We start from the raw sequence: 54940 nt of genomic DNA on the forward strand, positions 1-54940 counted from the left end.
TTCCTGTCGCGGGAGGCGGGCGGCATCGCCGCCTCGCACCAGGCCGCCAACGTCGGTGAGATCGTCCACGCCCTCGCCCAGCGGGTGGCCACCGACGATCTCCCGGCCGACGTCGACGTGTTGATGCAGCACGTCGACGCCGTCTGGGACCGGCTCAACTTCCGGGTGCAGTGGGCGAGCCTGCGCGAGCACGCCCGCATCCGTGCCGCGCTCGAGCGGTTCGTGGCCTGGCACGCCGCGAGCTCGCGCCGGCTGCTCGGCGTCGAGGTCGCCTTCCGCGCCGACGTCACGTTGGACGACGGTGAGACCGTCACGCTCACCGGTCGGGCCGACCGACTCGAGATCGACCATGAGGGCCGGGTGGTCGTCGTGGACCTGAAGACCGGGCGGGTGCCGCCCAGCGACCGGTCGGTGGAGTCCAACGCCCAGCTGGCGGTCTACCAGCTGGCCGTCGACAACGGCGGTCTCGACGAGGTCGCACCCGGAGCAACCGCCGGTGGCGGCGAGCTCGTGCAGCTCGGCATCGCCGATCTCGCCGCTCCGGTGAAGGTGCAGCGGCAGGAGCCGCACACCGACGACACCGCGGTCCGCGCGGAGCTGCGCCAGCAGCTCGCCGTCGCGGCCCGCCGGCTGCGGGCGGAGTCCCTGCCGGCGGTGTCGGGGGACCACTGCAAGCGCTGCGACTTCCTCAGCCTGTGCCCGATCAAGGGCGCCGGGGCGGTGACCGCATGACCGGCCCGGCGATCCCTCGCGAAATCCGCACGGCCGAGGACCTCCGGGTGGCGATGGGGGAGAAGCACGCCGCCTCGCCCGAGCAATGGGCCGCCATCACGGCGCCGCTGGAGCCCGTGGTCGTCATCGCCGGCGCCGGCTCCGGCAAGACGACCCTGATGGCGGCCCGCGTCGTCTACCTCGTCCTGACCGGCCAGGTCCGGCCCGACGAGGTGCTGGGCCTGACCTTCACCACCAAGGCGACCGCCCAGCTGCGGACCAAGATCCGCACGGCCCTAGCCAACGCCGGCGCGCTGGCCGAGGACCCTGCGACAGGCTCGGGGACCGGTGAGGCCATCGAGCCGACCGTCGCCACCTACAACGCCTACGCCGCCGGTCTGCTCTCCGACCACGGCCTGCGCATCGGCCACGAGCCCGACACCCGCGTGGTCACCGACGCCGCGCGCTACCAGCTCGGCGCCCGGGCGATCGACCGCCACACCGGTCCCGTCATGCTGCTCTCCGACCACCCGCCCACCGTGATCCAGTGGCTGTTGGCTCTCGACAGCTCGCTCAACGAGCACCTGCGCGAGCCCGACGAGGTGCGCGCCCACGACGCGGAGGCGCGCGTCGGCTTCGAGCGCGCGCTGGCCGAGGAGCGCGCCGGCAAGGGCCGCAAGACCTGGCTCGAGCCGGTCGTCAAGGCGATCGAGGCGATCGACCGGCGTGAGGAGCTGCTCCAGCTGGTCGAGACCTACCGCCGGGTCAAGGCCGACCTGCGACTGATGGACTTCTCCGACCAGATCGCGCTCGCCGCGCGGCTGGCGGCGGAGCAGCCGGAGGTGGGCGCCGCGGAGCGGGAGCGCTTCAAGGTCGTGATGCTCGACGAGTACCAGGACACCTCGACGGCCCAGGCGATCATGCTGTCGCGGCTGTTCGGAGGCGGCCACGCGGTGATGGCGGTCGGTGATCCCAACCAGGCGATCTACGGCTGGCGCGGCGCGTCGGTCTCCAACATCCTCGGCTTCGCCGAGACGTTCCCGCGTCGAGACGGTGGCCCCGTGGACCTGTTCCACCTGACCGTCAACCGCCGGTCCGGCAGCGAGATCCTCGCGGTCGCCAACGAGCTCGCCGCGCCGCTGTACGACGCCACGCCGGGTGTGCGGCCGCTGGTGCCCGATCCGCGCAAGGGCGAGGGACGCGTCACCGCACAGGTCTTCGAGCGGCAGGACGACGAGCTCGCCTGGCTGGCGGACGAGGTGAAGGCGGCCCATGCCGCGCTCCCGGAGCCGGCGTGGTCGAGGCTCGCGGTGCTGACGCGTGACAACTCCTCGGCCGAGCGGGTCTTCGACGTGCTGACGGCGGCCGACGTCCCGGTCGAGATCGTCGGTCTGGCGGGACTGCTGCGCCTGCCCGAGGTCGCCGAGATCGTGGCCGTGCTCCACCTGCTCCACGACGTGACGGCCAACGCCGCGCTCCTCACCCTGCTCAACGGGCCACGATGGGCGATCGGTCCCCGCGACCAGAAGCTGCTCGCCGCGCGCGCACAGGAGCTGGCCGGCGGCCGGCGCACCAGCGAGGCCGGCACGGTCGACCAGGCGATGGTGGCGATCGCCGACGGCGTCGACCCGGCCGAGCTGCCGGCGCTCGACGACGCGCTCGCCGATCCCGGCGACCCGGACGACTGGCCCTACTCACCCGAGGCGCGGGAGCGCTTCGCCCTGCTCGCCGGGGAGCTGCGCTACCTCCGCTCGCACGCCGGGGAGCCGTTGCTCGACGTCGTGCGCCGGGTGATCGACACCATCGGCACCGACGTGGAGCTCGCCTCGGCGGTGGGTGCTGCGGCGGCGACACGACGCGACAACGTCGACCTCTTCGTCAAGGCGGTCGCCGACTTTCAGGCGATCGACGGGGACGTGTCGATGGCGGCGCTGCTGGCCTACCTCACCGCCGAAGAGGAGGAGGGCAGCGGGCTGGAGCTCGCGACGCCGTCGGCGGCCGACTCGGTCAAGCTCCTCACGGTCCACCGGTCCAAGGGACTGGAGTGGGCCGAGGTGTTCCTGGTCGGCGTGGGCGAGACGGTGTTCCCGTCCAACCGCACCCGCCCGACCTGGCTGACGACGCCGGCGGTGCTGCCCTCGCGTCTGCGCCGCGACGCCCACGACCTGCCGCACCTCGAGGGCAGCGACAAGGCCGCGATCGACGCCTACCGCGCAGCGGTCAAGGCGCACGAGGCCGCGGAGGAGCTGCGGCTCGGCTACGTCGCCTTCACCCGGGCCGAGGACCGGCTCTCGGTGACGAGCTATCTCTGGTCGCCGCGCAAGACGCCCTTCGGCCCCTCCGCCTACCAGGCGGTCGTGCGCGACCACCTCCAGGCGCGCGGCGAGAGCGTCGAGTGGCTCGAGAAGCCCGACCCGAAGGTCAGCCCGAACCCCTACGCCGCCGTCGACCCCTCGTGCCCGTGGCCCGCGACCGGTCCCGGCCTGGAGGCGCAGCGGCGGCTCGTCGCCGCCGAGCTGGTGGCCAAGGTCGACCCCGACGGCGAGGACGACCTCGACATGATCCAGGCCGCCCGCGTGGCGGAGTGGGACGCCGAGATCGCCCGGCTCGTGGCCGAGGCCCGCGAGGAGAGCGCCGACCGGGTCGTCGTACGCCGGCCCGACAGTCTGTCCGCGACGTCGCTGGCGCGACTGCGCGACGATCCGGAGGGCTTCGCCCGCGAGCTGGCGCGCCCCATGCCCCGACAGCCGTCGCCGGCTGCCCGGTTCGGGACCCGGTTCCACGCCTGGGTGGAGGCGCGGTTCGGGCAGCAGGACCTCTTCGACCCCGACGACCTGCCCGGCCGCGGCGACGCCGGCATCGCCGACGAGGCGGAGCTGCAGGAGATCATCGCGGCCTTCGAGGCGGGCCCGTTCGCGGACCGCGCGCCGTACCGGGTCGAGGCGCCGTTCGTGCTGGTGCTGGCCGGACAGGTGGTGCGGGGCCGGATCGACGCGGTCTACGAGCAGCGGCACGATGACGGCGACGGGTTCCTCCTGGTCGACTGGAAGACCAACCGCTCCGCGACGGCGGACGCGCTGCAGCTGGCGATCTACCGGGTGGCCTGGGCCGAGCTCCACGGCCTGCCGCTCGAGCGGGTGCGCGCGGCGTTCTACTACGTCCGCACCGGCGAGCTCGTCGAGCCGGCCGACCTGCCGGACCGGCCTGCCCTCGAAGCGCTCCTGGCCGCGGGCACCTGACCTCACCAACCGCGACACGCCGGTGAGCCGTTGAGGAGGTCAGGTGCCCGAGCCAGCTGTCCCGGGTCAGGCGCTGGCCCGGGCCGCCTGCTCGAGCCAGGCGGCCACGCCGCGGGCGGCGAACCGGCCGGCGCGGTTGGCGCCGATCGTGGACGCCGACGGCCCGTAGCCGACGAGCTGGACCCGGGGATCGGCCACCGCGGTAGTGCCGTCACGGTCGAGCTGGATGCCGCCGTACGCGCCGCGCAGCCGCAGCGGAGCGAGGTGTGCGACCGCGGGACGGAAGCCGGTCGCCCACACGATCGCCTGAGCCGGCTCGAAACGTCCCGGTGCGCCCTCCCGGGCGTCCCACCGCACCCCGTCGGGCTCGATCCGGTCGAACATCGGTAGCCGGTCGTAGGCACCCAGCGCCTCCGCCGCGCGCTCCTGGGGCCGCAGGGCCAGGCCGGTCACCGAGACGACCGACGCCGGCGGCAGGCCGCGACGCACCCGCTCCTCGACCAGGGCGACCGCCGCCCGTCCGGCCTCCGGGGTGAAGTCGTCGGTGCGCCACACTGGCGGCCGACGGGTCACCCACACGGTGTCGGTCACCAGGGCGATCTCACCGAGCAGCTGCACCGCCGACGCGCCGCCGCCGACCACCACGGTGCGACGGCCGCGGAAGTGCTCGGCCCCGGGGTAGTCGTGGGTGTGCAGCTGCTCGCCGGCGAACTCGGCCATGCCGGGGTAGGACGGGACGTAGGGCCGGGTCCAGGTGCCCGTCGCGTTGACCAGCGTGCGGGTGAGCCAGGAGCGGTCGCCCGCCTGCACGCGCAGCAGGTCGGCACCCGCGGCGTCCAGGGGGGTCGGTCCGGCCGAGACCACCCGGTCGACGCGCACCGGCCGGAGGACCGGCAGCCCGTGCGCGCGCTCGTAGTCGGTGAAGTAGGCCGGCACCGCGACGTTGGCGCGCTCGCCGGACACCGGCAGCCGGTCGGCGTCGGGGAGCTCCGCGATGCCGTGCACGTCCTGCATCGTCAGGGAGTCCCAGCGGTGCTGCCACGCCCCGCCCGGGGCGGCGTCGGCGTCGAGCACGACGTGGTCGATGCCACGGCGCCGCAGGTGGTAGGACGCCGACAGCCCGGCCTGGCCGGCCCCGATCACCACGCTGTCCAGCACCGGCTCCTCGCTCGTCACGACGGTTCCAACGCCCGGGCGGGTGCGCGTATGCCTGGCGCGATGCCTAGGTTGGTCACGTGCATGTGCACCAGCAGCTCTCCGACGGCGCCCACGACCGGGCCGGCGCCCGGCGCACCGACGACGCCTGGGTCGCCGAGCGCTGGCGCGACCGGGGCTCGCGCGTCCTGGTGGTGGCCGGGAACCTGGTGCAGCCCACCGAGGGCGGCGGCGTCCGCTGGATCGCGCCGAGCGAGGCGCCCGACGGCCTGCGGCTGCTGCTCGGCGAGCGGGACGGGCGGACGTGGTTCGCCGTCGTCGTCCCCGTCGAGCACGCGGGGGAGGGGTGGCTTCCGCTGCGCGGTGTGCTGACCGGCCTGGCGGAGTCGGCCGGTCGCGAGGCGCCGCTCGTGCTGCACGCCCTCGGCCTCGCCGAGTGGCTGCGCGCGACGAGGTTCTGCCCCCGCTGCGGCGGCCGGCTGGTGCCGCGGGCGTCCGGCCACGAGCTGGCCTGCGCCGAGGGGCACGTGCAGTTCCCCCGCACGGACCCGGCCGTGATCATGCTCGTCACCGACGGCGAGCCGGGCAGCGCCCAGGAGCGCTGCCTGCTGGGTCGGCAGGCCGTGTGGCCGCCGGGTCGCTTCTCGACACTGGCCGGCTTCTGCGAGCCGGGGGAGTCGCTGGAGGACGCCGTACGCCGCGAGGTCGCGGAGGAGACCGGTGTCCGGGTCGGCGAGGTGACCTACGTCGGCAACCAGCCGTGGCCGTTGCCGGCGAGCCTCATGCTGGGCTTCACCGGTCGCGCGGAGACCACCGACATCACCGTCGACGTCGACGAGATCGAGGACGCGCGGTGGTTCACCCGCGAGGACCTGCGCGCGGGCGCCGAGGCGGGCGAGCTGGTGCTGCCCGGCGGGGTCTCGATCAGCCGGTCCCTGATCGAGGGGTGGTACGGCGGCCCGCTGCCCGGCTCGTGGTGATCAGCCTGCGAGCTCCTCGAGCTCGACCAGCTTCGCCTTGACCTGCAGCACCGACGGGTTCGTGTGCGCGGAGCCGTCGGCGTAGACCAGCGTCGGCACGGTCTGGTTGCCGTTGTTGACCGCCTCGACGATGCGTGCGGCCTCGGGGACCTGCTCGATGTCCACGATGTCGTAGCCGATGCCCTCGCGGTCCAGCTGCCCCTTCAGGCGCTGGCAGTAACCGCACCAGGGGGTGGTGTACATCGTGAGTCGGGCGTTGGTCATCACATCTCCTCTGCGCTGGGCGGGGACGTTCGGTGCGGACGTCCACGTCTTCAACCACCACCTCAACCACCAGGTGGCCGCGGGGATTCCGCAGGTGGCTCAGTCGGTCGGGCTCGGCCCCGGAGGTGCGCCGAGCAGCCCCTCGAGCGTCGTGACCAGCCGCTGCGGCGGGTAGGTCACCGGATCGTCGAGGACGAGCCGGGCGAACTCCTCGGTCGTCGTCATCACCAGGTGGGCCAGGATCTCGGCGTCCAGGTCACGGCCGGTGTGCTCGAGGCCGCTCTGGATCGCGTCGGCGAGGTAGGCGCGGATGAGCATGCGGGTCGACTCGATCCGCTCCCGCACCACGGCAGGTGCGTCGCGGGTCAGTCCCAGGACGGGGCGCCACACGTCGGGCTCGCGCTGCACGACCTCCAGCAGGCCTGTCATCGCCGCGAGGATCCACGGTGCGACGTCGGCGCCGACCTCGTCGCGGGGGAAGAGATCCAGCGCCGAGCCGAGCGCGCGCTGCTGCGTGCGGTCGAGCAGCGCGTCGAGGAGCGCGTCCAGGCCGGCGTACGCGCTGTAGACCACCGGCCTGCTGACGCCGGCTTCACGGGCGATCGCCTCGATGGAGACCTTCCCGTAGCCGTCGCGTGCGATCACGTGGAGGGCGGCGTCGAGTAGGCGCTCGCGGCGCTCCTCGAGCGGCAGCCGCGGCGCGTACCGACGCTTCACGGGTCCCGGCGTCGCGCTGCTCACGCGACGACAATATGACAATGGTGTAGGTTTCCGAACCTACACAGGTGTAGGAAATGAGAGGTGCAGAGGATGCTGGGGATGTCGACGCCGCTGGGAATGCTGGGGATCAAGTCGCGCAAGGAGCTGGCGGCGCAGTTCGAGCCGGCCGCCGACTACGGGTTCTTCGGGCCCGACTCGGTCACCTGGAAGGTGTGGAGCCACCCCACCTCCTACATCCTGGGCTTCGCCCGCGCGGTCACCATCGAGCACTTCGACCCCAACCTCGCTGCCGCCGTGGTCCAGTCCGGCGGCGTGAAGTACCGCCCCAGCACCCGGTACGGCCGCACGCTGCGCTACTTCGGCATGGTCGCATTCGGTGCCTCGGAGGAGACCGCGCGCGCCGCCGACGTGCTGGTGAAGGTGCACTCCAAGGCGATCGGTCACGACCCGGTCACCGGGGGCGAGTACGACGCCAACAAGCCGGACTCCCAGCTGTGGATCCACATCACGGCCTGGCACTCGATCCTGAAGTGCTACGAGGAGTTCGGGCCCGGCAAGCTGACGCCGGAGGAGGAGGACCGGTACTGGGCGGAGTGCGCTCGCGCGGCCGAGCTCACGACCGCCGACGTGGCGAAGGTGCCGCGCACCCGCGCGGAGGTGCACGCCTACTTCGAGGAGTGGCGCCCGCGGCTGGCCGGCTCGGAGGCCGCGCAGGACATGATCAACTTCATCCTGCCGCTCCAGGTCGCGCTGCCCGCCGACATGCCGGAGCTGCGCAAGCTGGCCTTCCTGCCGGCCACCTGGCTGATGCGCAAGGCGATCATCTCGACCTACCCGCAGCACCTGCGCGCCCTCGCGGGGCTGCACCAGGGCCCGCTCACCGACCTCGCCGTGAAGGTCCCGGTCCGGGCGCTCCACCTGCTGCTGGCCAGCAACATGCAGGCGCGGCTGGCCCTGATGAACCTGCTCGCGCCGCAGGCGGTTCCGGTCGCCGCGCCGGCGATGCTCGGCGTCGAGCCGCTGAACCCGGTCACCACGACGCCGCGCGAGGCGCAGGCGCGACTCGGCCTCGACGTGCCGTCCGAGGCGCACCCGGAGATGCGGGCCAAGCAGCGCAGGCGGGTGTTCGCCGAGGGCCGGTCGCCGAGCGACGAGGGACTCACCGAGTCGCAGCAGTTCATCGGCTCCATGGACGTCCACAACCCGGCGTACGTCGGCCTCTGACCGTCTCGGTGCCGGGGCGGTCGGCTGTCGGAGCCGCCGTCTAGGGTGACGGCGTGCCGGATCCCTCCTCGCTTCTCGCCGCCCTCGACCCCGAGCAACGCCGGGTCGCGGAGGCGCTGCGCGGCCCGGTGCGGGTGCTCGCCGGTGCGGGCACCGGCAAGACCCGCGCGATCACCCACCGCATCGCCTACGGCGTGGCCACCGGCGTCTACGCCCCGACGGAGATCCTGGCGGTCACCTTCACCACCCGGGCCGCCGGCGAGATGCGACAGCGGCTGCGGGCGATGGGCGCCGGGGCCGTGCAAGCGCGCACCTTCCACTCGGCGGCGCTGCGACAGCTGCGCTACTTCTGGCCCCACGTCCACGGCACCGAGCTGCCGACGCTCGTCGAGTCCAAGCTCGGACTGCTCGCCAGCGCTGCCCGGCGACACCGGCTCTCGGCCGACCAGGCACTGCTGCGCGACCTCGCCTCCGAGGTCGAGTGGGCGAAGGTCAGCAACGTCCACCCCGACGTCTACGCCAAGGTCGCGCAGGCGCGTGGCCGCCAGGTCGGCTCCCTCGACGTCGAGACCGTCGCCCGCGTCTTCGGCAGCTACGAGGAGGTCAAGCGCGGCCAGGGCCGGATGGACATGGAGGACGTCCTGCTGCTGACCGCCGGACTGCTGGCCGAGGACGAGCGGGTCGCCGCCCAGGTGCGTCGGCAGTACAAGTGGTTCGTCGTCGACGAGTTCCAAGACGTCTCGCCGCTGCAGTCCGCGCTGCTCGACCTGTGGCTCGGCGGCCGCGACGAGATCTGCGTGGTCGGCGACCCTGCCCAGACGATCTACTCCTTCGCGGGTGCCGACGCGGCCTACCTCCGCGACTTCCCGCAGAAGTTCCCCGGCACGGCGTCGGTCGAGCTGGTGCGCAACTACCGCTCGACGCCCCAGGTGGTGACCGCCGCCAACGCTCTGCTGAGCGGCACGGAGAGCCGCAGCGTCGAGTTGCGGGCGCAGCGCGAGGCCGGCCCGGAGGTGCGGTTCAGCCCGCACCCCGACGAGGTGGCCGAGGCCGAGGCGGTCGCCGCCCGCATCGCCGCGCTCCACGCGTCGGGCCGGCCGTACTCCGAGATCGCGGTCCTGTTCCGCATCAACGCCCAGTCGGAGACGTTCGAGGAGGCGCTCGGCGCGGCCGGCCTTCCGTACGTCGTCCGCGGCGCCGCTCGCTTCTTCGACCGCCCCGAGGTCCGCGAGGCGGTCACCCGGCTGCGGGGCGCGGCCCGCTCAGGGCAGGGCGAGGACCTGTTGGAGACCGTGCACGGCATCCTGGCCGGCATGGGCTGGACCTCCCGACCGCCGGAGGGCCGCGGGCAGACCCGCGACCGGTGGGAGTCCTGGCAGGCCCTGATCGACCTGGCCAACGGCTTCGCCGAGAGCGGGGGAGAGGCCGGCACGTTGAGCGGCTTCGTCGACGACCTCGACCGCCGCGCCGCCGAGCAGCACGCGCCGGTCGCCGACGGCGTCACCCTGGCCACCTTCCACGCCGCCAAGGGCCTGGAGTGGGACTCGGTCTTCCTGTGCGGCCTGCAGGACGGCACGATGCCGTTCTCCTACTCCCTGGAGTCACCGGCCGCGATCGAGGAGGAGCGCCGGCTGCTCTACGTCGGCGTCACCCGGGCCCGCATCGACCTCCACCTCAGCTGGGCGCTGGCGCGGCAGCCCGGACAGCGGGCCAGCCGCAAGCCGTCGCGGTTCCTGGACCCGCTGCTCCCCGAGGACGCGCGCGCCGCCGCCGAGCGACGCACGACCCGCAACCGCGGTGCCCGGATGTGCAAGGGCTGTGGCCGACCGCTCGGCACCAGCACCGAGAAGACCCGGGGCCGGCACGAGGACTGCCCGGCGCCGTACGACGAGGCGCTCTTCGAGCGACTGCGCACCTGGCGACGGGAGCGGGCCGCGACGGCTGGCGTCCCGGCGTTCGTGATCTTCTCCGACGCCACGCTGGAGGCCATCGCCGAGCGACGGCCCGGCTCCCTGCCGGAGCTGCTGAAGGTCCACGGCGTGGGGCGCGCCAAGCTCGACGACTACGGCGCCGACGTGCTTGCGGTGCTCGCTGAAAGCACCTGAGCGACCGCCCGCGGAGCCGCTGGCAGAAAATCATCGAGAAATAGTCATTAAATGGTTTGCTCCTTACCGGCAACCACCGATAGGTTCCTCTAGCAAGTAAAAAGCCCCCGCGCACCATGGACCCGACAACTCCAGCGCACGACTCACCGAAGGAGGTGGCCCCAGTGATGAACACGAACCTGATTCCGATGACGGCAGCACGCCCGTCGTACGTCGGCATGCCCACGGGCCACCACGCCTTCGTTGCGCCGAAGGCTGCTTGTGCCTGGCCGCTGGCGACGCTCGTCGTCCCGACGTCCGACCGTGCCCGGAAGCTCGTCCTTACCCAGGGTGAGGTGGCTTTCCAGGCCGGCATCGACGCCGCCAACGGCACCACCCGAGAGGGACAGGGAACCAACCCCTGGAGTCCACCGACTGTCTAAGCAGACATCGGCAGCCTCCAGGCCGCGGAACCCGAACCCGGGATCCGCGGCCTTTTTGTTTCCCAAGCCGGCCGCAGGCGGATCCCAAGCGCATCACCGCACCATCGAACACAACGCGATCAGGAAACGAATGAGGAGGTGAAGGATGACCACCAGTGTCCTCGAGCGCGCCGACCAGGCGCTCGACGCTGGGCTGGTGTCGGGTCTGGGAGATCTCCACGACACGGCCAGCAAGGTCGACGACGAGCTGCTGCCGTGCCGGGCGAACAACCCGGAGCTGTGGTTCGCCGAGTCGCCGAGCGACGTGGAGTACGCCAAGGCGCTGTGCCAGGGCTGCCCCGTGCAGTCCCTGTGCCTGGACGGCGCACTCGCCCGGCGCGAGCCGTGGGGCGTCTGGGGAGGCGAGCTGTTCCTGCAGGGAGCAGTGATCCCCCGCAAGCGTCCGCGCGGCCGCCCGCGGAAGAACCAGCCCGCCGCCTGACCCCACGAGCAACCAGACCCATGTTCCACACGACCGAGACCACCAGGAGTACCGAGATGAACCTCATGAACGAGGACCTGGCGCGCGCGCAGATGGCCGCGCGCCTGGGAGAGGCGCACCAGTTGCGGAAGGGCCACCAGCTGGCCCGGGCCCGCCGACTCAGCCGCAAGGCCGAGGAGGCGGCGCAGCAGGCGCGTCTGGCTCTCGCCCGCGCCCTGTGACCAGACGTGGGGCCGGCAGTCGTCGCTGCCCACCCCACCTCCTCACCCTGATCGCGGGTGTGAAGAACGGCCCGTCCGGGCTCCCCTCACCGGGGAGTCCCGGGCGGGCCGTTCCGCATGTCGGCGCTGTGCCTACCATCGGAGCGTGGCATCGGACGATCCCGTCACCTGCGACTTCTGCGGCCGGCAGGAGACCGACCCGGCTCGCGCGCTGACCTGGACCACCGCGGTCGAGCACGGCGTTCGCAAGACCTTTTGCGCCGCCTGCTCCCGTGAGCACCTGCGCGCGATGGAGGGCAAGCTCGACTCCGAGTGGTGGTGACGCCGCGGCGCTGCTCCGGTCATACGCCGGTCACTGGGCAGCGACGGCGTCCCAGGCGCAGCCGCAGTGCGGGTGCCGCCGCCAGGACACGAGCTCCGGGACGCCCGCACGCAGGCTGAGCGTGGCCGACCAGACCGCCGGCGCGTCGCCGTCGACGAAGGCCACCGTCTGTTGGGCGGCCAGCGCCAGCGCCGCGATGCGTGCCACGGGATCCAGCAGCGCCGGCGAGACCGGCGGCTGCTGGGCCAGCACGACTCCCCGCCGCGGGTCGCGCTCGGCGAGCGTCGCGTCGACACAGCGCAGGCACGCCGTCAGGCCTGGGACGACCAGCGGTCCGACCGTCCAGCCCGTCGGCGAGCCGGCCACCACCAGGTGCGGTCGTCCGTGGCGCAGCAGCTCGTCGGCCCGGGGCCGGGGTGCCGGCCCGGCGGAGAGCAGCATCGTCAGCGTCGGCTCATCGCTCGCCTGACCCGAGACCGCGGCGAGGCCGGACTCGCGCAGCAGGGCCTCGAAGGGCTCCGTCAGCGCTGACGGTCCGTCCAGCCGCAGCAGGGACCGCGCACGGCGGGAGAGTCGCTCCCGGGCGTCCTGACCGTGTCGGGCGGCCAGGCGGGTCTCGAGCGCGCTCGCGGGCCGGGGCACGAGGAGCCCGGCGCTGTCGAGCCGGTCCAAGGCGCGACGCGACGGCAGGTCCGCCGGCGGCTGCCAGGGGAGCGCCGGGTCGGCGAGCACCGCCAGCAGCCGGCGTACCTCCGCGGTGTCGGGCACGACGGTGCACAGCGGCTCGTCGAGGCCGACCTGCAGGTGGGCGTCGTCGCGCCGGACAGCCTGCCAGCCGGGACGCAGAACGGGTCGCTGGACGGGCTGCTGGACGGGCGGGGACGAGTCGGAGGCGGCCATGACCGCAGCGTCACACGGCCGCCCGCACCGGGCCGGGCCCCATCCACAGGGCAGAGACGACTCGACCCCCGGGCCACGCGGGCCCGGGGGTCGACAGTCTTCGTTCGGCGCTGCTCCTGAGTGATCAGGCCTTGCCGAGGATGCGGTTGAGGTTGGTCCCGCAGACCGGGCAGACGGCCTTGGCCATCTTGGTGCCCTTGTCGTTGACCTTGATCTCGCCCGTGGCCTCGCGCTTCTCCTTGCACTTCACGCAGTAGAACTCACCGCTCCAGGTCTCCGCCATGACGGCCTCCTTGCCTTTGTCTCACGTTGGTCGTCGACGGGGAACTTTGGGGAAGCCCGCCGGTCACCCATGCGGCGGTCTTGCCGCGTGGGCCGCCTCGACCTTACGGCACAGCAGGCGTGAAGCCACGCGTACCCCCGCACGCGTGATCTTCGGCGTGTCGCGCTGGCGGGGCCGCGGGAGCCCGCTGCAGCCATCAGGGGGACATGAGGAGACCCCCGGTGCCTGGATCGTCCTTCGCCTTCCCCTTGCCAAGGACGTCCGGCGGCGCCGGGGGTCTCGTCTGCGCAGAAACCTAGGAGGGCGGCCGGAGCCGGGTCAACGGGCCTGATCCTCAGCCTGTGGAGAGACCTGTGGACGAGGTTGTGAAGAAGCGCGCAAGCCAGTGGAGGAACCGGGCTGCGCCTGGGAGAACCGGTGTGGAGATGGGATCGCTCCTGCCGACGTACGCGGCCGTGACCTGCGGGAACGTGGTTCCACCGGGTGTGGAGGAAAATTTCTCGCCCTCCGGACGGCGACACGCCGGGGAGGATCCGCGGCTGGCGGCGGCTGGGATGCTGGCCGGGTGACCCAGCAACCCCAGCGACAGCCGTACGCCGCCGGACCGGTCGCCGCACTGCGCCGGATCGCCTTCCTGCTCGAGCGCGGTCGCGAGGACAGCTACAAGGTCAAGGCATTCCGCGCCGCGGCCGCGGCCCTGCTGCCGATGAGCGACGAGGAGGTCCAGACCGCTGTGGCGGCCGGCACGCTGACGACGCTGCCGGGCATCGGTGCCAGCACGGCCGCGGTCATCGAGCAGGCGGCGGCCGGCGAGATCCCCGACCGGCTGGCCCGCCTCGAGGAGCAGTACGGCGGCGAGCTGACGACCGGCGGCAGCGAGCTGCGACAGGCGCTGCGCGGCGACCTGCACTCCCACTCGGACTGGTCCGACGGCGGGTCGCCGATCGAGGAGATGACGTTCACCGCGATGGAGCTGGGCCACGAGTACCTCGTGCTGACCGACCACTCGCCGCGCCTGAAGGTCGCGCGGGGGCTGAGCGCCGAGCGGCTCGCCAAGCAGCTGGGGGTCATCGACGCGCTCAACGAGCACCTCGGCGGTCCGTTCACGCTGCTCAAGGGCATCGAGGTCGACATCCTCGACGACGGGTCGCTGGACCAGACCAGCGAGATGCTGGCGCGGCTCGACGTACGGGTCGCCAGCGTGCACTCCAAGCTCGCCATGGAGAAGGCGGCCATGACCCGGCGGATGATCGCGGCCGTGCGCCACCCGTTCACCAACGTGCTCGGGCACTGCACGGGCCGGCTGGTGACGGGCAGCCGCGGCACCCGCGTGGGCAGCCAGTTCGACGCGAAGGCGGTCTTCGAGGCCTGCGCGGAGGAGGGCGTCGCCGTCGAGATCAACTCCCGGCCCGAGCGGCGCGACCCGCCCACGAAGCTGCTGGAGCTGGCCCGCGACATCGGCTGCCTGTTCTCCATCGACTCCGACGCGCACGCGCCCGGCCAGCTCGACTTCCAGATCTACGGCTGCGAGCGGGCCGAGGCGGCCGGCATCGACCCGGACCGGATCGTCAACACCTGGCCGAAGGACCGGCTGCTGGCCTGGTCGCACGGGTAGGGTCCAGGCCATGGCGGGAGCGGGGGCGACGCGCGGGCAGAGCGGTGACGCGGCGAGCGCGTCCGTCACGAGCCCGCGACCCGAGGTCGAGGTGCGGCGCAGCAAGCGGCGCCGGCGTACCGTGTCCGCCTATCGCGACGGCGAGCGCATCATCGTCCTCATCCCGGCCACGATGAGCCGCCGCGAGGAGGCGGAGTGGGTCGAGGCGATGATCCTCCGGCTCGAGAAGGCCGAGCGACGCCGCAAGCCCACCGACGACGAGCTGCTCAAGCGGGCGCTCGGCCTCAGTGACCGCTACTTCGGCGGCATGGCGATCCCCGAGTCGGTGCGGTGGGTCGACAACCAGAACTCCCGTTGGGGGTCGTGCACGCCCGGTGACCGCTCGATCCGGCTCTCTGCCCGGCTGCAGGGCATGCCGTCGTGGGTGGTCGACTACGTGCTGGTGCACGAGCTGGCGCACCTGTTCGAGCCGAACCACAACGACCGGTTCTGGAGCTGGGTGGACCGCTACCCGCAGGCCGAGCGGGCCAAGGGCTACCTGCTGGGCTGGTCGGCCGCTGCCAAGCTCGAGCCGCCGCCCGGCGAGCTGCCGGACGCCGAGGTCGACTGAGCCAGCCGCTCGCGGGCCAGCGCGACGAGCTCGAGGAGGTCGGCGTCCGGGTCGGGGAGCGCGTCGGCGGGCCACCAGCGGACGTCGAGGGACTCCTCGCTCACCAGATGTACGGCGGCCGGCGGAGCGACCGCGAGGAACCGCACGTCGAGGTGGTGCACGAGCAGCCCGTCGTCGACGCCGCCGCAGAACGGCACCGCGTGCTCGGAGAGCTGCACGGGCACCTGGTCGAGCGCGAGCCCGGCCAGTCCCGACTCCTCGGTCGCCTCCCGGGTCGCGGCGGCGAGCAGGGAGCCGTCGGAGGGCTCCAGGTGGCCGCCGAACTGGAACCAGCGGTTCGCCTTCGCGTGCAGCGTGAGCAGCACCTGGGACCCGTCGGCGCTCATCACGAGCGTCGACGCGGTGAGATGGTCGGGCCGGCACGACCGGAACACGCCGTCGGCGTGGTCGGCCAGGTGCGCGACGTACCGCTCCCGCAGCGCGTCCTGCGCGGGCGTCGGCGCGCGCCACGCCGTGAGGACGGCGAGCGCGTCGGAGTGGAGCGTCACTCCCGCGGCTCGTCGGTGGCGGACCCGTCCTCACCCGACAGCAGCTTGCGCAGCTCGGCGTCGAACGTGTCCTCGTCGAGCGCCTCGGGCGCCTCGGCGCCCTCCCGGAAGCCGAGCGGGTCGTCCAGGTCGGCGGCGGTGGGCAGCAGCGCCGGCGACATCCAGACACCGTCCCGCGCCTCCGCGCCCTGCCGGGCCCGCAGCGAGCCCCACAGCGTGGCGGCGTCGCGGAGCCGGCGCGGCCGCAGCTCCAGGCCGACCAGGGTGGCAAAGGTCTGCTCGGCCGGACCGCCGGTGGCGCGCCGGCGTCGGAACGCCTCCTGCAGCTTCGTGGCGGCCGGCATCCGCTCCCTGGTGGCCTCGGACACGATCTCGTCGACCCAGCCCTCGACCAGCGCGAGCACGACCTCGAGCCGCTCCAGCGCCGCCTTCTGGGTGGGGGAGGGCTCGACCTCGAACAGGCCACCCTCCTCGAAGAGGCGCTGCAGCGAGGCGGGGTCGCCGGGGTCGATGCCGCGCATCTGCTCCTCGATGCGCTGCTGCATGCCACCGAGGTCGAGCTCCACGCCGCGGGCGTAGTCGGTCACGGCGCCGATGACGTGGTCGCGCAGCCACGGCACGCCGGCGAACAGCCGCTGGTGGGCGGCCTCGCGCAGCGCGAGATAGAGCAGCACGTCGTCCTCGGTCACGTCGGGCAGTCCCGCGGCGAACGCCGCGACGTTGGTGGGCAGCAGCGCGGCGCGACCGGGGGCGGCCAGCGGGACGCCGATGTCGGAGCCGCTCAGCACCTCGCCGGCCAGCGTGCCGAGGCCGGTGCCGGTCTGGTTGGCCAGCAGCGCGCCCAGCGCCTTCCCGAGGAAGCCGACCATCGGGCCGGCGATCGCTCGCATCTCCTCGGGGAACTGGCTGCTCAGCGTGCCGACGGAGGTGTTGGCGACCGGCCCCACCAGCACCTTCCACGTCTCGACGGTCTGCACCAGCCACTCGGCGCGGCTCCACGCGTCCGCGGTCACGACGCCGGAGGGGAAGGAGGTGGTCCCGTCGATCCAGTGGTCGGCGAGACGTACGGCGTCCGCGACCGCGTCCTTCTGTCGCTGCGTCACCGACGGGTCGGGACCGGCCGCCGCCACGGTCTTGCGGGCCACGTCGAGGGCGACGTCCCAGTTGAGCGGGCCGTCGTAGGGCTGCATCAGCGACTGCATCTGGGAGAACAGGGCCGACAGGTCCGGCATGCCGCCGCCCACGCCACCGCCCATGGTGCCGCCCATGCCGCCGCCCAGGTTGAGGCCGTTGAAGAGGGCCTCGAACGGGGTGCCCTTGAACGGGTTGTCGCCGGAGCCGCCAGGGAGATCTGCCATGACCCCAACGGTACGCGCCACGCCCTAGGCTGGCGGAGTGACTCACTCCGCGGTGCGGCTCGCAGCGATCCGTGACACCCCGCTCGACATCGACGAGGTGGTCAAGGCGCTCGACGACGACTCCTCGGGCGGCCTCACCCTCTTCGTCGGCCGCGTGCGCGACCACGACGGCGGCAAGGGGGTGACCGGGCTGACCTACGACGCCCATCCCTCGGCCCTGCAGCGGCTGGAGGACGTCTGCGCCCGGGTCGCCGAGGAGTTCGGGGTCAACGCGGTCGCCGCCGTCCACCGGGTCGGCGACCTCGGGATCGGCGACGTCGCGGTCGTGGTGGCCGCCGCGTCGGGTCACCGCGGTGAGGCGTTCACCGCGTCCCGCGCGCTCATCGACACCCTCAAGGCCGAGGTGCCGATCTGGAAGCACCAGCGGTTCGCCGACGGCACCGAGGAGTGGGTCGGCGCGCCGTGACGGGGTCCGCGGACCGGCGCGCCTAGCCTGGGTGGCGTGGAGATCCTGCTGTGGCTCGCGCCCGCCGCCGTCGTGACGGTCGTCGCGATGCTGTGGGTGGGCTGGCTGGGTCGGGAGGGTCGCGGCACGGTCGACCGGGAGGCCGCCGTACGCCGGATGGGCGAGGCGCTGCAGCGCGATCGCCGACCCGTGCGGTACGCCGCACCCCGCCCCGAGCGGGACCGCTCCACCGGGATCGCGGTGCGCCCGTCTCGGCGTCGTTGAGCGGTGGATCGGCCGGCCGCCGTCCGCGTGGGACGGTCCTGGGTCGGCGGCTTGATGGCTGATGAGAAGGTTGCGCCATGACGAGCGCCCCCTCGCGCCCCTCGCAGCGCGCCCTGGCCGGCATGATCGCCGCGCCACTGGTGCTGGCGCTGCTCGTGGCCGCCTGGGTGGTCCCGCTGCCCTACGTCGTCTACCGGCCCGGTCTGACCGTCGACGTGCTCGGCACCATCGGTGAGGAGCCGGTCGTCGAGGTGAGCGGCCGGCCGGCGTACGACGACGGCGGCGAGCTGCGCATGACCACGGTCTCGGTCACCCGGCCCGACGCCGACGTCACGCTGCCCGAGCTGCTCGGGGCGTGGGCCAGCGGCGAGGACGCGGTCTACCCCTGGGACGCGGTCTACGAGCGCGGCACCACGAACGAGGCGAACCGTGAGCAGGGCGCGGTCCAGATGGCCTCCTCGCAGGACGTCGCCACCGCCGTCGCGCTCGAGGAGATGGGGCAGACCGTCCCGGCCGTCGTGCGCATCGCCGGTGTCGAGGAGGGTCTGCCCGCCGACGGCGTGCTCGAGGAGGGCGACCTCGTCCTGACCGTGGCCGGCGAGAGGGTGACCGACACCGCCGCCGCCGTCGAGCGGATCCGGGCCACCCCCGAGGGCGGGTCGGTCGAGCTGGGCATCCGCCGCGACGGCAAGGAGCGCACCGTGAGCCTCACGCCGGTGCGCACCGAGGGGACGCCGCGGATCGGCGCGACGGTGGCCCAGGACTACGACTTCCCGGTCGACGTCACGATCAACGTCGACCCCGACATCGGTGGGCCGAGCGCGGGGCTGATGTTCTCGCTGGCCATCTACGACCTGCTGACGCCGGGGTCGCTGACCGGTGGCCGGCCGATCGCCGGCACCGGTGAGCTGGGCCCGGACGGCGCCGTGGGGCCGATCGGCGGCATCCAGCAGAAGATCGCCGGAGCCGCGCGCGACGGCGCCACGCTCTTCCTGGTGCCGGCCGCCAACTGCGCCGACGCCCTGGGTGCCGCGCACAGCGACGACCTGCGACTGGTGCGGGTGACCACCATGCACAGCGCCGTCGAGGCCCTCGACACCTGGACCGAGGACCCCGAGGCCGCACTGCCGAGCTGCGAGAGGGACGCGTCATGACCGAGGAGCCGCACGAGATGCCCGAGGTCGACCTCGGCGAGGTGGGGCAGCTGGGCGACATCGACCCGGCGCTGGCGACCGCCGTGCTGGAGCTCGAGGCGCACGCCGCCGAGGCAGGCTGGGACCAGCCGGCGCGGCTCTACGCCCTGGTGGACACCGCCGAGCTGCTCGCCGCCGAGCCCGCGCTGGCCGACCTGATGGGTCTGGACGCCGCCACCGCGGCCGGCACCCTCACCCCGGTCGAGCAGGAGCCGCTGGCCGGCGAGCTCGAGGAGCAGCTGCAGGCCATCGCCTGGCCGGCCGACGTGGCCGGCTGCGCGGCCGTCGTCGAACGGCTGGTCCTGCCGCCCGACGCCGACGCGGCGATCCCGGACGACCCCGCGGCCGCCGCCGCGTTCGCCCGGCAGCACCCCGACCGCCAGGAGGTGCGCATCGTCGCCGGCGCGACGCGCGCCGGGGCGACGTACTGTGCCCTTCGGCTGCGCGCGCACGACGACGCCGCCTCCGTGGTGGGTGGCGCCGACGTGGTGCCGGCGCTGCTGGACCTGCTGCGTGCGACGTTGGAGCTCCAGGAGGAGACCGCGGAGCAGACCGAGGAGGAGACAGAGTGAGCGAGCTGTTCGAGGACGACCCGCGCGCGGTGCCCCCGCCGCGTGGCTCGAGCGGGCGCGCCCGGGCGCTGATCGCGACCGGCGTCATCCTGGTGCTGGCGTTCTTCCTGCTGACGACGTTCGCGACGCTGTGGACCGACCGGCTCTGGTACGCCGACCTCGGCTTCGGCGGCGTGTTCACCAAGCTCTTCTGGATCCGCACGGCGCTCTTCCTCGGCTTCGGCGCCGTCATGGGCGTGGTCGTCGCGGTCTCGATGCTGGTCGCCTACCGGTCCCGGCCGATGTTCCACGCCACCTCCGCCGAGGCCGCGCTGGAGCGCTACCGCGACGCGGTCACGCCCATCCGGGTGTGGCTGCTGGTCGGCGTCTCGGTCATCGCCGGCATCTTCGCCGGTACGTCGGCCACCGGCCACTGGCGCAGCTTCCTGCTGTGGCGCAACGGCGGTGACTTCGGCCGCGAGGACCCCTACTTCGGGCGCGACATCGGCTTCTACGTCTTCGACCTGCCGTGGTTCCACTACCTCGTCAACTTCGTGATGGCCGCCGCCGTGGTGGCGCTGCTGGCCGCCACGGTCGTCCACTACCTCTTCGGCGGGATCCGCCTGCAGGCCTCGCGCGACAAGCTGTCGGGCGCCGCGCAGGTGCACCTGTCGGTGCTGCTCGGGGTCTTCGTGCTGGCCAAGGCGGCCGACTACTGGCTGGACCGGTTCGACCTGGTCCACAGCGAGTCGCCGCTGATGACCGGCCTGGGCTACACCGACGAGCACGCCGTCCTGCCCGCGAAGGCGATCCTGGCCGGCATCGCGGTGATCTGTGCCGTGCTGTTCCTGGTCAACATCTGGCGCCGTACCTGGCTGCTGCCCTCGGTCGGCTTGGCGCTGCTGGTCATCTCCGCGGTGCTGCTGGGTCTGATCTGGCCGGCGATCGTGCAGGGCTTCCAGGTCAAGCCGTCGCCGGACAAGGAGAAGCCCTACCTGGCGAAGAACATCGACTCGACCCGCGAGGCCTATGCCATCGACGACGAGCACGTCACGGTCGAGAACTACACCGTCCCCGCTAGCGCCACCGCGTCCCAGGCCGCCGCGCTCGACGCCGAGGCGGCCTCCGCGCCGCTGGTCGACCCGGAGAAGGTGCACCGGCTCTTCGAGGAGAGCCAGCAGGCGCGCGGCTACTACACCGTCGCCGACGTCCTCGACGTGGACCACTACGACATCCAGGGCAAGGAGCGCGCGCTGGTCATGGGCGTGCGCGAGCTCGACGTCAGCGGCATCGAGCAGAGCGACCAGACCTGGAACAACCTGCACACCGTCTACACCCACGGCAGCGGCGTGATCGCGGCCTACGCCAACCATCGCGGCCTCGACGACGCCCGGGAGAGCCCCGAGATCCAGTGGGCGCAGGGCATCCAGACCACCCAGAACGACCTGGTCCAGCACGGCCCCGGTGACTTCGAGGAGCGGGTCTACTTCGGCGAGAAGAGCCCGTCGTACTCCGTCGTCGGCCGGCCCGACGGCGCTGCCCCGGTCGAGCTCGACCTGGACCGGCGCGGAGCCGAGGACGGCGAGGAGGACGAGCCCACCACGGAGTACGACGGCCAGGGCGGTGTCGCGATCGGCTCGACGTGGCGCCGGCTGCTCTACGCCATCAAGTTCGGCTCGACGAACTTCCTGCTCGCCGAGCGCGTCAACGAGAACTCCGAGGTCATCTACAACCGTCATCCCAAGGAGCGGATCGAGAAGGTCGCCCCCTGGCTGACGCTCGACGACGACCCGTACCCCGTCGTCGTCGACGGACGGATCAAGTGGGTGGTCGACGGCTACACCACCACCGACCGCTACCCCGGATCGGAGCGGGAGTCGTTCGAGACGATGACCGACGACGCGCTGCAGCAGGACACCGCCCTGCGGACGCTGCCGACCGACGAGATCAACTACATGCGCAACGCGGTGAAGGCGACCGTCGACGCGTACGACGGCACCGTGACGCTCTACGCCTGGGACGAGACCGACCCGATCCTGCAGGCGTGGCGCAAGGCGTTCCCCGGCACCGTCGAGCCCCGGTCGGAGATCCCCGAGTCGCTGATGGGCCACCTGCGCTACCCCGAGGACATGTTCAAGGTGCAGCGCTACCAGCTGGCGAAGTACCACGTCACCGACGTCGACGAGTTCATGCCCGGCTCGGAGTGGTGGAAGGTCCCGGAGGACCCGAACTCCACCGCGGGACATCTGCTGCCGCCGTACCGGATGTTCGTCGACGAGCCGGTCTCCGACGACGCCGCGGCGCAGAGCCGGGAGGTGTGGGCGATCACCTCGACCTTCGTGCCGAACCGGCGCAACAACCTCGCGGCGGTGATGACGGTCAACTCCGACCCGACCACGGAGAACTACGGCAAGATCCGGGTGCTGGAGCGCCAGGACGAGCAGACCCAGGGCCCCGGCCAGGTGGTCAGCGAGTTCAAGAACAACTCCGAGATCGCCAACGCGCTGCTCGCCTTCCGCGGCACCAACGGCGCGCTCTCCTACGGCAACCTGCTGACGGTGCCGACCACGTCGCATGGGCTGATGTACATCGAGCCGGTCTACGCCCAACAGGTCAGCGGCTCGTCGTTCCCGGTGCTGGCCTACGTGCTGGTCTCCTACGGCGGCAACGTCGGCTACGGCCGGACGCTGAGCGAGGCGGTCGCGAGCGCGCTGGAGGGCGGCACCGAGCCCGGTGGCGCCCCCACGACGCCACCGACGGCCGCCCCGTCGCCGAGCCCGTCCGGCTCACCGAGCCCCACGCCCACGGCGCCCTCGGGCGGCGGCACTCCGCAGGAGCTGCTCAACGAGGCGCAGCAGCTCTTCGAGAGGGCCGACGCGGCCGGCCGCTCCGGCGACTTCGCCGAGCGTGAGCGGCTCCTGGAGCTGGCGCGCGACAAGGTCGCCGAGGCGCTCGGTCAGCTGGAGCAGTAGCCCGAGCCGCGTCCTCCGGTGGTCGAGCCGCCGAGCCGCGTTCTTCGGTGGTCGCCCCGCGTTCTCCGCTGGTCGACCCGCGTTCTCCGTTGGTCGAGCCGCCGAGCCGCGTTCTCCGTTGGTCGAGCCGCCGAGCCGCTAGGCGAGGCGTGTCGAGACCTCGGTGGGTGCGGCTGGGTGCCGGGTACGGCGGGGTGCTGGCGGCCTCACTGCTCGAACGCGAAGACCTCGGCGTACGCCGCGTCGAGCCGCTCGGTGTCGAGGTGGGTGACGACCTGGTGCGGGCCTTCGCCGGTGCGCGTCAGCCGCCCCGGCTCTCCGGTGAGGTCGACCGACCAGGTGCCGCTCTCGGTCCGCCCGGCAGTCGGCTCGGTCAGGTAGCCGGCGGTGGCGAGGTCCCAGAACCTCGGGGTGGGCGCGGGGGTGAGGACGCCGAGCCCACCCACCACAGGAGCACGTACGCCGGCCGGCTGGCCCTCCGGCGCCACCTCGTTCGGGACGACGGTGACCGGCACGGGCCCGGCGAGCACGGCCGCGAGGGCGTCGGGATCCGCGGCGGCGTTCCACTCGCCGGCGGTGTCGTCCTGCGGCGGGCCGGTGACCACGCCGGTCATGGTGACGATCCGCGCGATCCGCGCATACGCGGCGGGGTCGGTGGCGAGCATCGCGGCCAGCTCGGTGGCCGGCCCGAGCGCGACGACCTGCAGTCCGGGGTGCTCGGCGGCGAGCCGACCGATCAGCGGGCCGGGAGCCAGGGGAGAGGTCTCGGTCCACGTCCCGACCACGCGGGTCAGTCCGCTGTCGGACGCCGCGGCGTACGACCAGGAGCGGGGGAAAGCGATCCCATGGGCCCCGCGCGGGGCGTCGCCGCAGGAGATCGGCACCGGCGCGACGCCGACCGAGGTCATCAGGTCGTAGGCGAGGTCGATGCCGACGGGACAGTTCACCAGCCCGGTGGTCGGCACCGTGATCGCGTGGACCCGGACGCCGGGGTGCCGCAGCAGGTAGCCCAGCGCCAGCAGGTCGTCGGGCGCCAGGTCGGTGTCCACGACGACGTCGACCGCGTCGGCGCGCTTGGCCGCGACGGGGGCCAGCTCGCCGGGCGGCAGCAGCTCGCCGTCGCCGTCGTACGCCGCCGCGGCGCAGCCGGTCAGCAGTGCGGTCGCCGCCGCGAGTGCGAGCGCGCGCCTCATGGGTACACCAGGAACTGGGCGACTGCAGCGCCGACCGCCAGGGTGCCGCCGACCACGACCAGCTGCCGCCGACCGCGGGGGACCGCCGCCGCGAGGACGACGACGGCGAGCCCGACCAGCCACAGGTCGTGCCACCACGCGAGCGACTCCGAGACCACCAGCCGGTCCCAGCCGACCTGGTAGTCGTTGGGCGCGGACAGCAACCACTGCGCCGGATGGTCCACCGGGTCCCCGTTGCCGAGTGGGACGTCGACCGGCTGGGACTGCAGGACGGAGAACGGCGCCACCACCGGTGCCTGGAAGGCCCAGTAGGTGAACGTCACGGGCAGCCAGCCCGCGACCAGCGCCAGCATCGCGGTGGCCCGGTGCCGCACCCGGCGGCCCACCGCGGCACCCACGGCGATCCCGAGGACGGTGACGGCCACCGGCTGCGCCAGCTCGGGGAGGGTCGGGTAGGCGCGCAACGTGCGGCCGGGCTCGTCGCCCAGGTCGAGTCCGCCGATCGACCAGATGTACGCCGCCTGCGCGGCCACGACCGCGGCGGTGACGGCGACCAACGGCGCCGCCGCCAGCAGTCGCGCCAGGCAGCGCTCGGCCTCGCCGGCGGGCGACGCCTCGGCGACGGCCGTCCGCTCACGGTGGAAGCTCGCGGCCGCCAGCAGGCTTGCGGCGACACCGAGGACCGCCGGGATCGTGAACCAGTAGCCGTAGCGCTCCCCGTTCCACTGCTGCGGGCCGCGCCACTCCTCGAAAACGAGGCCGGTCAGCGCCAGGGCGGGGAGCAGCCACCGCAGCCGGAGCGTCCGCCGCAATTCGTGGCGGGCCAGGGCCAGCACGACCCGACGCCGCCCCGGCGCGGTCGCTGCGGCCGCTGCGACCGGCAGGGGGCTCGCGACCGCGGTCATCGGTGCCTCCCGGCGACCACGAGCGCGGCCGCGACGGCGGCCACCAGCCAGGGCCGGCCGTGCCACCAGTCGAGCGGGCCGGCGGTCGCGTCGAGCAGCTCGGTGACGCACACCCACACCAGCGGCGCGCCGGCCGCGAGGAGGATCCGTCGCTCGGGGAGCCAGGTGGCGGCGGCCAATCCGGCGAGCGTCAGCGCCGCGGTGCTCGACCACGGCGCGGCCGGTCCGGGACTCAGTGTGCTGACCGCGACCAGCGCGAGCGCCACCGGTCCGCTCACGAGGGCGAGTCGGAGCAGTCGGCGGGCCAGCCGGGAGGTGGGCAGTGCCGCGAGGAACCGGTCGGCGGGGTCGCGCAGCGCGGCCACGGCACCGGCTGCCAGGGCTCCTGCGGCCAGGGCGGCGAGTGGACCCGGTCGGTCGGAGAGGGCACTGGTCAGCCCGGTGCCGGCGACGAGCACGGCGGCGACGACGAGCAGCGGCGTCCACGGTACGGCGGCCGCGGTCGGTGCGACCGCCTGTCGGGCGACGGTCAGGCCGCTCATCGCGGCCGCCGCGGGTCGGTGACGGCCAGCAGGTAGCCGTCGTCGAGGGTCGGCTGGCACAGGGCAGCGCCGGCGGGCGGTGTGCCGAGGTGGCGGTAGCGGCCGTCGGCGGTGACCCAGGACCGCTCGGCTCCCGGCTCGGGGCTGTCGGACTCCCAGACCCGGCCGGACGCGAGGTCGCGCAGACCGGCCGGCGTGCCGTCGTACCCGACGGTGCCGTGGCGCATGACGAGGACCCGGCTGCACAGCGCCGCGACCTCGCCGGTGTTGTGCGTGGAGAGCAGCACGGTGCCCCGCCGGGCCGTGTCGGAGAGCACCGAGCGCAGCTCGATGCGCTGCTCGGGGTCCAGACCGGTGGCGGGCTCGTCGAGGACGAGCAGCTCGGGCGTGCCGATCAGACTGGCGGCCAGGGCGACGCGCTGCTGCATACCGCCCGACAGCGTGCGGATCTTCTGATGCATCCGGTCCTGCAGGCCGACCAACTCCAGCACGCGGGCGCACTCGCGGGCCCGCCAGCGGCGGTCGGTGTGCTCCTTGAGCGTGGCGACGTAGTCGACGAGCTCGAAGGCGGTGAAGCCGCGGTAGAGCTCGGGGGACTGCGGGAGGTAGCCGAGCCGGCGCCGGATCTCCAGCCGCTCACTCGGGCGCTCCGGGTCGCGGCCGAGCAGCCGGATCTGGCCGGCGTCGGGGGAGAGGACGGTGGCCAGCAGCCGCAGCAGCGTGGTCTTGCCGGCGCCGTTGGGGCCGAGCACGCCCACCACTCCGCCGTGGAGCTCGAGGTCGACGCCGGACACGGCGGCGGTGCGGCCGAAGCGCTTGGTCAGCCCGCTCGCGGCGATGCCGGCGGTGGCACTGGTCCCGGGGAGGTCGGTCAGCTGGCTCATACGGTGCTCCGGTAGACGATCTGGTCGCGGCGGGCGACGGCGACACCCGCCATCGCGACGGCGAGGGCGAGGGCGGTCAGCTGCGTGGGGGCGCCGGTGACCAGCTCGACGACCCGTGCGCCCCGGTCGTCGCGGGCGGCGAGCGTCACGGCGATCGCCCAGGCGGACCCGAGCGCGGCCGCGGCGACGGCCGGGTCGTAGCGGGTGGTGCCGACCAGCAGCACCGCGCCGGCCAGGGCCAGGCCGGGCAGCAGCCACCCCACCGCCACGGCGAGCGGTACGCCGGCCAGCAGTGCTCCGGTGACGCCGATCGGCAGCGCCGTACCGGCCACCAGCAGCGCCCGCCGGGCGACGAGCCGGATGCCGGCCGTGGGCGTCGCGAGGGTGAGCTCGCCCGCCGGGTCGGTGTCACGGCGGAACGCGAAGGCGGTGGCGAGCATGGGCGCGAGCGGGGCACCGGCCAGCAGTGCGCTCGAGAGGCGCTCGCTGCCGGAGAGCACCGCGACGACGATCGGGATCAGCAGCACCAGCAGCACGGCGACGCCCAGCGCGCCGATCAGTGGGCGGGTCGCCACGCCGAGACGCAGCAGCGGCGAGATCGCGGCCTCGTCGACGGCCGCGCTGAGCGTCTCCCAGCGGCGCTGGCTGTCGGTGGCGGTGGCGATGGCGTCGTCCCCGGCGCCCCGGGTGAGGTCGGCGAGCGTCGCGCGGCAGTGCGCACACGCGACGAGGTGAGTCTCCAGGGAGGCGGCGAGGACCGGGCCGGCGGCACCGGCGAGGTAGCTCTCGAGCTCGATGGTGGTGGCGTGCCAGTTGTTCACAGCAGTGCTCCTCTCAGCTCTGCGCGGGCCCGGCTCATGCGGCTCTTCACGGTGCCGCTCGGGATGCCGAGCAACGAGGCGGCCTCTCGGGTCGACAGCCCGTCGAGGACGGTGGCCTGGACCACCGCCCGCAACTCGGGGGACAGGCGTTGCAGGGCGGCACCGACGTCGCTGTGCTCGATGCGCGCCAGCACGACCTCCTCGGGGGAGACCGCGTCGTCGCTGCGCAGCCGCATCAGCCGCTCGACGACGTTGCCGCGCGGGCGCAGCTGGGTGAGCAGCGCGCGGATCGCGATGCCCCACAGCCAGGCGGCGACCTCGCCCTCGCCGCGGTACGCGCCGGGCTTGCGCCACACGCTCAGGAACGTCTCGTTCACCGCCTCGTCGACCATGGTGCGGTCGGCGCAGCGGTAGGAGAGCCGCGCCACCAGCCAGGGCTCGTGCCGGCGGAACAGCTCGTGCAGGGCCCCGCGGTCACCCGACCGGATCGCTGCGAGCAGCTCCCGGTCGGCACGCGGGTCGTCGCCCGCTGCGAGGTCGTCGTCGGTCATCACACATCCCTGTCGCGCCGACCCTGCTGATCGGTTCACGCGCCCGGATCATTTCACCTTTCACCGTCCGATTTGGGGTTCTCGTCCCGACCCGCTAACGTTGGGTTCACCGACGCGGGGTGGAGCAGCTCGGTAGCTCGCTGGGCTCATAACCCAGAGGTCGCAGGTTCAAATCCTGTCCCCGCTACAAGAAGATCGAGGCCAGACGCTGTCTGGCCTCGATCTGTTTTTCCGGACGTCGCCGTGGCGCTCCATCGCCAATCCATGGCGCTCAGCCTGAGACCATCACGGCATGGCGAGTGACGCGATTCCCTTCCGAGGCCCGAACGTCTGGCGCCATCCCACCGCGCTCGTGGGGTTCTTCGTGCTCCTGGGGATCGCCTGGACAGCACTGGCCGCGTGGTTCGGCTTCACCGGGGAGATTCATCCCGCTCAGGCGATCGTCCTCGGACCGCCGGCCCTGCCGGTCGTGTGGGGCATGTTTGTCCATCCGCGGCTGGTCCTGACCGATGACGAAGTCATCGTCGTCGGTCTCATGACGATGCGGTACCGGTTGAGCGACATCGTGGGCGCAGAGCCCGGCTACCACGGAACGTGGTTCCAGCTCGCCAACGGGGACGGCTTCATGGCGGCGATGTTGGAGCATCCCAACTACGCCGCTTGGCTCGGCATCAGGTCGCGGGCGGACCGCGTCGCGACGACGATCCTCACGGCGGCGGCCGCCAAGCGCGGAGAACCAGCTCCGGAGCCGATCGGAGGAAAACGCGGCAAGGGCGATCTGGGCGCCGGGATCTCCATGGGGCTCTGAGCGTGCTGGGCCGGCCGAGCTACAGCGCGCCGCGCAGCAGGTCCACGAGACTGCGTACCGGAAGCTCGGGGTCGAAGGCGCGCTGTACGCCGAGCCCGATGCCGAGCGAGAGCAGCTGCACGGCCAGGTCCTCGGCGGACTGGCGCAGCGTGACGCCCAGCTCGGCGGCCTGTTGCTCGACCAGGTCCGCCACGGCGGCGGTGAGCGCGCGGCGGCGCGCGGCCAGGTCGGTGCGGACGCCGGGGACGCGGCGGGTGCTGGTGGCGAACTCCACCTCGAGGGTGGTCCACCCGACGTCGCCGATGTTCTCTTCGGCCCAGGCACCGAACGCCGCGACGCGCGACTCGAGGTCGGCGGCGCCCGAGACCGCCGCGGCGAGCGAGCCCGCCCGCTCCAGCCGGACCCGGTCGAGGACGGCGAGTCCCAGCTCGTGCTTGGTCGCGAAGTTGGAGTACACCGCCCCCTTGGAGAACCCCGCCTCGGCGGCGACCTTCTCCACCGACGTCGCGTTGTAGCCATCGGCCAGGAAGACCCGCGTCGCGGTCTCCAGCAGACGCTCGCGGGTCTGCGCGTGCGTCTCCTTGCGGGTCAGCCTGGTCATGCGGGAAATCTAGCGGCGGTCGCCTACCGATGGAATTCGGATACCGTTAGTATCCGAGTATGCGACGAGGACTGGCCATCGGCTGCGGCGGGACGCTGGGGTTCGCCTGGACCACGGTCGCGCTGTGCGCGGTCGAGGAGGCGCTGGCCTGGGACGTGCGTACGGCGGACGTGCTGGTCGGCACCTCGGCGGGCGCCGAGATCGTCGCGGCCCTCGGCAGCGGCCGCGGCGCGCGTGACCTCCTCGACGCGCTCGAAGACTCCCTCGCCGTTGACCCCGTCCTCGAGCGGCACGTGACAACGCACCCGGGCCAGCTGCCGCCGCTGCCGCGTCCCGGGCTGCCGGGGCTCGGGCTGCTGCGAGCGGGACTGGCCGGGCGGTCGGCGTACACCGCCCTGGCGGGCCTGCTCCCGCGCGGGACCGGGGACGCGAGCTGGCTGCGCGAGTACGGCGACGCCCTCGCCGGCCCCGACGGCTGGACCGCCCACCCGGACACCTGGATCGTGGCCGCCGACGCCGGTACCGGAAGACGCGTGGCGTTCGGGTCGCCGGGCGCGCCGCCGGCCTCGCTGGGCGACGCGGTCGCGGCGAGCTGGGCCATCCCCGGCTGGTTCCCGCCGGTGGAGATCGCGGGTCGCTCCTACGTCGACGGCGGTGCTGTCTCGAGCGTCTCGGCCGACCTGCTGCTGGACGCCAACCTCGACGAGGTGGTCGTCGTCGCGCCGATGACCACCCACGGCGGCGTGCGCGGCCGTGGCGCCGACCGCCTGGAGCGGCTGCTGCGCGGCCAGATGACCCGCGGCCTGGACCGCGAGGTCCGCCGGCTGGAGCAGGCCGGGGTCCGGGTGATCCGCATCGAGCCCGGCGCCGCCGAGCTGCGCGCGATGGGGCCGAACTTCATGGACCTCTCCCGCCGCGAGGCGACGCTCGCCGCCGCACGCGCCGCCGTTCCCGCCACCGTCGCGCGGGCGACCGCCCGATGAGCGGGGAGGCCGGCGAGCACCACGAGGTGGTCGTCGTCGGTGCCGGCATCTCCGGCATCGCCGCGGCCATCGGACTGCGCGAGGCCGGCGTGAGCGACGTCGTCATCCTCGAGAAGGCCGAGACGTACGGCGGCACCTGGCGTGCGAACACCTACCCGGGCTGTGCCTGCGACGTGCCGTCGGGGCTCTACTCCTACTCCTTCGCCCCCAAGACCGACTGGTCGCGGCTCTTCGCCGGCCAGCCGGAGATCCTGGCCTACGTCGACGACGTCGCGCGTCGCCACGGGCTGGAGGCGATCACCCGGTTCGGGGTCGAGATGACCAACGCCGCCTGGGACGCCGACGCGGACCGCTGGCGGTTGGAGACGAGCGCGGGTCCGGTCTCGGCCCGGTTCCTGGTCGCGGCCGCCGGGCCCTGGGACACACCGCGCATCCCCGACCTGCCGGGACTGGCCGACTTCCCGGGCGAGGTCTTCCACTCCGCGCGCTGGAACCACGACTACGACCTGACCGGCAAGCGGGTGGCCGTCATCGGCACCGGCGCCAGCGCCGTCCAGTTCGTGCCGGAGATCCAGCCGCTGGTGAGCGAGCTGCACCTGTTCCAGCGCACCGCGCACTGGGTGCTGCCCAAGGCAGACCACCCGGTGCCGGGCGTCGAGAAGTGGGCCCTGAGGCGGCTGCCGCTGGCCTGCCGGGCGCTGGCCTCCGCGGAGTACGGCCTGATGGAGCTGGTCGGTCTCGCCTTCCACCGCCCGAAGCCGCTGATGCACGCGCTCATGGGCGTCGCCCGGGCCCACCTCCGGGCGAGCGTGCGCGACCCCGAGCTGCGCGACAAGCTCACGCCGCGCTACCTGCTGGGCTGCAAGCGCATCCTGTTCTCCAACTCGTACCTGCCCGCGCTGACCCGGCCCAACGTCGCCGTCCACGCGACGGCGGTCGAGAAGGTCGCCGGCGCGACGGTCACCGGCACCGACGGCAGCGAGGCGGAGGTCGACGCGATCATCCTCGGCACCGGCTTCCGGATCCTCGACATGCCCGTCGCCGGGCTAGTCCGCGGCGCCGACGGTCGCAGCCTGGCCGAGCACTGGTCCGGCTCGCCGGAGGCCTACCTCGGCACCATGGTGGCCGGCTTCCCGAACGCCTTCATCGTGCTCGGGCCCAGCCTCGGCTCCGGCCACACCTCCGCGTTCACGATCGCGGAGGCGCAGGTGCGGCTGATCGTGCAGGCCGTCGGCCGGGCGCGGCAGGATGGCGCCACGATCGCGGTGCGCCCCGACGCCCAGCGGGCCTACGTCGACCGGGTCCAGGCCGCGCTGCCCGGCACGGCGTACACCCTCAGCTCCTGCCACAGCTACTACGTCGACGACAACGGCCGCAACAGCTTCAGCTGGCCGTGGTCCACCGGCGAGCTGGTGCGCCGGGTCGGCCGGTTCCGACCCCGCGACTTCGTGCTCACGCCCGCGCGGGCGCTGACGTGAGACGGCCCGCTGCGGCGGTGAGCCCGACCGCGTACTACACCGGCGAGGTGTGGGTGCGCGGCGGGCTGGCACCGCGCGAGCTGCGGACACCGCAGGGCGTCGCGCTGTACGCCGGGCTGCAGCCCGCGATGCGGCTGGCGCGGCTGGCCGGTGGCCCGACGCTCGAGGACTTCCTGCTGGCGCGCCACCGGTTCGTCGACCACCTGCTCACCGAGGCCATCGAGAGCGGCCGGGTGACCCACGTCGTGGAGGTCGCGGCCGGCCTCTCGCCCCGTGGCACCCGCTTCGCGGCGAGGTACGGCGACCGGATCACGTACGTCGAGACCGACCTGCCCGCGATGGCGGCCCGCAAGCGCGCGCACCTGTCGGGTCTCGGCACGCTCTCGCCGCACCACCGGGTCGAGGCGGCCGACGCCCTCGCCGAGGGGCCGGGCAGCCTGGCCGCCGTACTCGCCGCGCTTCCGCCGGACGCGGGCGTCGCCGTCGTCACCGAGGGCCTGCTGAACTACCTGCCGCCGGACGCGGTCCTCCGGCTCTGGCGGATCGTCGCCGACGGCCTGGCCGGCCGTCAGCACGGGCTCTACCTCTCCGACCTGCACGTCCGCGCGGACAACCGCGGACCCCTGGTGCAGGCGTTCCTGGCGGGCCTCGGAGCGTTCGTCCGCGGCCGGCTGCACCTGCACTTCGCCGACGCGCGGGAGGCCGAGTCCGCCCTGCTGTCGGCGGGCTTCGCGTCGGCCCGGCTGCACCGGCCTGCCGAGCGTCCCGACGTCGTGGGCCGGACCGGTCCCGGGGCCGCCCTGGTGCGGGTGGTCGAGGCGCGGGTGGGGGAGGGGAGCGGTACCCTCCTGCCCGTGGAGGGCTTCTGATGGGTGCCGGGCACGCGCACGGCGCGCCCGCGACCGGACATGCCGGTGGTCGCCACCGCTGGCGGCTGGCGGTCGCGTTCGGACTGGTCGCGGCGTACCTCGTCGTCGAGCTCGTCGTCGGCCTGCTGGCCGGCTCGCTCGCGCTGGTCTCCGACGCCGGCCACATGGCAGGGGACGTCGTGGCGCTGGGCGCGGCGCTGGTCGCCACCCGGATCGCCACCCGCCCCGACACCACCGGGCGCCGCACCTACGGCTCCTACCGCGCCGAGGTGTTCGCCTCCGGGCTGACCGTCCTGGTCATGCTCGCCGTGGCGGCGTACGTCGTCCTCGAGGCGATCGGCCGCCTCCGCTCCGCAGGGGCCGGGCCCGAGGTGCCGTCGGGGGCCATGCTGGCCGTCGGCGTCATCGGGCTGGTCGTCAACGTCGTGTCGATGCTGCTGCTCCACGAGGGCGCCGCCGAGTCGCTCAATGTCCGGGGCGCCTACAACGAGGTCGTCGCGGACGCCGCCGGCAGCGTCGGTGTGATCGTGGCCGGCGTGCTGGTCGCGGTGACCGACGAGCCGGTGTGGGACACCGTGGTGGCGATCGTCATCGGGGTGTACGTCGCCGTTCGGGCCGTCGTGCTGGGACGTCAGGTGCTCGCCGTCCTCGGTCAGCACGTCCCCGAGGGCCTGGTCCTCGACGACGTGGTCGCCGACCTCGAGGCCGTGCCGGGCGTCAGCGGCGTGCATGATCTGCACGTGTGGACGCTGACCTCGGGGATGAACGTCGCGACCGCGCACCTGGTCGTGGCCCCCGGCTCGGCCGCGCAGGACGTGCTGCTGGGCGCCCAGACGGTGCTGGCCACCCAGCACCGCGTCGACCACGCGACGCTCCAGACGGAGTCGGCCCCGACCCGGCAGTGCCACGAGGTGAACTGGTGACCCGAGGAAGGCTGCTCGGACTGGCGGTCGGACTGCTCATGGTGGTCGTCGGCGGCTTCTGGACCGCTGTCGGACTCGGTTGGGCCGGCGAGGAGTCGGGGACGCTGGCGACGGTCGGGCCGGCCGTGGCCGGGCTGGGCGTCGCCCTGGTGTGGGTGACGCTCCAGCCGCGGCGCTAGGCGGTTCTGCGGTCAGCGGGCGACGCGGTGCCCGGTGTCGCGCTCCTTGGAGAGGGCCAGGCCGAGCCCGATCATGCCGACGGCGAGCAGCAGGTGCAGCCAGTTGTCGGCGTCGTTGACGGGCACGAAGTTGGCGTCCTCCTCGTGGTCGATCAGCAGGCCGTAGACGAACAGCACGGCGTACACGACGCCGCCGCCGATGAGGTAGCTGCGGGCGCCGTTCCAGCTGCGCGCGGCGGCCATGCCGACCAGCCCGAAGAGCAGGTGGACGATGTTGTGCAGCACGGAGACCTGGAAGATGCCGAGCAGCTCCGCCTCCGACTCGTGGCCGGCGAACGTGAGGTCGTCGTAGTTGGTGGTGATGCCGGGGATGAAGCCCGCGACGCCCACCAGCAGGAAGACGGCGGCCACGACGGTGGCGGCGGTCTGCATGCGGGTGGCTGTCATCGAGCGAGCGTTGCCAGTGGTGTCCATGGCGTCCTCCTGATGAGTGTGATGAGGACGCGGTATCCGGAAATGCTCTCGATCACGCGCGTGTGGGGTCGTGGGCGTCGGCGTGGCCGCCGGGACGTCATACGAGCCGGTCGTCAGGGCAGCCAGGTCGCATGACGTCCGCGGCTCAACCCAGCGCGAGCGTCGCCGCGATCGCCAGCATCGTCAGGCCGATGAGCACGTCGAGCACCTGCCAGGCGCGCGGGAGCGCGAGCAGCCGGTGACCGGCGCGGGCGCCGAAGCCCAGCCCGCTGAACCACACGACGCTGCCGAGCATCGCGCCGGTGGCGAACCACCAGCGGCCGCCGTCGGCCTGATTGGCCAGCGACCCCACCAACAGCACCGTGTCGAGGTAGACGTGCGGGTTGAGGAACGTCAGCGCCAGCGCGGTCAGCGCCGCCGAGCGCCGGCTCCGGGCGCCACGTTGGGCGGCCGCCAGGGAGCCGGGATGGCGGGCGGCGAGCAGCGAGCGGACGCCGTACGCCGCCAGGAAGGCCACCCCCAGCCAGCGGATCGTGTCGATCGCCCACGGCGCCTGCTCCACCACCGTGCCGATCCCCGCGACGCCGGCGGCGATGAGCACGACATCGGCGGTCGCGCAGATGGCGACGACGGTCGTGACGTACTGCCGCGTCAGGCCCTGCCGCAGCACGAAGGCGTTCTGCGCGCCGATGGCGACGATGAGGGACAGACCGGTCAGGAACCCGGTCGTGCTGGCGTGGATCACGCGCCGACGCTAGGGGAGCGCCGGTCACCAGGCCAGCGAAAGATTCTGCTGATCCCTTAGCGTTGCTTCATGACGCCGCAGCCCGCCCAGCTCGCCGCTCTGGCCGCGGTCGTCGACCACGGCACGTTCGAGGCCGCCGCCCAGCGGCTCCACGTGACGCCGAGCGCGGTCAGCCAGCGGATCCGGGCGCTCGAGACCGCGGCCGGGCAGGTGCTGGTGCGGCGCACCACTCCGTGCCGGCCCACCGAGGCCGGCCGCACGCTGCTGCGCCTGGCCCGGCAGACCCAGCTGCTCTACGACGAGGCGGCGCTCGCGCTGGCCGCCGAGGCGGGGCCGGTGACGCTCCCGGTCGCGGTCAACGCCGACTCGCTGGCCACCTGGTTCCGGGATGTCCTCGGCGCCCCGGACGCGCGGGACGTCGCCGGCGCCTGGGACCGCACCGCGCTGCGGCTGCACGTGGAGGACCAGGCCTTCTCGGCCGACCTGCTGCGCTCCGGCGAGGTGCTCGCCGCCGTCACCAGCGATGCCACGCCGGTGCAGGGCTGCGCGGTGGAGCCGCTGGGGTCGTTGCGCTACGCGCCGGCCGCGGCGCCGGGCTTCGTCGAGCGCTGGCGGCGGGGACGCTCGGTCGACTGGGCGCGGATGCCGGTCGTGGTCTTCAACGACAAGGACGCCCTGCAGGACGACGTGCTGCGCGGCCGCGGCGTCGGCCGGCCGCCGGTGGTGCACCACGTCCCGACCTCCGCCGACTTCGTCGAGGCCGTACGCCGGGGGCTCGGCTGGGCCGTCGTACCGGAGCCGCAGCTGCGGCCCGCCGTGGCGGCCGGCGAGCTGGTCCGGCTGCCGGGGCGGGTGCACGTCGACGTACCGCTGCACTGGCAGCGCTGGCGGCTGGACTCGCCGGCGCTGGCGCGGCTCACCGAGGCGGTCCGTCGCGCGGCGCGGGCCCACCTGCGGGCGCGCTGACAGCAGCGGGCGAGCGGTGGAGGCGTCGCCGGGCAAGGGTTCACCATGGACGACATGACCACCGGTGGCGGCGTGACGTTCGTGCTGCCGACGCGGCTGCAGCTCTTCCTCCCCGCCAAGAGACGGTCTGCCGAGCCCGAGGTGCCGGTGGACGGCACCGCCACGGTCGGACACCTCCTGGGGTCGCTAGGCGTGCCGAAGACCGAGGTCGGGCAGCTGCGGCTGGACGGTCACCCGGTCGACGTCGCGTACCGCCCGCAGTCCGGCGACCGCATCGTGGTCCGGGAGCCCCGGCGGCCCCAGCCGGCGCCGACGTCTCCGCCGCGGTTCGTGCTCGACGTCCACCTCGGCGGCCTGGCGCGCCGGATGCGGCTGCTCGGTCTCGACACCGCCTACGACCGGACGGCTGACGATGACGCGCTCGTCGAGACGTCCCTGACCGAGCAGCGGGTCCTGCTCACCCGGGACCGGGGTCTGCTGCACCGGCGTGCCCTGCGCTGGGGCGCGCACGTCGACCACCAGGCGCCGGACGACCAGCTGCTCGACGTGGTGGAGCGGTTCGCTCCGCCGCTGCGCCCGTTGTCGCGGTGCCCGGCCTGCAACGGGATGCTCGCCGAGGTCGCCAAGGCCGACGTCCAGGCGCTGTTGCCGGCAGGCACTCGGCGGACCTACGAGGTGTTCCGCCGCTGTTCGGTGTGCGGGAAGGTCTACTGGCGTGGCGCGCACGCCGACCGTCTGGCGCGCATCGTCGATGCCGCCGCTCCCAGGGCGGAAGGCTCCGCTGCTGCTAGTCGACCGGGATGCGGAAGACCTCCGCGCGCCACTTGATCCGCTCGGCCCGCGCGAGCCGCGGCTTGTCGCTGCCGTCCCGGATCACCCCGCCGGCCTCGGCGAAGGACGTGAGGAAGTCCAGTGCCCACGCGACGTCGGAGGGCGAGGGGCTCATCTCCTCGTTGATCACGGCCGGCTGGTCGAGGTCGAGGCAGAGCTTGCCGGTCATGCCCAGGCCGACCGCGTCCGCGGCCTGCTCGCGCAGGATCGCGTGGCTGCTGCCGACGGTCGGGCCGTCGATAGGCCCGGGGAGGTTGCCGATCCGGCTCGCGAGGACGAGCCTGGTGCGGGGGTAGGCCATGGCCAGCGGGTTGTTCTCCGCGCCGGTGTCGCGGCGGTAGTCGCCGCTGCCGAACGCCAGCCGGAAGGCGCCGCGGGCGCTCGCGATCTCCACGGCGTTCTCGATGCCGAGCGCGGACTCCACCAGCGCCAGCACCGGCGTGCGGCCGCCCAGCCGCTGCCAGGTGTCGGTGACGTGCTCGGCCGACTCCGCCTTGGCGAGCATCACGCCGCGTACGCCGGGCACGCCGGCGAGCTCGGCGACGTCGTCGCTCCAGAACGGGGTGGTGCAGTCGTTGATGCGCACCCACGCACTCCCGCCGGAGCTGAGCCACGCGATGACGTCCGCGCGTGCGTCGGCCTTCAGCAGCGGGTCGACCGCGTCCTCGAGGTCGAGGATGACCTGGTCGGCGCGGCCCAGCTGCGCGGTCTCGAACAGGTCGACCGCGCGGGCGTTGACCAGCTGCCAGGACCGGGAGTTCTCGCCGTCGATGCGGGTCGCCTCTCGGGCGGCGAGGCGGTCGGGATCGCTGGGCGCGGGCACGGCAGTACTCCTTGGCTGGCGGACGGTGATCCGGACGCTAGTCCGCGGCGACCGTACTCGCGAGTTACACAGCCCTCGCGGCCAGCGCCGAGCCGGCCGCAAAGTGTCACCGTGACCGTTCGCGCCGACAGTGACGCTTCCAAGGGTCACGCTCGCACGCAACGGTCACGGTGACACTTTGGAGGGGCAGGCAGTCGACGGAAGCGGAGCGAGACCACTCACCTCATTTGGGTATTGCTGGCCGTCTTGGCCGGACAGCGGTGGCCACGGAGGAGTCCACTCGGCTCTGCGCTCGGGCGCATCCATCCACTGCCTCCTCCAAAGGAAATCGACATGCTCCGCAACTCTGTCTCCACCCTCCGCAAGGCTCGCAAGGACGAGGGCTTCACCCTCATCGAGCTGCTCATCGTCATCGTCATCCTCGGCGTGCTCGCCGCGATCGTCGTCTTCTCGGTCCGCGGCATCTCCGGCACCGGCGAGGAGGCCGCCTGCAAGGCGAACGTCAAGTCCGCCCAGGTCGCGGTCGAGGCGCACTACGCGCAGGAGGGCAGCAACCCGGCCAGCCTGGCCGCGCTGGTTCCCGACTTCATGAAGACGGACCCGTCGGCTGCCGGTGTCGATCCCGAGGTCAAGGTCGCTTACGACAGCGCGACGGGTGAGGTGACCCCCGCCGCTGGCGCAGCCTGCTGATCGCGCCTCCCGGGAGGGCCCCGATTGCCCTCGGGGCCCTCCCGCCGGCCGGTTCCACCCGGCCATCCACTGCACTCACCACAGTAGTCACCGGCAGCCACCGCTGCACCCACCATCGAGACCCGGGGGGCTCGTATGACGCACACCCATCTCCACCCGATCGGAGACCGGATCGACCAGCTGCTGCTCGAGCTGTGGCGCGCCGGCGGCACCGATCTGCTGCTCTCGGTCGGGCTGCCGCCGATGCTGCGGGTCGACGGCGAGCTGTCGCCCGCGGCCGGTGCCGACGTCCTCGGCACCGACGACACCGACGCGTTGCTGGCCGAGGTCCTGACCGAGCCGCAGGCCGAGGCCTGGCAGCACAGCCGGGAGTACGACTTCTCCTTCTCCTGGCGGCACGAGGCCCGGATCCGCGGCAACGCGTTCACCCAGCGCGGCCTCACCACCGTCGCCCTGCGGATGATCCCGCGGGCGATCCCGTCGGCGACCGAGCTCGGGCTTCCCGACGCGCTGCCGGCGATGGCGCGCCGGCACCAGGGACTGATCCTGATGACCGGCCCGACCGGGTCGGGCAAGTCCACGACGCTCGCCTCGCTCATCGACCTCATCAACAGCGAGCGCGGCTGCCACATCATCACCGTCGAGGACCCGATCGAGTACGTCCACGACCACAAGCGGGCCGCGGTCAACCAGCGCGAGGTCGGCACCGACACCGCGAGCTTCCCCGACGCGCTGCGCAGCGTGCTCCGCGAGGACCCCGACGTGCTCCTGGTCGGCGAGATGCGCGACCTGGAGTCCATCCGCTTCGCGCTGACCGTGGCCGAGACCGGCCACCTGGTCTTTGCGACGCTGCACACCAACGACACCGCCCAGTCGATCGGGCGCATGATCGACGTCTTCCCGGCCGAGCAGCAGGCGCAGATCCGGGTCCAGCTGGCAGCGGCCCTCAGCTGCGTGGTCTACCAGCGGCTGGTGCCGAAGGTCGGCGGCGGGATGACGGCGGCGTACGAGGTGCTCGTCGCCACCCCCGCGGTCCGCAACCTCATCAAGGAGGGCAAGACCCACCAGCTGCGCAACAGCCTGGTCACCGGCTCCCGCGACGGCATGGTCACCCTCGAGCAGTCGCTTTCGCGGCTGGTCCAGGACGGCGTCGTCACCCTCGCCGACGCCGAGGCGCGCAGCCTCTACCCGAACGACATCGAGGCGCGGCCGCGCCTCACGGCCGCCGGGAGGGCCTGAGATGAGGATGCACGGACGCCACCGGGACGAGCCGGCACCGGCGCCGCGGGAGTCGTACGACGACCGGCTGACCGCCGCGCTCGTCCGCTCCCGGCGGCTGGAGCCCTACCAGATCGACGCGGTGCGCCACGCGGCCGGCGACGGGACGCTGGCCGAGAAGCTCATCGCCTCCGGTGTCATCGCCGACGACGACCTCGCCCGCACTCTCGCGCAGCACTACGGCGCCGACGAGGTCGACTTCCGCACGGCCGAACCGCAGGAGGACGCCGTCGCCCTGCTGACACGGGAGAAGGCGCTCGCGCTGCGGGCCTTGCCGATCAGTGCGCGTGAGGACCTGGTCGTCGTCGCGGTGGTCGACCCCTCACCCGAGCACCTCGCCGACATCCGGGCCGCGGTCGGCCGTCCGACCGTCGCCGCGGTCACCACCCACCGTGCGCTGGACCGGGCCCTCGACACGGCGTACCGCGCGACCAGCGAGGTCGGCGGTCAGGTGCTCGCCTTCGAGGCGCGCGACAGCCTGCGCCGTGAGGCGGACCGCCTGGAGACCCACGTCAACGAGGACGCGCCCGTGGTCCGGGTGGTGCAGATGATCATCACCCAGGGGCTGCGCGACCGTGCCTCCGACATCCACATCGAGCCGTCGGGGGAGCGGGTGCGGGTTCGCTACCGCATCGACGGCGCGCTCACCGACGTCCTGGACCTGCCCGGCTCCATCGGCCCCGCGCTCGTCAGCCGGGTCAAGATCCTCGCCGGCATGAACATCGTCGAGCGGCGCCGGCCGCAGGACGGCCAGATCTCCCTCGAGGTCGAGGGCCGCGACGTCGACATCCGGGTGGCGAGCACGGCGGTGGTCGGCGGCGAGAAGGTCGTGATGCGGCTGCTCGACAAGTCGCGGCCGCTGTTCCACCTCGCCCAGCTCGGCATGCCGCCCGACACCGCGGAGCGCTACAGCGCGATGATCCACGCGCCCTACGGCATGGTCGTCTGCGCCGGCCCGACGGGCGGCGGCAAGACGACGACTCTTTATGCGTCGCTGGGGGAGCTCAACACCCCCGACCGCAACATCATGACGATCGAGGATCCGGTGGAGTACACCTTCGACTCGATCAACCAGATCCAGATCAACGAGCAGGCCGGCGTCACCTTCGCCGGTGGGCTGAAGTCGATCCTGCGGCAGGACCCCGACGTGATCCTGGTGGGGGAGATCCGCGACGTCGACACGGCCCGGATCGCCGTACAGTCCGCGCTCACGGGCCACCTGGTGCTCTCCTCGCTGCACGCGACCGAGTCGGTCTCGGCGCTCTACCGCCTGCTCGACATGGGCATCGAGGCGTTCCTGATCGCCTCCTCGGTGACCGCGGTGGTGGCGCAGCGGCTGGTACGCCGCAACTGCCCCAGCTGCCTGGAGCCCTATCAGCCCTCGCCCGACGAGCTGGCGTTCCTGCGCAGCTTCGGCCCGGTCGATGCGCTGGACGGGTTCGTGCACGGCGCCGGCTGTCACTTCTGCTCCCACACCGGCTACCTGGAGCGGATCGGCGTCTACGAGCTGCTCGCGGTGACCGACGAGGTGCGCGAGCTCGTCGTCGAGCGCGCGCCGCACGACGAGATGCGCAAGCTGGCGCTCGCCCAGGGCATGCGCACCCTGCAGGAGCAGGCGGCCCGTCTGGTCCGCGACGGCGTCACGACGGCGTCCGAGGTCATGCGCTCGATCTACGTGGCAGGGGTGTGAGATGCCGAAGTTCGCCTATGCCGGAGTCACGATCGACGGCCGCACGGTCAAGGGCACGACCAAGGCCGCCAGCCGCGGCGACGCCGAGGTCGCGCTCTACGAGCGCGAGGTCCGCGACCTGCGGGTGACCGAGAAGAAGAGCATCCTGCGCTACGAGATCTCCGGGCCGCGGATCAAGCGCGAGGAGGTCATGCACCTCTCCCGCCAGATCGCCGCGTTCCTGCGGGCCGGGCTGCCGATCCTCGAGGCGGTCCACACCATCGGCGCCGAGAGCGAGAACTCCTCGGTACGCCGGATGATGAACCAGATCGAGGACGGTCTGCGGTCGGGCGATCGGTTCTCCGACTGCCTCGACGCCTTCCCGAAGGTCTTCCCGCCCTTCTACCGCGGCATCGTCCGCTCGGCGGAGCTGACCGGCGAGCTCGACACGGTGCTGGCCCGGCTCTCGGGCTACATCGAGCGCGACCTGCAGGCCCGCCGCAAGATCAAGTCGGCACTGATGTATCCCCTGATCGTCTCCCTGATGTCGGTCGTCACCGTGCTCGTGCTCGCGATCTACGTGCTGCCGAAGTTCGAGGACTTCTTCGCCGACCTCGACGCCGAGCTGCCGCTGCCCACCCGGATCCTGCTGGGCTTCACCGACTTCCTGGGCCGGTGGGGGTGGGCGGTCGGACTGGGACTGGCGACCGCACTGCTGCTCTACCTCGCGGCCGTGCAGACCCGGCGCGGCGCGTACGCCCGCGACGCGCTGCTGCTCAAGGTCCCGGTGCTGGGGGAGACCATCCAGTACGCCCTGGTGGAGCGGTTCTGCCGGGTGCTCGCCTCGATGGTGAGCGCCGGCGTGAACCTCACCGAGTCGCTGGCCGTCACCACCGAGGCGCTGCGCAACCGGGTCTACATCCGGCGCCTCGGCGAGGTGACCGAGCAGATGCTGGAGGGGCAGGGCATCGCCTCCCCGCTGGGCCGCACCGGCCTCTTCCCGGGCACGGCCACGCAGATGCTGCGGGTGGGGGAGGACACCGGCTCCCTCGACACGCAGCTGGAGGTGACGGCGGAGTACTACGAGACCGAGCTCGACTACAAGATCGCCAAGCTGACCGCGCTCTTCGAGCCGATCGTCATCGTGGTCATGGGCCTGATCGTCGGCTTCGTGGCGGTCGCGCTGGTCTCGGCGATGTACGGCATCTTCAACCAGGTGGAGATGTGATGCGCTCCGACCGGGGCGAGAGTCTGGTCGAGGTGCTCGTCGCCGTGACGATCCTCGGCGTCGCCGCGGTCGCGGTGCTGGCCGGGATGCAGATGAGCGTCACGGCCTCCGACATCCACCGCAAGCAGACGACGGGCAGCGCCTACGCGCGCAGCTACGCCGAGGCGATCACGGAGTACGTCGCCAGCGCGAACGCTCACTACGAGCCCTGCGCCGCGGCGAACCACTACAGCCCGGCCCTGGTCGGACTCACCGGGCTGCCGGCGGGCTTCTCGGCGACGCACACCGCCGCGAAGCGGGTCGGGTCCTCGGGCGCGGCCGGGACGTGCTCGGGCAACGACACCGGGCTCCAGCAGCTCGACATCACCGTGTCGAGCGCCGACGCCCGGGCCGCGGAGCGGCTCACCGTGCTGGTCCGCAAGCCGTGCGGCGTCGGGATGACGGTGTGCTCATGAGGATCCAGCTGCAGACCCTGGGGCGGACCCTACTGCGGGCCGTCCGCCGTCGTACGGCCGCCGAGGACGGCTTCACCCTGGTGGAGCTGGTCATGACCACGGCGATCCTCGGGGTCATCACGGCGACGCTGGCCGGCGTCGTGCTGAGCTACCTGCGCACCACCGTCGACACCCAGGCGCGGATGACCGAGTCGCACGACGTGCAGTTCGCCGCGGCGTACTGGCAGCGCGACGTCGCCAGCATCGGGGTCCGCTCGTCGACCTACGACAGCACCACGCACTCCTTCGCGCTGGAGCAGTCGGTCGGCGTGGCGCCGTGCGGCCTGCCGGCCGGCACCACGGCGGTGGTGACGCTGGCCTGGAGCGAGTACTCCTCCCTGGTCTCGACCGACACCCCGGCGACGGTGAAGGTGACCTATGCGGCGCGGCCCACCGGCACGGGCCACGAGCTGCTGCGGGTGCGGTGCGGCAGCCAGCCGTCGACGGTCCAGATCGCCGACAACCTCAGCGCCGTCCCGACGGTGGCCTGCGAGAACGCCGCCGGCGCGGCGATCCCCTGCACCGGCTCCGGCGACGACGTGCCGGCGGTCGTCCGGCTGGCGCTGTCGGTGGACGACGGCGCCGACCACGACGCCGCGTCCTACGCCGCGACCCTCTCGGGTGAACGGAGACAGTCATGAACCTTCGCCGGCTCCGGAGCGAGGACGACGGCGCGATCCTCATCCTCGCGATCCTGGTCGTCACGACGATCGCGCTGGTCGTCAGCGCCGTGCTGACCCGCGGCGACGGCTCCCTGCGGGCGACGGTCGCGCTGCGCGAGGTCGCAGGGACGACGTACGCCGCGGACGCCGCCGCCCAGGTGGCCATCAACGACCTGCGCACCGGCGGCGTGGACGCGAGCAGCGTCGCGATGGGCTCGACGTGGGCCTACAACAACCGCCAGCCCGGCCCCGGCTGCTTCGGGGAGGACGCCGCCGCCGACCCGATCCACGAGCTCCGCCTGCCCGGCTTCTACCCGGCGTCGGCGGCGAGCGGCGACGGGCCGACCTCGGCCGTCGTGACCTGCACCCCGGAGGACGCGACCGGCGCCTCCGGCGCGCCCGTGCCGGTGACCAACGCCAACAAGCCCGGCCACGCGATCCTGACGCTCGGCACCAGCGCGTCCGAGGTCGGCGTCGACGTCAAGCCGCAGAGCAGCACGGTCGAGCAGTTCCGGGTGCACGGCGGGATCTGGTCGAACTCGAACATCGTGAGCTCGATCGGCCAGCTGCGCTCGAGCCAGAGCATCCGCGCCCACAGCGGCTGCACCCCGGTCTCGGGGATGGAGGCGCCGCTGGTCGACTGCGCGGCCGTCACGGTGCCCGACCCCGACTACGCGCACGAGCTGGCCGCCACGGGCGTGCCGGCCCTGCAGACGGTTCCGACCTCGTGCGGCGCGGTGGTGACCTTCGAGCCCGGCTACTACGACGACGCGGCGGCACTCAACGACATCACGAACAAGCCGGCCTGCTCCGGCTCGACGTTCTGGTTCAAGCCGGGCACCTACTACTTCGACTTCCACAACAACCCCGCGGACGTGATGTACGACAGCGACACCAACCGGGGCGGCTCCGGCGGCAGCGAGTGGGTGGTCGGCGTGGGGCGCCTGGTCGCCGGCACGCCGGACGGCAGCATCACGGCGGTCACCGACGCGTCCTACCCCGGCTCGTGCGTCAACCCGATCGACAACGTCAGCAACGACGGCGTGCAGTTCGTCTTCGGCGGCGACAGCCGGCTGAAGGTCGACGACGGCGCCAACGTCGAGATCTGCGGCAGCTACCACACCGACCGACCGCCGATCGCGCTCTTCGGCCTCAAGTCCGGGGTCCCGACCGCGACCCGGCTGACCGAGGCCGCCGGTGACGACGGCGACCCGCTGACGAGCAGCGGCACCCCCACCGTCACGCCGGCGGGGACCGACAACACCTTCGTCGGTGCCACCGAGGCGGCGCTGCGCGACGCCGGCAACGGCGCGGCGACCTGGTTCCGGCCCACGACGGGCACCGCCGCCAACGTCTCGCGCACGATCTCGATGACGGGCTTCACGTCACCGGTGACGCTGCCCAAGGGGTCGATCCTCAAGGAGGCCACGCTGGTGGTGCGGCACAAGTCGGCGCAGAACAACGCCGGCACCGCCTCGACCATCGCGCTCACGCCGGCCGGCGGGACGGCGCTGGCCACCTTCAACCTGGACCGCCCCGGTGCCATGACGACGCAGAGCGTCGACCTGCGCGTGCAGCAGGCAGCGGTCTTCAACGCGCTGCAGAAGCAGATCCACGATCGCGGCTACACCGGCGCGAAGATCGACTTCACGGCCACCATCGCCAGGGGCCTGCCGGTCACCGCGACCGCCGAGCTGGACGCCGTGCGGCTGGAGCTGCAGTTCTACGCCCCGCAGCTGCGCGGCCAGACCCACACCGGTCTGGGGCCGAGCGCCACCAACTGCCTGGCCACGCTCAACAGCTGCGCGGTGATCTCGACGCCGACCAACTACAAGGACAGCTTCTACATCCAGGGCACGACGTACACGCCGATCTCCCGCATCGACCTCAACCTCAACCAGGCCACCGCCCAGGTGATGCGGTTCGGGGTGATCGCGCGCTCGCTGGCGGCGCGGACCACCGGCGGCTACGCGTACGACGGCGCGGTGATCGAGCTGCCCGACAACTCGCCCGGATGGGGGTTCAGCGGGACGCTCGTGCAGCTGAAGGTCTACCTCTGCCCGAACTCCGCCACCTGCACCACGGGGACGGGCACGCTGGCGCTCACCTCCCGGGTGCAGGTGTGGGATCCGACCGGCGCGCCCGAGCCCGGCCAGCGCGAGATCACCGTGCTGAGCTGGAGCCACCGACGATGACGCCGTCCCTGGTCGCCGCGTTCGCGGCCGTGCTGGGGCTCGCGGTCGGCTCGTTCCTCAACGTCGTGGCCTACCGGCTCCCGCGTGGCGAGTCGGTGGTCAGCCCGCCGTCGGCCTGCCCAGCGTGCGGTACGCCGATCCGCGCCCGCCACAACGTGCCGGTGCTCGGCTGGCTGGTGCTGCGCGGCCGCTGCCACGACTGCGCCTCGCCGATCAGCGTTCGCTACCCGCTCGTCGAGGCCGCCACCGGAGTGCTCTTCGGGCTAGCGGGCTGGCGGTTCGCCGCCGAGCCGGCGCTGCTGGCGGCGTACCTGTGCTTCGCGGCCGTCGCGGTCGCGCTGGCGCTCATCGACCTCGACGTACGCCGGCTGCCGAACGTGATCGTGCTGCCGTCGTACCCGGTCCTCGCCCTGCTGCTCGCGCTGGCCGCCGACCGGCCCAGCCTGGTGCGGGCGGGGGTCGGCGCGCTGGTGCTCGTGGCGTTCTTCCTCGCCGTGTCGCTGACCGCGCCCGGGGCGATGGGGCTCGGCGACGTCAAGCTCGCCGGCGTGGTCGGGGGGATGAGCGCCTACCTGTCGTGGGGGGCGTTCCTCGTGGGCGCCTTCGGCGGCTTCGTCCTGGGCTCGCTGGCCGGGGTGCTGCTGATGGCCAGCCGCCGCGCGGGCCGCCGCAGCGCGGTGCCGTTCGGGCCGTTCATGCTGCTCGGCGCCTGGGCCTCGATCCTGGGCGCCAGCGGGCTGGGGGAGCTGTACCTGGAGCGCCTGCGGCTGTGAGCACGCGCTCTCAGGCGGGGTCGAAGGTGACGACCGCGACCGGCTCTGACGTCGGCTCGGTGGAGCCGCCGACCGGCTCGATCGTCACTCCGGCCCCGACCGCCGACTCCACGTCGCCCTCCAGCACCATCGCGGCGCTGGAGACGCCGGGCGGCACCGTCCCGGCGGGAACCATCGACCCCGCCGCGTCCTGCAGCCACATCTGGTAGACCTGCCCGGTCTCCAGAGCCGGCAGGCCCTCGACCTCCACGGCCGCCTTGCCGAGGCGCAGCGAGCGGTAGACAGTGAGGCTGCCGCCGCCGGGCAGCGTCTGGCTGGCCCGCTCGGCGTCGGGCGCCTCGACGACCCGTTCGACGGCGGTGGGCTCGTCGGGGCGGTCCGAGGTCTGCCACACGATCCCGCCACCCACCGCGGCGACCGTGGCGGCGGCCGCCACCAGTGCGCTCCAGCGCCGGCGGCGCCGGGCCCGGTCGGTCGCCGGGGGGAGCGGGCGTACGACGGCCGCGTCGGCCAGCACCTGCTCCCGCAGGCGCGTCGGCGGTGTGGTCTCCGCCAGGGCAGTGAGGGCGGCGGCGGTCTCCCGGAAGCCCTCGACCTCGGCGCGGCAGCCGGGGCAGTCGGCCAGGTGCCGCTCGAAGTCGGCGCGCTCCTGGTCGTCGAGGGCGTCGAGGGCGTAGGCCCCCGACAGCGCGTGGATGTCAGTGCTCATCACGCCTCCACTCCCAGTGTGTCCCGGAGCCGGATGAGGCCGTCCCGGATCCGGGTCTTCGCCGTGCCGATCGGCAGGTCCAGCATGGTGGCGATCTCCGTGTGGGTGTAGCCCCCGAAGTAGGCCAGCGCGACGGCCTCGCGCTGGACCGGCGTGAGGGCGTCGAGGGCGCTCCGAACCCGGCGGGCCTCGAGTGAGGCCTGCGCGGCCTCCGCGGTCGAGTCGTGGCTGACCGGCTGGTTCCGCTGCTCGTAGGCGACGTCGCGGCGGGTGGCCGACTCGGCCGCCCGGACCCGGTCGACCGCCCGTCGGTGGGCGATGGTGAGCATCCAGGAGAGGGCACTGCCCCGCTCGGAGCGGTAGCGCGCCGCCGTACGCCAGATCTCGAGGAAGGCCTCCTGGGCGACCTCCTCCGCCTGCGCCGGATCGCGCACCACGCGCAGGCTGAGCCCGTGGACCTTGGGCGCCACCGCGTCGTAGAGGCCGGCGAAGGCGCTCTCGTCGCCCCGTGAGGACCGGCGCAGCAGGTCGTCGAGGTCCACCGACCCCGGCGGGCCGGGGTCGGGCACGCCGTCGGGGACGGACGGGACCTGGTCCACGGCTACTCCTCTCCGGCGGCGTCAGTGGTACGTCGGGCTGGCGGTCGCTCCCGCACCGGGTGCGCCAGCAGGGGTTCGGAGCGGTGGCCCGGCCGGATGGGTCGGGCGCGCGTAGGGGTGCGATCGGAAGGGCCGGAAACTTTCCTCGATCGGCCCCCATCCGGTCCGGCGACCGCTCCGAATCCCGGGTGACCAGAGGAACGACGGGGTCCGGGAGGGCGCCGCCGTCCGCAGTTTCGACTCGGAGGGACAGCACCATGAACCAGCGTCACCACGTCAGGATCGGCCTCGCCGGGCTCGCCATGGCGGCCCTGACCGGCACCACCCTGGCAGCGGCACCGGCGACCGCCACGACCGCCATGACCGAGCGCGCACAGGGCGACCGCAGCCTCGCCACCGTCCTCATGATGGACAAGGGCTTCGACCGCAACTGGCACGACTTCGACATCGTCGAGAAGGCCGTCATGAAGGTTCTCGCCGCCAAGCCCGACAGCCCGGTCGGCGTACTCGCCGACGGGAGCACCCGGCTGACCGCGTTCGTCCCGAAGGACGTCGCCTTCCTCCGGTTGGTGCGGGACCTGACCGGCCGGACCCCGAAGACCGAGCGGGGCACCTTCCGCGCGCTGCTTCGGGTGGCCGACGTCGACACGCTCGAGGCCGTGCTGCTCTACCACGTCGTCCCGGGCAAGACGCTCAGGTCGGGGAAGGTGGCCACGCTGGACGGCGCCTCGCTGACCACGGCCGGCGGCGGCACGATCACCGTCCGGGTCCGCGACGGCAAGGTGTTCCTGGTCGACCAGGACCGCAACGACCGCAACCCCCGCGTCGTGGTCGTCGACATCAACAAGGGCAACAAGCAGATCGGCCACGGCATCAACCGGGTGCTGCGGCCGATGGACCTCTGAGTCGGGGCGCCCAAGGACGCTGCCCGCCCTGTGCGCCAGGGCGGGCAGCGTCCTCGCTGCGTGCGTCACGGGCGATCAGGTGTCCCGCGCGTCGGAGTCGCCGGCGGCGTCCGTGCTGGCTGGCCCTTCCTCGGCGGTCTCGGGCGGTCCCTCGGTGCGGGACTCCTCCTCGTCGGTGGCGGCCATGATCGCGACGATGGCGGCGCGGTCCTCCGGGGAGGGGAAGCCCCAGCCGGGCTCGTAGCCGTAGACCTCGTCGAGCAGCCGGCCGCTGGAGAGGGTGTCGAGCACCTCCACCGACTCCGGCCCGATCAGGGCCGGGTGCTCGACGCCGCAGGACTCGGCGACCTTGAGCAGGTCCCGGCGCAGGGTCTTGACGTAGTTGGCGACGCGGACGGCCTTGAGGGCGGGGTCGAGGCCGTGGGCGAGCCAGGGGTTCTGGGTGGCGACGCCGGTGGGGCACTCGCCGGTGTGGCACTTCTGGGCCTGGATGCAGCCGACGGCGAGCATCGCCTCCCGGCCGACGTGGACCATGTCGGCGCCGAGCGCGAACGCCACGATCGCGTTGTCGGGCAGGCCGAGCTTGCCCGAGCCGATGAAGGTGACGTCCTCGTGCAGCCCGTGGCGAGCGAAGGTGGCGTAGACCCGGGCGAAGCCGAGCCGGAACGGCAGCGAGACCGCGTCGGTGAAGATGAGCGGGGAGGCGCCGGTGCCGCCCTCGCCGCCGTCGATTGTCACGAAGTCCACGCCCCGCTGGCCGTCCGCCATCGCCGGGGCGAGCTCCTCCCAGAAGCCGAGGTCGCCGACCGCGGACTTGATGCCGACCGGCAGGCCGGTCTCCTCGGCGAGCAGCTCCACGAAGTCGAGCATCGAGTCGACATCGTCGAACTCCGCGTGCCGCGACGGGCTCAGGCAGTCGACGCCCTCGGGCACGCCGCGGGTGCGGGCGATCTCGGCGGACACCTTCGGCCCGGGCAGGACGCCGCCCAGCCCCGGCTTGGCACCCTGACTGAGCTTGATCTCGAGTGCCCGGATGGGCGTCGTGGCCACGAGCTCCTTAAGCCTCGGCAGGCTGAAACGCCCCTCGTCGTCGCGGCAGCCGAAGTACGCCGTACCGATCTGGAAGATGAGCTCACCGCCGTGACGGTGGTGGGTCGAGACGGCGCCCTCGCCGGTGTTCTGCAGGCAGCCGGCGGCGGCCGCGCCGCGGTTGAGCGCGTCGACCGCGTTGCCCGAGAGCGACCCGAAGCTCATCCCGGAGATGTTGACGACCGACTCGGGGCGGAACGCGTGCCGGCGCCCGCGCGGACCGCCGAGGATCTTCGCCGACGGCAGCCGCGCCTCCTGCCCGACCCGGCCATGGGTCGGGTAGGCGCGACCGAAGGTGCGGTGGTGGACGATGACGTTGCCGTCGGAGTGCTCGAGGTCGTTGTCGGTGCCGAAGCCGAAGTAGTTGTTCTCCAGCTTGGCCGAGGAGTAGACCCACCGCCGCTGGTCGCGACTGAACGGCCGCTCCTCGTCGTTGCCCGCCACGATGTACTGCCGCAGCTCCGGCCCGATCGACTCCAGCCAGAACCGGGCGTGCCCGATGACCGGAAAGTTCCGCAGGATCGCATGGCGCCGCTGCGCCAGGTCGTGGGCCGCCACCGCGCCCAGGGCCGCGGGTACGGCGGCCAGCCACTTCTTGTTCACTCTTGGCCGTTACCCAGGGTGGCTGTTCGGGGCACTTCTCCGGCTGGTGGAATGCGCGGGGAATGCGCCGGGGCGCCGTCCTCGATGTCGAAGACGGCGCCCCGGTCGGCGTTGGTGCGCGGATCAGATGCCGCGGCCTCCGCGAGCACGGCCCAGGATGAACAGCACGAGGGCGATGATGGCCAGGACGATCAGGATGGTCCACAGCATGGTTCGACTCCGTTCGGATCGATGAAGCGGCCGAGCCGCAACTCTCTTGCCGGCGTACCCGGGAGGGTGCGCCGCTCGGCATCAGCCGGTCACCCACGGTGCCCGAGGGAGGTGTCGGCCAAACGGGCGTTGAAGGGCCGCCGCCACGTGGTGCCTGCCTCGGCCCGTACGCCAAACATCCGGGCTGCCGTCACCAAGTGAAGAGCAGGGCTCGCAGACCAGGTTCGCCTGCGGGCCCCGCTCATCGCAGCGCTAACTCGTGTGGCACAGCGGCGCGCAGACTGCGCACCCGTTGGCGCTGCTGTAGTACGCCTTCGCGGCCTGCACCGCGGAGGTGCAGCTCGAGTGATACCCGAGCTCCTTCCGGTTCCAGGCAGACGGCAGGCAGCCCTTGGTGGAGCTGGTGTCGTGGACCTCGTGGTCACCGTTCGGCTGGGCGTTGGTGTTGACGCAGTAGTTCGGCTGGACGAACCCCTTTCTCTTGGGACGAGAGATTGGCGGGGACCTCCGACACATTGAGAAGCTTGAGCAGTTCTAGATGGGGTTGCAGCCGCCTAGGTCGCTCTCATACGGCGGCAACTCGACGATGCCGAGTCAGGGTCGAGACCGTGGACAAGTTCCAGGGCAGGGATGCACCCCGTCGAGCTCGGTGCGTTCGTCGGGCTGTGCTTCCAGAGCCGTAGGGCCTGCGATTCTGTGAGACACCCGGTCCTGCTGTTTTTCCGGTGCCCGGACCCCTCGAGGCGGCACACTGAGCCCGTGGCACAGGGGAGGCCCCAGCGCGGGCCGATGGAGCGACTCGTCCGGCTGACGGCGGTGCTGTCGGAAGCGGGCGAGTCCGGCGTCGCGGCGGAGAAGCTGATGGCGGTTGCCGGCTTCGACGGCGACGCGGCGGCCGACCAGCTCGCGCGGGAGCTGGCGCACCTGCGCAGGCACGGCTGGCAGATCGACAACGTCGCCCCGGTCGGGATGCCGGCGGTGTGGCGGCTGCGGGTCGGCGACAGCCGGCTGCGGCTCCGCCTCGACGACCGCCACCAGGCAGCGCTCCAGCGCGCCGTCCTGATGGCCGACCGCCACGACCTGGTCGAGCGCCTCGGCCTGCCCCCGACCTCGCAGCCGCCGGAGGTCGACGCGAGCGTGCAGCAGAGCGAGTTGGGCGGCGCGCTGGGCGTGATCCTGCGTGCGGTGCAGCAGCGGGCGGTGCTCCGGTTCCGTTACGGCGGCAAGGTCCGCGTGCTCCACCCCGCGAGCGTCAAGCACCAGAACAGCCAGTGGTATCTCAGCGCCCGCGAGGACGGAGCCGATGAGATCAAGCACTTCGTCGTCGGGCGCATGAGCCAGGTGTCGGCGGACGAGCCCCGGACCGCCGACCGCGTCGAGCCCGTCGGGCGCCTTGCCCTCCACCCGCTCCGCTGGCAGGTCGACCCGCCCCTCGAAGTGGTCCTCGAGGTCGCGCAGGAGTTCGTGCCGGACGTCGTGCGGTGGCTGCAGGAGCCCAGCGCCCACCGCGAGGTCGCGCCGGGCGTCGAGCACCTCACGTACGTCGTCACCAACCGCTCCGCGATGCGGTCGCGGCTCTACCTGCTCGGCGAGCGCGTCCGCATCGTCGGCCCGGACGAGTTCCGTGCCGAGCTCATCGCCGAGCTCTCCGAGATGGCGGGGGTGTGAGCGTGCCCGCGTCCCCCAAGTACGTCGCCCGCATCGTCCGCCTGCTCGACGTCTTCGAGCAGCTCAAGGCGCATCCCCACGGCGTCCCACTGCGGCGGCTCGCCGAGGAGTGCGGCATCCCCGCCGACGAGCTGCGCGAGGACCTGCTCGCCTACTACACGGCCGACCCGGGCGACTGGCTGCTCGGCCTGACCCGGCGCCACGTCCTGGAGTGGAGCAGCTCGGACACCGATCCCGAGGACATCGACCCGCGCGACGCCGCCGTGGTGCGCCTCATCGACGAGCCGAGCGACCTGGGCGTCGAATACCTCTCGGCCGACGAGCTTGCTCTCGTCTACACGGCCGCCGTCGCCGCGCTCGACCTGGCTGGTCCAGACGGCGACGACCCGCTCGAAGAGGCGATCGACGTGATCGTCGACACGATGTTCGGCTCGGGCGGTCCGGCCGGACCGCCGGGTTGGCGGCCGCCGTACCTCGTCGACCTGCAGCGCGCCTCGACCGAGCGTCGCAAGGTGCGCATCGTGTACTCGAGGCAGTGGGAGGCGGGTGTGTTCGAGAAGGTGGTGGAGCCGTGGCGGCTCGTCCAGACGAGCGTGCGCGGCTGGGAGATCGATGCGGGGCCGGTCGGCGACAACGGGACGCTGCGGAGCTACCTGCTCTCCAACGTGCGCTCGGTCGAGGTCCTTGACGAGACCTTCGAGCCGCCTGGCGATGCCGACCGGCTGCTCGCCGCGCAGCGGCGGACGACGTCCGTGCGGATGGAGTTGCCGCACCAGGCGCGCTGGTCGCTGGACGAGTACGCCGAGTCGAGCGCCGTCATCGCTGATGCCGACGAGACCTTCATCGCCGACCTGGAGCTGCTCGAGCCGGTCGGCTGGCGGGTGGGGCTGCTGATGCTCGCCGGCGGCGATGGGACCCGGGTGCTGTCACCGGCCGGGCTGGTCAGCGAGGGACCGGCGCTCGCCCGGCGGCTACTCGACCACCACCGGTCCTGATATCATGTTAACCACTGATATCAGGAGGTCTGGATGGCCGCGATCACGATCCGCAACCTCTCGGACGAGACGCACCGCGCCTTGAAGGCTCGGGCGACCGCTCATGGCCGCAGCACCGAGGCCGAGGTGCGTCGGATCCTGGACGAGGCGGTCGCAGCCGGCTCCGGAGCCGGGTTCGGTACTCGCCTCGCGCGGGTCGCCGCTGACGTGGGCGGCTTCGACCTCGACGTCGAGCGTAACCGGACCGTCTCCGAACCGATCGACTTCTCGTGATCATCCTCGACACCAACGTGATCTCGGAGCTGATGCGTGCGACGCCGGATCCGTCGGTGGTGGCGTGGGCGGACAGGCAGTCCGAGGCCACGATCTTCGTCACCGCGATCACGCTGGCCGAGATCCGCTTCGGACTCGCGTCGCTGCCAGCCGGCCGGCGGCGCGCAGCGCTGAGCGCTGCGTTCGAGGACGGCATCCGGCCGACGTTCGGCACGCGCGTGCTCGACTTCGACGAGTCGGCGTCGCGGGCGTACGGGGAACTGCGGGCCGAGGCTCGTGCGAAGGGCGCGGCGGTCGGGGACGTCGATGCGATGATCGCCGCTATCGCACGAGTGCATCGGTGCGATGTCGCGACCCGGGACGTCGCCCCCTTCCGCGCGGCAGGCGTGCGTGTGGTCAACCCATTCGACGAGGGTTGACTGCCGGGCGCGGCGACGGCTGTCACCGCTCGGCCAGGTCGTGACGTGTTGGGGACGTGGCGACGGTTCACCTCGATCGCCGGCGTACGCATGAGAACGGCCGTAGGGGTGTGCTGCGCCGGCCGCCAGCAATCGCCCCGAGCGTTGGGGCCTGCGCGACCGCTTGCCGCGCAGGCCCCGGAAGTTCGCTGTCGACTATGTCGTTGTCGCGAGCCGACGCGGACCGATGCGTCCGGGCGCTACTTCAGCTGATACGTCACGCGGCCCAGATCGTCGCCGAAGCCGAGGCTTTCGTTGGCGACCAGCTCCACCGGGGTCGCCTTATCGTCGAGCTCGTACGCCATCGCGTTCTCAACGGTCCCGCCCTTCTTGATGTTCTCGGTCTGGCTGTCCAGGTATTGGTCGTCAGGGAGTGCGGCGACGTCCAGCTCGTTCTCTGCATTCGGGTTGTTGTCCTGGTACGCCGAGAAGTAGTAGATCCAATCCATCGGGGAGGTGTCCTTGTCAGTCAGGTTCGTGATCTTGTACCAGAAGGCGAGGACCGGCTTGTCGCCGTACTCGTTGCCCTTCTTGCCGACCGGAATCACCTTGTGACTGGTGATCACGATCTTCACGTCAGAGGTGGTGAGGACGCCGTCCTTGAACGTCGCTTCCGCGGAACCGGACTCGTCGGAGTCGGCCGGCCGGTTCGACGCCGCCGAGTCGGGCGAAGCCGCGACCGTGCTGCTCGGGACGTCGGCGTCGTCGCCATCGAGGGCCTCGTCGACGGCCTGGGAGAACGCGACGTTGATCAGAACCGCAAGGAGGACTGCGAGCGTTCCGAGCACAATTCCGGCGATGGAAAGGCCCTTGCCGGTGCCGACCTTCCTCGACTTGGCGAAGCCGACTGCGGCGAGGACGACCCCGAGGATGCCGAGAAGGATCCCGAGAACGTTCAGGATCGGGATCCAGCAGGTTAGAACGCCCAACAGGCCGAGCACGAAACCTGCGGTTGCCAGGCCGTTGCTGCCCTGGGGGGCCGTGATGGTCGCACCAGCAGGCGCGTCGGGAAAGTGCGGGTCAGACATGCTGTTCTCCGTCTAGTTGCGACTCGTCGTCGAGTCGGGCGCGGCCCGAGCCGCAGTCGTTGATTGCGAGGACAGGTGTAGTGAGGACCTCCGACAGAATCCCTCGGGAGGACGCTGAATCGGGTTCAACGAGTCGATTCGGTCCCGACGTGCCTTATGAGCGCGGCGCTGTTAGCGGCGGTCTGCGCGATCGCATGAGACGGCGTCGGTGGTCGCGCTGGTCCTGCAAGGCGC

General features: G+C 72.7%; 58 protein-coding genes and 1 tRNA gene. 38 read left to right on the plus strand and 21 right to left on the minus strand.

Annotated features, from left to right (window positions below):
* Together VGE38_RS11420 and VGE38_RS11425 are read left to right on the plus strand one after the other, a co-directional pair.
* Positions 1-732: RecB family exonuclease (locus VGE38_RS11420; protein ID WP_331142667.1), on the plus strand; the 732-nt coding region annotated here is incomplete at its 5' end.
* Positions 729-3950 (plus strand): ATP-dependent helicase, encoded by a 3222-nt coding sequence (locus VGE38_RS11425; RefSeq protein WP_331142668.1) that lies wholly within the window; start codon positions 729-731, stop codon positions 3948-3950. The genes VGE38_RS11420 and VGE38_RS11425, both read left to right, overlap by 4 nt.
* A gap of 66 nt (positions 3951-4016) precedes the next feature.
* Here the strand turns inward: VGE38_RS11425 and VGE38_RS11430 are convergent, their stop codons facing one another.
* Positions 4017-5126 carry an FAD-dependent oxidoreductase gene (locus tag VGE38_RS11430; protein WP_331142669.1) on the minus strand — a complete coding sequence of 370 codons (1110 nt, stop codon included), beginning with the start codon at positions 5124-5126 and terminating at the stop codon, positions 4017-4019.
* 59 nt (positions 5127-5185) lie between these two features.
* On the opposite strand from VGE38_RS11430, the gene nudC reads away from it, so the two are divergent.
* A complete protein-coding gene (nudC, locus tag VGE38_RS11435; RefSeq protein ID WP_331142670.1) occupies positions 5186-6085 on the plus strand; it encodes an NAD(+) diphosphatase in 900 nt (299 codons plus the stop codon).
* Here the strand turns inward: nudC and VGE38_RS11440 are convergent, their stop codons facing one another.
* Complete coding sequence (locus tag VGE38_RS11440; protein WP_331142671.1) at positions 6086-6349, minus strand: mycoredoxin; 264 nt, start codon at positions 6347-6349, stop codon at positions 6086-6088.
* Between the two features lie 99 nt (positions 6350-6448).
* Positions 6449-7090, minus strand: coding sequence for a TetR/AcrR family transcriptional regulator (locus VGE38_RS11445; RefSeq protein WP_331142672.1), 642 nt, complete (start codon positions 7088-7090; stop codon positions 6449-6451).
* Positions 7091-7168: 78 nt separating this feature from the next.
* On the opposite strand from VGE38_RS11445, the gene VGE38_RS11450 reads away from it, so the two are divergent.
* From VGE38_RS11450 to VGE38_RS11475, 6 genes are all read left to right on the plus strand, one after another.
* Positions 7169-8293: an oxygenase MpaB family protein gene (locus tag VGE38_RS11450; protein WP_331142673.1), complete on the plus strand. Its 1125-nt coding sequence runs from the start codon at positions 7169-7171 to the stop codon at positions 8291-8293.
* Between the two features lie 53 nt (positions 8294-8346).
* Positions 8347-10398, plus strand: coding sequence for an ATP-dependent helicase (locus VGE38_RS11455; protein WP_331142674.1), 2052 nt, complete (start codon positions 8347-8349; stop codon positions 10396-10398).
* Between the two features lie 167 nt (positions 10399-10565).
* Positions 10566-10820, plus strand: a complete 255-nt coding sequence (locus tag VGE38_RS11460; RefSeq protein ID WP_331142675.1) for a hypothetical protein — start codon at positions 10566-10568, stop codon at positions 10818-10820.
* A 145-nt stretch (positions 10821-10965) separates the two neighbouring features.
* Positions 10966-11301, plus strand: coding sequence for a WhiB family transcriptional regulator (locus VGE38_RS11465; RefSeq protein ID WP_331142676.1), 336 nt, complete (start codon positions 10966-10968; stop codon positions 11299-11301).
* On the plus strand, positions 11205-11522 hold the full coding sequence (locus VGE38_RS17585; RefSeq protein ID WP_524538549.1) for a putative WhiB-interacting protein: 318 nt from the start codon (positions 11205-11207) through the stop codon (positions 11520-11522). Before VGE38_RS11465 ends, VGE38_RS17585 begins: the two co-directional genes overlap by 97 nt.
* A 145-nt stretch (positions 11523-11667) precedes the next feature.
* Positions 11668-11844 carry a hypothetical protein gene (locus VGE38_RS11475; RefSeq protein WP_331142678.1) on the plus strand — a complete coding sequence of 59 codons (177 nt, stop codon included), beginning with the start codon at positions 11668-11670 and terminating at the stop codon, positions 11842-11844.
* Between the two features lie 30 nt (positions 11845-11874).
* Here VGE38_RS11475 and VGE38_RS11480 read toward each other — a convergent pair whose 3' ends face one another.
* Both VGE38_RS11480 and VGE38_RS11485 read right to left on the minus strand, forming a co-directional pair.
* Positions 11875-12744, minus strand: a complete 870-nt coding sequence (locus VGE38_RS11480; protein WP_331142679.1) for a hypothetical protein — start codon at positions 12742-12744, stop codon at positions 11875-11877.
* A gap of 124 nt (positions 12745-12868) precedes the next feature.
* Positions 12869-13027, minus strand: coding sequence for a DUF5679 domain-containing protein (locus VGE38_RS11485; RefSeq protein WP_331142680.1), 159 nt, complete (start codon positions 13025-13027; stop codon positions 12869-12871).
* Between the two features lie 565 nt (positions 13028-13592).
* Between VGE38_RS11485 and VGE38_RS11490 the strand changes: the two genes are divergently transcribed.
* Positions 13593-14642 carry a PHP domain-containing protein gene (locus VGE38_RS11490; RefSeq protein WP_331142681.1) on the plus strand — a complete coding sequence of 350 codons (1050 nt, stop codon included), beginning with the start codon at positions 13593-13595 and terminating at the stop codon, positions 14640-14642.
* 10 nt (positions 14643-14652) lie between these two features.
* On the plus strand, positions 14653-15252 hold the full coding sequence (locus VGE38_RS11495; RefSeq protein WP_331142682.1) for a M48 metallopeptidase family protein: 600 nt from the start codon (positions 14653-14655) through the stop codon (positions 15250-15252).
* On the opposite strand, the gene VGE38_RS11500 is transcribed toward VGE38_RS11495, so the two are convergent.
* Together VGE38_RS11500 and VGE38_RS11505 are read right to left on the minus strand one after the other, a co-directional pair.
* Positions 15177-15800, minus strand: coding sequence for an NUDIX hydrolase (locus tag VGE38_RS11500; protein ID WP_331142683.1), 624 nt, complete (start codon positions 15798-15800; stop codon positions 15177-15179). The genes VGE38_RS11495 and VGE38_RS11500 overlap by 76 nt on opposite strands.
* Complete coding sequence (locus VGE38_RS11505) at positions 15797-17158, minus strand: zinc-dependent metalloprotease (protein WP_331142684.1); 1362 nt, start codon at positions 17156-17158, stop codon at positions 15797-15799. The genes VGE38_RS11500 and VGE38_RS11505 overlap by 4 nt, the downstream gene beginning before the upstream one ends.
* 37 nt (positions 17159-17195) lie before the next feature.
* Here VGE38_RS11505 and VGE38_RS11510 point away from each other — a divergent pair, with 37 nt between their 5' ends.
* The 5 genes from VGE38_RS11510 (at position 17196) to VGE38_RS11530 (ending at position 22604) form a co-directional block, all read left to right on the plus strand.
* Positions 17196-17624, plus strand: a complete 429-nt coding sequence (locus VGE38_RS11510; RefSeq protein WP_331142685.1) for a molybdenum cofactor biosynthesis protein MoaE — start codon at positions 17196-17198, stop codon at positions 17622-17624.
* Positions 17625-17660: 36 nt separating this feature from the next.
* Positions 17661-17888: a hypothetical protein gene (locus VGE38_RS11515; RefSeq protein ID WP_331142686.1), complete on the plus strand. Its 228-nt coding sequence runs from the start codon at positions 17661-17663 to the stop codon at positions 17886-17888.
* Between the two features lie 77 nt (positions 17889-17965).
* Positions 17966-19042, plus strand: a complete 1077-nt coding sequence (locus VGE38_RS11520; protein ID WP_331142687.1) for a YlbL family protein — start codon at positions 17966-17968, stop codon at positions 19040-19042.
* Positions 19039-19653: a PPA1309 family protein gene (locus VGE38_RS11525; protein ID WP_331142688.1), complete on the plus strand. Its 615-nt coding sequence runs from the start codon at positions 19039-19041 to the stop codon at positions 19651-19653. Before VGE38_RS11520 ends, VGE38_RS11525 begins: the two co-directional genes overlap by 4 nt.
* Complete coding sequence (locus tag VGE38_RS11530) at positions 19650-22604, plus strand: UPF0182 family membrane protein (RefSeq protein WP_331142689.1); 2955 nt, start codon at positions 19650-19652, stop codon at positions 22602-22604. Before VGE38_RS11525 ends, VGE38_RS11530 begins: the two co-directional genes overlap by 4 nt.
* Before the next feature lie 206 nt (positions 22605-22810).
* Here VGE38_RS11530 and VGE38_RS11535 read toward each other — a convergent pair whose 3' ends face one another.
* From VGE38_RS11535 to VGE38_RS11560, 6 genes are read right to left on the minus strand one after another with little or no spacing between them, the layout of a single operon-like run.
* Complete coding sequence (locus VGE38_RS11535) at positions 22811-23797, minus strand: nucleoside hydrolase (protein WP_331142690.1); 987 nt, start codon at positions 23795-23797, stop codon at positions 22811-22813.
* The gene (locus VGE38_RS11540) at positions 23794-24702 is read right to left on the minus strand and encodes a hypothetical protein (protein ID WP_331142691.1); all 909 of its coding nucleotides are present in this window, start codon (positions 24700-24702) and stop codon (positions 23794-23796) included. The genes VGE38_RS11535 and VGE38_RS11540 overlap by 4 nt, the downstream gene beginning before the upstream one ends.
* Positions 24699-25244: a hypothetical protein gene (locus tag VGE38_RS11545; protein ID WP_331142692.1), complete on the minus strand. Its 546-nt coding sequence runs from the start codon at positions 25242-25244 to the stop codon at positions 24699-24701. Before VGE38_RS11545 ends, VGE38_RS11540 begins: the two co-directional genes overlap by 4 nt.
* The gene (locus VGE38_RS11550) at positions 25241-26128 is read right to left on the minus strand and encodes an ABC transporter ATP-binding protein (RefSeq protein ID WP_331142693.1); all 888 of its coding nucleotides are present in this window, start codon (positions 26126-26128) and stop codon (positions 25241-25243) included. Before VGE38_RS11550 ends, VGE38_RS11545 begins: the two co-directional genes overlap by 4 nt.
* Complete coding sequence (locus VGE38_RS11555; protein WP_331142694.1) at positions 26125-26949, minus strand: cupin domain-containing protein; 825 nt, start codon at positions 26947-26949, stop codon at positions 26125-26127. The genes VGE38_RS11550 and VGE38_RS11555 overlap by 4 nt, the downstream gene beginning before the upstream one ends.
* Positions 26946-27500, minus strand: a complete 555-nt coding sequence (locus VGE38_RS11560; RefSeq protein ID WP_331142695.1) for an RNA polymerase sigma factor — start codon at positions 27498-27500, stop codon at positions 26946-26948. Before VGE38_RS11560 ends, VGE38_RS11555 begins: the two co-directional genes overlap by 4 nt.
* A 113-nt stretch (positions 27501-27613) precedes the next feature.
* Between VGE38_RS11560 and VGE38_RS11565 the strand changes: the two genes are divergently transcribed.
* Positions 27614-27687: transfer RNA gene (locus tag VGE38_RS11565), tRNA-Met, on the plus strand.
* A gap of 105 nt (positions 27688-27792) precedes the next feature.
* The gene (locus VGE38_RS11570; protein WP_331142696.1) at positions 27793-28308 is read left to right on the plus strand and encodes a hypothetical protein; all 516 of its coding nucleotides are present in this window, start codon (positions 27793-27795) and stop codon (positions 28306-28308) included.
* A 19-nt stretch (positions 28309-28327) separates the two neighbouring features.
* Here the strand turns inward: VGE38_RS11570 and VGE38_RS11575 are convergent, their stop codons facing one another.
* Positions 28328-28909 carry a TetR/AcrR family transcriptional regulator gene (locus tag VGE38_RS11575; RefSeq protein ID WP_331142697.1) on the minus strand — a complete coding sequence of 194 codons (582 nt, stop codon included), beginning with the start codon at positions 28907-28909 and terminating at the stop codon, positions 28328-28330.
* 59 nt (positions 28910-28968) lie between these two features.
* On the opposite strand from VGE38_RS11575, the gene VGE38_RS11580 reads away from it, so the two are divergent.
* From VGE38_RS11580 to VGE38_RS11600, 5 genes are read left to right on the plus strand one after another with little or no spacing between them, the layout of a single operon-like run.
* Positions 28969-29892: a patatin-like phospholipase family protein gene (locus VGE38_RS11580; protein WP_331142698.1), complete on the plus strand. Its 924-nt coding sequence runs from the start codon at positions 28969-28971 to the stop codon at positions 29890-29892.
* Positions 29889-31370: a flavin-containing monooxygenase gene (locus tag VGE38_RS11585; RefSeq protein WP_331142699.1), complete on the plus strand. Its 1482-nt coding sequence runs from the start codon at positions 29889-29891 to the stop codon at positions 31368-31370. The genes VGE38_RS11580 and VGE38_RS11585 overlap by 4 nt, the downstream gene beginning before the upstream one ends.
* A 17-nt stretch (positions 31371-31387) precedes the next feature.
* The gene (locus tag VGE38_RS11590; RefSeq protein ID WP_331142700.1) at positions 31388-32239 is read left to right on the plus strand and encodes a class I SAM-dependent methyltransferase; all 852 of its coding nucleotides are present in this window, start codon (positions 31388-31390) and stop codon (positions 32237-32239) included.
* Positions 32239-33162 carry a cation diffusion facilitator family transporter gene (locus tag VGE38_RS11595; RefSeq protein WP_331142701.1) on the plus strand — a complete coding sequence of 308 codons (924 nt, stop codon included), beginning with the start codon at positions 32239-32241 and terminating at the stop codon, positions 33160-33162. Before VGE38_RS11590 ends, VGE38_RS11595 begins: the two co-directional genes overlap by 1 nt.
* Complete coding sequence (locus VGE38_RS11600) at positions 33159-33341, plus strand: hypothetical protein (protein ID WP_331142702.1); 183 nt, start codon at positions 33159-33161, stop codon at positions 33339-33341. The genes VGE38_RS11595 and VGE38_RS11600 overlap by 4 nt, the downstream gene beginning before the upstream one ends.
* Before the next feature lie 12 nt (positions 33342-33353).
* Here the strand turns inward: VGE38_RS11600 and VGE38_RS11605 are convergent, their stop codons facing one another.
* Positions 33354-33815: a DUF4383 domain-containing protein gene (locus tag VGE38_RS11605; protein WP_331142703.1), complete on the minus strand. Its 462-nt coding sequence runs from the start codon at positions 33813-33815 to the stop codon at positions 33354-33356.
* 145 nt (positions 33816-33960) lie between these two features.
* Positions 33961-34560 (minus strand): LysE/ArgO family amino acid transporter, encoded by a 600-nt coding sequence (locus VGE38_RS11610; protein ID WP_331142704.1) that lies wholly within the window; start codon positions 34558-34560, stop codon positions 33961-33963.
* Positions 34561-34629: 69 nt separating this feature from the next.
* Here VGE38_RS11610 and VGE38_RS11615 point away from each other — a divergent pair, with 69 nt between their 5' ends.
* Both VGE38_RS11615 and VGE38_RS11620 read left to right on the plus strand, forming a co-directional pair.
* On the plus strand, positions 34630-35526 hold the full coding sequence (locus tag VGE38_RS11615; RefSeq protein ID WP_331142705.1) for a LysR family transcriptional regulator ArgP: 897 nt from the start codon (positions 34630-34632) through the stop codon (positions 35524-35526).
* A 45-nt stretch (positions 35527-35571) separates the two neighbouring features.
* Complete coding sequence (locus VGE38_RS11620) at positions 35572-36354, plus strand: Mut7-C RNAse domain-containing protein (RefSeq protein WP_331142706.1); 783 nt, start codon at positions 35572-35574, stop codon at positions 36352-36354.
* Here the strand turns inward: VGE38_RS11620 and VGE38_RS11625 are convergent.
* Entirely contained in the window at positions 36314-37180 is an 867-nt protein-coding gene (locus VGE38_RS11625) for an HpcH/HpaI aldolase/citrate lyase family protein (protein WP_331142707.1), read from the minus strand. The genes VGE38_RS11620 and VGE38_RS11625 overlap by 41 nt on opposite strands.
* Before the next feature lie 333 nt (positions 37181-37513).
* On the opposite strand from VGE38_RS11625, the gene VGE38_RS11630 reads away from it, so the two are divergent.
* The 8 genes from VGE38_RS11630 to VGE38_RS11665 all read left to right on the plus strand — a co-directional run bounded on the left by VGE38_RS11630 (position 37514) and on the right by VGE38_RS11665 (position 46169).
* On the plus strand, positions 37514-37870 hold the full coding sequence (locus VGE38_RS11630) for a competence type IV pilus major pilin ComGC (protein WP_331142708.1): 357 nt from the start codon (positions 37514-37516) through the stop codon (positions 37868-37870).
* A 135-nt stretch (positions 37871-38005) separates the two neighbouring features.
* Entirely contained in the window at positions 38006-39109 is a 1104-nt protein-coding gene (locus tag VGE38_RS11635; RefSeq protein WP_331142709.1) for a type IV pilus twitching motility protein PilT, read from the plus strand.
* A 1-nt stretch (position 39110) separates the two neighbouring features.
* Entirely contained in the window at positions 39111-40838 is a 1728-nt protein-coding gene (locus VGE38_RS11640; protein ID WP_331142710.1) for a GspE/PulE family protein, read from the plus strand.
* Position 40839: 1 nt separating this feature from the next.
* Positions 40840-42045 carry a type II secretion system F family protein gene (locus tag VGE38_RS11645; RefSeq protein ID WP_331142711.1) on the plus strand — a complete coding sequence of 402 codons (1206 nt, stop codon included), beginning with the start codon at positions 40840-40842 and terminating at the stop codon, positions 42043-42045.
* On the plus strand, positions 42045-42500 hold the full coding sequence (locus tag VGE38_RS11650) for a type IV pilus modification PilV family protein (protein ID WP_331142712.1): 456 nt from the start codon (positions 42045-42047) through the stop codon (positions 42498-42500). Before VGE38_RS11645 ends, VGE38_RS11650 begins: the two co-directional genes overlap by 1 nt.
* Positions 42497-43180 carry a PulJ/GspJ family protein gene (locus VGE38_RS11655; RefSeq protein WP_331142713.1) on the plus strand — a complete coding sequence of 228 codons (684 nt, stop codon included), beginning with the start codon at positions 42497-42499 and terminating at the stop codon, positions 43178-43180. Before VGE38_RS11650 ends, VGE38_RS11655 begins: the two co-directional genes overlap by 4 nt.
* Positions 43177-45396 carry a hypothetical protein gene (locus VGE38_RS11660; protein ID WP_331142714.1) on the plus strand — a complete coding sequence of 740 codons (2220 nt, stop codon included), beginning with the start codon at positions 43177-43179 and terminating at the stop codon, positions 45394-45396. Before VGE38_RS11655 ends, VGE38_RS11660 begins: the two co-directional genes overlap by 4 nt.
* Positions 45393-46169, plus strand: coding sequence for a prepilin peptidase (locus VGE38_RS11665; protein ID WP_331142715.1), 777 nt, complete (start codon positions 45393-45395; stop codon positions 46167-46169). The genes VGE38_RS11660 and VGE38_RS11665 overlap by 4 nt, the downstream gene beginning before the upstream one ends.
* Before the next feature lie 10 nt (positions 46170-46179).
* Here the strand turns inward: VGE38_RS11665 and VGE38_RS11670 are convergent, their stop codons facing one another.
* Positions 46180-46878: an anti-sigma factor gene (locus tag VGE38_RS11670; protein WP_331142716.1), complete on the minus strand. Its 699-nt coding sequence runs from the start codon at positions 46876-46878 to the stop codon at positions 46180-46182.
* The gene (locus VGE38_RS11675; protein ID WP_331142717.1) at positions 46878-47477 is read right to left on the minus strand and encodes an ECF RNA polymerase sigma factor SigK; all 600 of its coding nucleotides are present in this window, start codon (positions 47475-47477) and stop codon (positions 46878-46880) included. Before VGE38_RS11675 ends, VGE38_RS11670 begins: the two co-directional genes overlap by 1 nt.
* Positions 47478-47734: 257 nt before the next feature.
* Between VGE38_RS11675 and VGE38_RS11680 the strand changes: the two genes are divergently transcribed.
* Positions 47735-48382 (plus strand): fasciclin domain-containing protein, encoded by a 648-nt coding sequence (locus tag VGE38_RS11680; protein ID WP_331142718.1) that lies wholly within the window; start codon positions 47735-47737, stop codon positions 48380-48382.
* A 75-nt stretch (positions 48383-48457) separates the two neighbouring features.
* Here the strand turns inward: VGE38_RS11680 and VGE38_RS11685 are convergent, their stop codons facing one another.
* On the minus strand, positions 48458-50074 hold the full coding sequence (locus tag VGE38_RS11685; RefSeq protein WP_331142719.1) for an FMN-binding glutamate synthase family protein: 1617 nt from the start codon (positions 50072-50074) through the stop codon (positions 48458-48460).
* A 969-nt stretch (positions 50075-51043) separates the two neighbouring features.
* Here VGE38_RS11685 and VGE38_RS11690 point away from each other — a divergent pair.
* Genes VGE38_RS11690 through VGE38_RS11705 form a run of 4 tightly spaced genes read left to right on the plus strand, consistent with a single transcriptional unit; the run spans position 51044 to position 53639 of the window.
* Entirely contained in the window at positions 51044-51952 is a 909-nt protein-coding gene (locus VGE38_RS11690) for a WYL domain-containing protein (RefSeq protein ID WP_331142720.1), read from the plus strand.
* Positions 51953-51954: 2 nt separating this feature from the next.
* On the plus strand, positions 51955-52947 hold the full coding sequence (locus VGE38_RS11695) for a helix-turn-helix transcriptional regulator (RefSeq protein WP_331142721.1): 993 nt from the start codon (positions 51955-51957) through the stop codon (positions 52945-52947).
* A gap of 33 nt (positions 52948-52980) precedes the next feature.
* A complete protein-coding gene (locus VGE38_RS11700) occupies positions 52981-53220 on the plus strand; it encodes a FitA-like ribbon-helix-helix domain-containing protein (RefSeq protein WP_331142722.1) in 240 nt (79 codons plus the stop codon).
* A complete protein-coding gene (locus VGE38_RS11705) occupies positions 53217-53639 on the plus strand; it encodes a type II toxin-antitoxin system VapC family toxin (RefSeq protein ID WP_331142723.1) in 423 nt (140 codons plus the stop codon). The genes VGE38_RS11700 and VGE38_RS11705 overlap by 4 nt, the downstream gene beginning before the upstream one ends.
* 239 nt (positions 53640-53878) lie before the next feature.
* Here the strand turns inward: VGE38_RS11705 and VGE38_RS11710 are convergent, their stop codons facing one another.
* Positions 53879-54706: a DUF5067 domain-containing protein gene (locus tag VGE38_RS11710; RefSeq protein ID WP_331142724.1), complete on the minus strand. Its 828-nt coding sequence runs from the start codon at positions 54704-54706 to the stop codon at positions 53879-53881.
* Positions 54707-54940 lie beyond the last annotated feature (234 nt).

This window comes from Nocardioides sp., assembly GCF_036405735.1.
In the GTDB taxonomy this organism is placed as follows: domain Bacteria; phylum Actinomycetota; class Actinomycetes; order Propionibacteriales; family Nocardioidaceae; genus Nocardioides.

Excerpts from the sequence above, each read along its gene's own strand:
- VGE38_RS11425 (WP_331142668.1), top strand. The coding sequence starts at position 729 with ATGACCGGCCCGGCGATCCCTCGCGAAATCCGCACGGCCGAGGACCTC.
- VGE38_RS11440 (WP_331142671.1), bottom strand. The coding sequence starts at position 6,349 with ATGACCAACGCCCGACTCACGATGTACACCACCCCCTGGTGCGGTTAC.
- VGE38_RS11450 (WP_331142673.1), top strand. The coding sequence starts at position 7,169 with ATGTCGACGCCGCTGGGAATGCTGGGGATCAAGTCGCGCAAGGAGCTG.
- VGE38_RS11460 (WP_331142675.1), top strand. The coding sequence starts at position 10,566 with ATGAACACGAACCTGATTCCGATGACGGCAGCACGCCCGTCGTACGTC.
- VGE38_RS11465 (WP_331142676.1), top strand. The coding sequence starts at position 10,966 with ATGACCACCAGTGTCCTCGAGCGCGCCGACCAGGCGCTCGACGCTGGG.
- VGE38_RS11480 (WP_331142679.1), bottom strand. The coding sequence starts at position 12,744 with ATGGCCGCCTCCGACTCGTCCCCGCCCGTCCAGCAGCCCGTCCAGCGA.
- VGE38_RS11485 (WP_331142680.1), bottom strand. The coding sequence starts at position 13,027 with ATGGCGGAGACCTGGAGCGGTGAGTTCTACTGCGTGAAGTGCAAGGAG.
- VGE38_RS11495 (WP_331142682.1), top strand. The coding sequence starts at position 14,653 with ATGGCGGGAGCGGGGGCGACGCGCGGGCAGAGCGGTGACGCGGCGAGC.
- VGE38_RS11505 (WP_331142684.1), bottom strand. The coding sequence starts at position 17,158 with ATGGCAGATCTCCCTGGCGGCTCCGGCGACAACCCGTTCAAGGGCACC.
- VGE38_RS11520 (WP_331142687.1), top strand. The coding sequence starts at position 17,966 with ATGACGAGCGCCCCCTCGCGCCCCTCGCAGCGCGCCCTGGCCGGCATG.
- VGE38_RS11525 (WP_331142688.1), top strand. The coding sequence starts at position 19,039 with ATGACCGAGGAGCCGCACGAGATGCCCGAGGTCGACCTCGGCGAGGTG.
- VGE38_RS11535 (WP_331142690.1), bottom strand. The coding sequence starts at position 23,797 with ATGAGGCGCGCGCTCGCACTCGCGGCGGCGACCGCACTGCTGACCGGC.
- VGE38_RS11540 (WP_331142691.1), bottom strand. The coding sequence starts at position 24,702 with ATGACCGCGGTCGCGAGCCCCCTGCCGGTCGCAGCGGCCGCAGCGACC.
- VGE38_RS11545 (WP_331142692.1), bottom strand. The coding sequence starts at position 25,244 with ATGAGCGGCCTGACCGTCGCCCGACAGGCGGTCGCACCGACCGCGGCC.
- VGE38_RS11550 (WP_331142693.1), bottom strand. The coding sequence starts at position 26,128 with ATGAGCCAGCTGACCGACCTCCCCGGGACCAGTGCCACCGCCGGCATC.
- VGE38_RS11560 (WP_331142695.1), bottom strand. The coding sequence starts at position 27,500 with ATGACCGACGACGACCTCGCAGCGGGCGACGACCCGCGTGCCGACCGG.
- VGE38_RS11570 (WP_331142696.1), top strand. The coding sequence starts at position 27,793 with ATGGCGAGTGACGCGATTCCCTTCCGAGGCCCGAACGTCTGGCGCCAT.
- VGE38_RS11575 (WP_331142697.1), bottom strand. The coding sequence starts at position 28,909 with ATGACCAGGCTGACCCGCAAGGAGACGCACGCGCAGACCCGCGAGCGT.
- VGE38_RS11580 (WP_331142698.1), top strand. The coding sequence starts at position 28,969 with ATGCGACGAGGACTGGCCATCGGCTGCGGCGGGACGCTGGGGTTCGCC.
- VGE38_RS11585 (WP_331142699.1), top strand. The coding sequence starts at position 29,889 with ATGAGCGGGGAGGCCGGCGAGCACCACGAGGTGGTCGTCGTCGGTGCC.
- VGE38_RS11595 (WP_331142701.1), top strand. The coding sequence starts at position 32,239 with ATGGGTGCCGGGCACGCGCACGGCGCGCCCGCGACCGGACATGCCGGT.
- VGE38_RS11605 (WP_331142703.1), bottom strand. The coding sequence starts at position 33,815 with ATGGACACCACTGGCAACGCTCGCTCGATGACAGCCACCCGCATGCAG.
- VGE38_RS11615 (WP_331142705.1), top strand. The coding sequence starts at position 34,630 with ATGACGCCGCAGCCCGCCCAGCTCGCCGCTCTGGCCGCGGTCGTCGAC.
- VGE38_RS11620 (WP_331142706.1), top strand. The coding sequence starts at position 35,572 with ATGGACGACATGACCACCGGTGGCGGCGTGACGTTCGTGCTGCCGACG.
- VGE38_RS11630 (WP_331142708.1), top strand. The coding sequence starts at position 37,514 with ATGCTCCGCAACTCTGTCTCCACCCTCCGCAAGGCTCGCAAGGACGAG.
- VGE38_RS11635 (WP_331142709.1), top strand. The coding sequence starts at position 38,006 with ATGACGCACACCCATCTCCACCCGATCGGAGACCGGATCGACCAGCTG.
- VGE38_RS11640 (WP_331142710.1), top strand. The coding sequence starts at position 39,111 with ATGAGGATGCACGGACGCCACCGGGACGAGCCGGCACCGGCGCCGCGG.
- VGE38_RS11645 (WP_331142711.1), top strand. The coding sequence starts at position 40,840 with ATGCCGAAGTTCGCCTATGCCGGAGTCACGATCGACGGCCGCACGGTC.
- VGE38_RS11650 (WP_331142712.1), top strand. The coding sequence starts at position 42,045 with ATGCGCTCCGACCGGGGCGAGAGTCTGGTCGAGGTGCTCGTCGCCGTG.
- VGE38_RS11655 (WP_331142713.1), top strand. The coding sequence starts at position 42,497 with ATGAGGATCCAGCTGCAGACCCTGGGGCGGACCCTACTGCGGGCCGTC.
- VGE38_RS11660 (WP_331142714.1), top strand. The coding sequence starts at position 43,177 with ATGAACCTTCGCCGGCTCCGGAGCGAGGACGACGGCGCGATCCTCATC.
- VGE38_RS11665 (WP_331142715.1), top strand. The coding sequence starts at position 45,393 with ATGACGCCGTCCCTGGTCGCCGCGTTCGCGGCCGTGCTGGGGCTCGCG.
- VGE38_RS11670 (WP_331142716.1), bottom strand. The coding sequence starts at position 46,878 with ATGAGCACTGACATCCACGCGCTGTCGGGGGCCTACGCCCTCGACGCC.
- VGE38_RS11680 (WP_331142718.1), top strand. The coding sequence starts at position 47,735 with ATGAACCAGCGTCACCACGTCAGGATCGGCCTCGCCGGGCTCGCCATG.
- VGE38_RS11700 (WP_331142722.1), top strand. The coding sequence starts at position 52,981 with ATGGCCGCGATCACGATCCGCAACCTCTCGGACGAGACGCACCGCGCC.
- VGE38_RS11710 (WP_331142724.1), bottom strand. The coding sequence starts at position 54,706 with ATGTCTGACCCGCACTTTCCCGACGCGCCTGCTGGTGCGACCATCACG.